This window comes from Rahnella sp. CG8 (assembly GCF_023701875.1).
Lineage (GTDB): Bacteria > Pseudomonadota > Gammaproteobacteria > Enterobacterales > Enterobacteriaceae > Rahnella > Rahnella aceris.
Genome location: NZ_JABAED010000002.1, coordinates 1 through 57,671, shown reverse-complemented (window position 1 = coordinate 57,671; position 57,671 = coordinate 1). Strand labels below are relative to the sequence as shown.

Annotated in this window: 53 protein-coding genes and 1 pseudogene (1 of these 54 running past the window's edge); 28 read left to right on the top strand and 26 right to left on the bottom strand. The window is 52.7% G+C overall.

Features of this window, described 5'->3' with window-relative positions:
• Together HGO41_RS02260 and HGO41_RS02255 are read left to right on the top strand one after the other, a co-directional pair.
• Positions 1-817, top strand: partial view of an FUSC family protein gene (locus tag HGO41_RS02260; protein WP_013574906.1) — the 3' portion only. 281 nt of this gene lie to the left of the window's left edge; the window shows 817 of its 1,098 coding nt (coding positions 282-1,098); its start codon lies beyond the left edge, outside the window; the stop codon is at positions 815-817.
• Positions 818-984: 167 nt separating this feature from the next.
• On the top strand, positions 985-1,317 hold the full coding sequence (locus tag HGO41_RS02255) for a DUF496 family protein (protein WP_013574907.1): 333 nt from the start codon (positions 985-987) through the stop codon (positions 1,315-1,317).
• A gap of 63 nt (positions 1,318-1,380) precedes the next feature.
• On the opposite strand, the gene HGO41_RS02250 is transcribed toward HGO41_RS02255, so the two are convergent.
• Both HGO41_RS02250 and HGO41_RS02245 read right to left on the bottom strand, forming a co-directional pair.
• Complete coding sequence (locus tag HGO41_RS02250; RefSeq protein WP_250980733.1) at positions 1,381-2,340, bottom strand: D-2-hydroxyacid dehydrogenase family protein; 960 nt, start codon at positions 2,338-2,340, stop codon at positions 1,381-1,383.
• A gap of 200 nt (positions 2,341-2,540) precedes the next feature.
• Complete coding sequence (locus HGO41_RS02245; protein ID WP_250980732.1) at positions 2,541-3,644, bottom strand: ABC transporter ATP-binding protein; 1,104 nt, start codon at positions 3,642-3,644, stop codon at positions 2,541-2,543.
• 276 nt (positions 3,645-3,920) lie between these two features.
• Between HGO41_RS02245 and HGO41_RS02240 the strand changes: the two genes are divergently transcribed.
• The 6 genes from HGO41_RS02240 to HGO41_RS02215 all read left to right on the top strand — a co-directional run bounded on the left by HGO41_RS02240 (position 3,921) and on the right by HGO41_RS02215 (position 11,149).
• Positions 3,921-5,147: an extracellular solute-binding protein gene (locus tag HGO41_RS02240; protein WP_013574910.1), complete on the top strand. Its 1,227-nt coding sequence runs from the start codon at positions 3,921-3,923 to the stop codon at positions 5,145-5,147.
• An 86-nt stretch (positions 5,148-5,233) separates the two neighbouring features.
• Positions 5,234-6,535: a carbohydrate ABC transporter permease gene (locus tag HGO41_RS02235; RefSeq protein WP_015689635.1), complete on the top strand. Its 1,302-nt coding sequence runs from the start codon at positions 5,234-5,236 to the stop codon at positions 6,533-6,535.
• Between the two features lie 13 nt (positions 6,536-6,548).
• A complete protein-coding gene (locus tag HGO41_RS02230) occupies positions 6,549-7,400 on the top strand; it encodes a sugar ABC transporter permease (RefSeq protein ID WP_250980731.1) in 852 nt (283 codons plus the stop codon).
• 4 nt (positions 7,401-7,404) lie between these two features.
• On the top strand, positions 7,405-8,616 hold the full coding sequence (locus HGO41_RS02225; RefSeq protein WP_250980730.1) for a glycoside hydrolase family 53 protein: 1,212 nt from the start codon (positions 7,405-7,407) through the stop codon (positions 8,614-8,616).
• Between the two features lie 65 nt (positions 8,617-8,681).
• On the top strand, positions 8,682-10,751 hold the full coding sequence (locus HGO41_RS02220; RefSeq protein WP_217218081.1) for a beta-galactosidase: 2,070 nt from the start codon (positions 8,682-8,684) through the stop codon (positions 10,749-10,751).
• Between the two features lie 80 nt (positions 10,752-10,831).
• The gene (locus tag HGO41_RS02215) at positions 10,832-11,149 is read left to right on the top strand and encodes a PTS sugar transporter subunit IIB (RefSeq protein ID WP_013574915.1); all 318 of its coding nucleotides are present in this window, start codon (positions 10,832-10,834) and stop codon (positions 11,147-11,149) included.
• Positions 11,150-11,468: 319 nt separating this feature from the next.
• On the opposite strand, the gene HGO41_RS02210 is transcribed toward HGO41_RS02215, so the two are convergent.
• The gene (locus HGO41_RS02210) at positions 11,469-12,725 is read right to left on the bottom strand and encodes a maltoporin (protein ID WP_013574916.1); all 1,257 of its coding nucleotides are present in this window, start codon (positions 12,723-12,725) and stop codon (positions 11,469-11,471) included.
• A gap of 277 nt (positions 12,726-13,002) precedes the next feature.
• On the opposite strand from HGO41_RS02210, the gene HGO41_RS02205 reads away from it, so the two are divergent.
• Together HGO41_RS02205 and HGO41_RS02200 are read left to right on the top strand one after the other, a co-directional pair.
• The gene (locus HGO41_RS02205; RefSeq protein WP_037035960.1) at positions 13,003-14,073 is read left to right on the top strand and encodes a LacI family DNA-binding transcriptional regulator; all 1,071 of its coding nucleotides are present in this window, start codon (positions 13,003-13,005) and stop codon (positions 14,071-14,073) included.
• 86 nt (positions 14,074-14,159) lie between these two features.
• Complete coding sequence (locus tag HGO41_RS02200) at positions 14,160-14,636, top strand: DUF805 domain-containing protein (protein WP_013574918.1); 477 nt, start codon at positions 14,160-14,162, stop codon at positions 14,634-14,636.
• A gap of 27 nt (positions 14,637-14,663) precedes the next feature.
• On the opposite strand, the gene HGO41_RS02195 is transcribed toward HGO41_RS02200, so the two are convergent.
• The 9 genes from HGO41_RS02195 to HGO41_RS02155 form a co-directional block, all read right to left on the bottom strand.
• Positions 14,664-15,212, bottom strand: a complete 549-nt coding sequence (locus tag HGO41_RS02195; protein ID WP_037035958.1) for an RBBP9/YdeN family alpha/beta hydrolase — start codon at positions 15,210-15,212, stop codon at positions 14,664-14,666.
• Positions 15,209-16,048 (bottom strand): triphosphoribosyl-dephospho-CoA synthase CitG, encoded by an 840-nt coding sequence (gene citG / locus HGO41_RS02190; RefSeq protein WP_250980729.1) that lies wholly within the window; start codon positions 16,046-16,048, stop codon positions 15,209-15,211. Before citG ends, HGO41_RS02195 begins: the two co-directional genes overlap by 4 nt.
• Positions 16,026-16,565, bottom strand: coding sequence for a citrate lyase holo-[acyl-carrier protein] synthase (gene citX, locus HGO41_RS02185; protein WP_013574921.1), 540 nt, complete (start codon positions 16,563-16,565; stop codon positions 16,026-16,028). The genes citG and citX overlap by 23 nt, the downstream gene beginning before the upstream one ends.
• Positions 16,565-18,091, bottom strand: a complete 1,527-nt coding sequence (gene citF, locus HGO41_RS02180; protein ID WP_013574922.1) for a citrate lyase subunit alpha — start codon at positions 18,089-18,091, stop codon at positions 16,565-16,567. The genes citX and citF overlap by 1 nt, the downstream gene beginning before the upstream one ends.
• A 30-nt stretch (positions 18,092-18,121) precedes the next feature.
• Positions 18,122-18,997, bottom strand: coding sequence for a citrate (pro-3S)-lyase subunit beta (gene citE, locus HGO41_RS02175; RefSeq protein ID WP_013574923.1), 876 nt, complete (start codon positions 18,995-18,997; stop codon positions 18,122-18,124).
• On the bottom strand, positions 18,994-19,284 hold the full coding sequence (citD, locus tag HGO41_RS02170; RefSeq protein ID WP_013574924.1) for a citrate lyase acyl carrier protein: 291 nt from the start codon (positions 19,282-19,284) through the stop codon (positions 18,994-18,996). The genes citE and citD overlap by 4 nt, the downstream gene beginning before the upstream one ends.
• Positions 19,285-19,299: 15 nt before the next feature.
• Positions 19,300-20,394, bottom strand: coding sequence for a [citrate (pro-3S)-lyase] ligase (gene citC, locus HGO41_RS02165; RefSeq protein ID WP_217244263.1), 1,095 nt, complete (start codon positions 20,392-20,394; stop codon positions 19,300-19,302).
• Positions 20,395-20,480: 86 nt separating this feature from the next.
• Positions 20,481-21,368, bottom strand: coding sequence for a fumarylacetoacetate hydrolase family protein (locus tag HGO41_RS02160; protein WP_013574926.1), 888 nt, complete (start codon positions 21,366-21,368; stop codon positions 20,481-20,483).
• Positions 21,369-21,404: 36 nt separating this feature from the next.
• Entirely contained in the window at positions 21,405-22,769 is a 1,365-nt protein-coding gene (locus HGO41_RS02155) for a 2-hydroxycarboxylate transporter family protein (RefSeq protein WP_037035946.1), read from the bottom strand.
• A gap of 371 nt (positions 22,770-23,140) precedes the next feature.
• Between HGO41_RS02155 and HGO41_RS02150 the strand changes: the two genes are divergently transcribed.
• On the top strand, positions 23,141-24,808 hold the full coding sequence (locus tag HGO41_RS02150) for an ATP-binding protein (RefSeq protein ID WP_250980728.1): 1,668 nt from the start codon (positions 23,141-23,143) through the stop codon (positions 24,806-24,808).
• Positions 24,798-25,484 carry a response regulator gene (locus HGO41_RS02145; protein ID WP_015689638.1) on the top strand — a complete coding sequence of 229 codons (687 nt, stop codon included), beginning with the start codon at positions 24,798-24,800 and terminating at the stop codon, positions 25,482-25,484. The genes HGO41_RS02150 and HGO41_RS02145 overlap by 11 nt, the downstream gene beginning before the upstream one ends.
• A gap of 10 nt (positions 25,485-25,494) precedes the next feature.
• Here the strand turns inward: HGO41_RS02145 and HGO41_RS02140 are convergent, their stop codons facing one another.
• Together HGO41_RS02140 and HGO41_RS02135 are read right to left on the bottom strand one after the other, a co-directional pair.
• Entirely contained in the window at positions 25,495-26,925 is a 1,431-nt protein-coding gene (locus HGO41_RS02140; RefSeq protein ID WP_037035940.1) for an EmmdR/YeeO family multidrug/toxin efflux MATE transporter, read from the bottom strand.
• Positions 26,926-27,158: 233 nt separating this feature from the next.
• Positions 27,159-28,607, bottom strand: coding sequence for an AMP nucleosidase (locus HGO41_RS02135; RefSeq protein WP_037035937.1), 1,449 nt, complete (start codon positions 28,605-28,607; stop codon positions 27,159-27,161).
• Between the two features lie 127 nt (positions 28,608-28,734).
• On the opposite strand from HGO41_RS02135, the gene HGO41_RS02130 reads away from it, so the two are divergent.
• Positions 28,735-29,376, top strand: coding sequence for a glutathione S-transferase family protein (locus HGO41_RS02130; protein WP_013574932.1), 642 nt, complete (start codon positions 28,735-28,737; stop codon positions 29,374-29,376).
• A 66-nt stretch (positions 29,377-29,442) separates the two neighbouring features.
• On the opposite strand, the gene shiA is transcribed toward HGO41_RS02130, so the two are convergent.
• The 5 genes from shiA to HGO41_RS02105 form a co-directional block, all read right to left on the bottom strand.
• Positions 29,443-30,762 carry a shikimate transporter gene (gene shiA, locus HGO41_RS02125; protein ID WP_250980727.1) on the bottom strand — a complete coding sequence of 440 codons (1,320 nt, stop codon included), beginning with the start codon at positions 30,760-30,762 and terminating at the stop codon, positions 29,443-29,445.
• A 204-nt stretch (positions 30,763-30,966) separates the two neighbouring features.
• A complete protein-coding gene (locus HGO41_RS02120) occupies positions 30,967-31,665 on the bottom strand; it encodes an RluA family pseudouridine synthase (RefSeq protein ID WP_121019469.1) in 699 nt (232 codons plus the stop codon).
• A gap of 150 nt (positions 31,666-31,815) precedes the next feature.
• Positions 31,816-32,724, bottom strand: coding sequence for a LysR family transcriptional regulator (locus tag HGO41_RS02115; RefSeq protein ID WP_250980726.1), 909 nt, complete (start codon positions 32,722-32,724; stop codon positions 31,816-31,818).
• Positions 32,725-32,857: 133 nt separating this feature from the next.
• Positions 32,858-33,631 carry an SDR family oxidoreductase gene (locus tag HGO41_RS02110; protein WP_013574936.1) on the bottom strand — a complete coding sequence of 258 codons (774 nt, stop codon included), beginning with the start codon at positions 33,629-33,631 and terminating at the stop codon, positions 32,858-32,860.
• Positions 33,632-33,832: 201 nt separating this feature from the next.
• The gene (locus HGO41_RS02105; RefSeq protein WP_112151762.1) at positions 33,833-34,840 is read right to left on the bottom strand and encodes a LacI family DNA-binding transcriptional regulator; all 1,008 of its coding nucleotides are present in this window, start codon (positions 34,838-34,840) and stop codon (positions 33,833-33,835) included.
• Between the two features lie 244 nt (positions 34,841-35,084).
• Between HGO41_RS02105 and HGO41_RS02100 the strand changes: the two genes are divergently transcribed.
• The 3 genes from HGO41_RS02100 (at position 35,085) to HGO41_RS02090 (ending at position 39,254) form a co-directional block, all read left to right on the top strand.
• A complete protein-coding gene (locus HGO41_RS02100) occupies positions 35,085-36,326 on the top strand; it encodes an MFS transporter (RefSeq protein ID WP_015689639.1) in 1,242 nt (413 codons plus the stop codon).
• 18 nt (positions 36,327-36,344) lie between these two features.
• Positions 36,345-37,778 carry a glycoside hydrolase family 32 protein gene (locus tag HGO41_RS02095; RefSeq protein WP_112197740.1) on the top strand — a complete coding sequence of 478 codons (1,434 nt, stop codon included), beginning with the start codon at positions 36,345-36,347 and terminating at the stop codon, positions 37,776-37,778.
• Between the two features lie 123 nt (positions 37,779-37,901).
• Positions 37,902-39,254 carry a carbohydrate porin gene (locus tag HGO41_RS02090; protein ID WP_112197739.1) on the top strand — a complete coding sequence of 451 codons (1,353 nt, stop codon included), beginning with the start codon at positions 37,902-37,904 and terminating at the stop codon, positions 39,252-39,254.
• Between the two features lie 291 nt (positions 39,255-39,545).
• Here HGO41_RS02090 and HGO41_RS02085 read toward each other — a convergent pair whose 3' ends face one another.
• On the bottom strand, positions 39,546-40,331 hold the full coding sequence (locus tag HGO41_RS02085; protein ID WP_112151765.1) for a MipA/OmpV family protein: 786 nt from the start codon (positions 40,329-40,331) through the stop codon (positions 39,546-39,548).
• Between the two features lie 140 nt (positions 40,332-40,471).
• Here HGO41_RS02085 and HGO41_RS02080 point away from each other — a divergent pair, with 140 nt between their 5' ends.
• The 4 genes from HGO41_RS02080 (at position 40,472) to HGO41_RS02065 (ending at position 45,776) form a co-directional block, all read left to right on the top strand.
• Complete coding sequence (locus tag HGO41_RS02080) at positions 40,472-40,636, top strand: hypothetical protein (protein ID WP_013574943.1); 165 nt, start codon at positions 40,472-40,474, stop codon at positions 40,634-40,636.
• A 26-nt stretch (positions 40,637-40,662) separates the two neighbouring features.
• Positions 40,663-41,805, top strand: a complete 1,143-nt coding sequence (locus HGO41_RS02075; protein WP_250980725.1) for an efflux RND transporter periplasmic adaptor subunit — start codon at positions 40,663-40,665, stop codon at positions 41,803-41,805.
• Positions 41,802-44,876, top strand: a complete 3,075-nt coding sequence (locus HGO41_RS02070) for an efflux RND transporter permease subunit (protein WP_250980724.1) — start codon at positions 41,802-41,804, stop codon at positions 44,874-44,876. The genes HGO41_RS02075 and HGO41_RS02070 overlap by 4 nt, the downstream gene beginning before the upstream one ends.
• Before the next feature lie 111 nt (positions 44,877-44,987).
• Positions 44,988-45,776, top strand: a complete 789-nt coding sequence (locus HGO41_RS02065) for an alpha/beta fold hydrolase (protein ID WP_121019465.1) — start codon at positions 44,988-44,990, stop codon at positions 45,774-45,776.
• A gap of 95 nt (positions 45,777-45,871) precedes the next feature.
• Here the strand turns inward: HGO41_RS02065 and sacB are convergent, their stop codons facing one another.
• Together sacB and HGO41_RS02055 are read right to left on the bottom strand one after the other, a co-directional pair.
• Positions 45,872-47,119 carry a levansucrase gene (gene sacB, locus HGO41_RS02060; RefSeq protein ID WP_217218096.1) on the bottom strand — a complete coding sequence of 416 codons (1,248 nt, stop codon included), beginning with the start codon at positions 47,117-47,119 and terminating at the stop codon, positions 45,872-45,874.
• Between the two features lie 299 nt (positions 47,120-47,418).
• Positions 47,419-48,597 (bottom strand): multidrug effflux MFS transporter, encoded by a 1,179-nt coding sequence (locus HGO41_RS02055; protein ID WP_250980723.1) that lies wholly within the window; start codon positions 48,595-48,597, stop codon positions 47,419-47,421.
• Between the two features lie 120 nt (positions 48,598-48,717).
• Between HGO41_RS02055 and HGO41_RS02050 the strand changes: the two genes are divergently transcribed.
• Together HGO41_RS02050 and HGO41_RS02045 are read left to right on the top strand one after the other, a co-directional pair.
• The gene (locus tag HGO41_RS02050) at positions 48,718-49,590 is read left to right on the top strand and encodes a LysR family transcriptional regulator (protein ID WP_037035909.1); all 873 of its coding nucleotides are present in this window, start codon (positions 48,718-48,720) and stop codon (positions 49,588-49,590) included.
• Positions 49,591-49,644: 54 nt separating this feature from the next.
• A complete protein-coding gene (locus tag HGO41_RS02045; RefSeq protein ID WP_121019462.1) occupies positions 49,645-50,157 on the top strand; it encodes a GNAT family N-acetyltransferase in 513 nt (170 codons plus the stop codon).
• Positions 50,158-50,243: 86 nt separating this feature from the next.
• Here the strand turns inward: HGO41_RS02045 and HGO41_RS02040 are convergent, their stop codons facing one another.
• Complete coding sequence (locus tag HGO41_RS02040) at positions 50,244-51,134, bottom strand: LysR family transcriptional regulator (protein WP_250980722.1); 891 nt, start codon at positions 51,132-51,134, stop codon at positions 50,244-50,246.
• Between the two features lie 229 nt (positions 51,135-51,363).
• Between HGO41_RS02040 and HGO41_RS02035 the strand changes: the two genes are divergently transcribed.
• Genes HGO41_RS02035 through HGO41_RS02025 form a run of 3 tightly spaced genes read left to right on the top strand, consistent with a single transcriptional unit; the run spans position 51,364 to position 54,076 of the window.
• Positions 51,364-52,560 (top strand): MFS transporter, encoded by a 1,197-nt coding sequence (locus HGO41_RS02035; protein ID WP_250980721.1) that lies wholly within the window; start codon positions 51,364-51,366, stop codon positions 52,558-52,560.
• A gap of 10 nt (positions 52,561-52,570) precedes the next feature.
• Complete coding sequence (locus HGO41_RS02030; RefSeq protein ID WP_250980720.1) at positions 52,571-53,599, top strand: alpha/beta hydrolase; 1,029 nt, start codon at positions 52,571-52,573, stop codon at positions 53,597-53,599.
• 48 nt (positions 53,600-53,647) lie between these two features.
• Positions 53,648-54,076: a cyclophilin-like fold protein gene (locus HGO41_RS02025; protein ID WP_232829671.1), complete on the top strand. Its 429-nt coding sequence runs from the start codon at positions 53,648-53,650 to the stop codon at positions 54,074-54,076.
• Between the two features lie 324 nt (positions 54,077-54,400).
• Here the strand turns inward: HGO41_RS02025 and HGO41_RS02020 are convergent, their stop codons facing one another.
• On the bottom strand, positions 54,401-55,297 hold the full coding sequence (locus HGO41_RS02020) for a LysR family transcriptional regulator (protein WP_250980719.1): 897 nt from the start codon (positions 55,295-55,297) through the stop codon (positions 54,401-54,403).
• Positions 55,298-55,394: 97 nt separating this feature from the next.
• On the opposite strand from HGO41_RS02020, the gene HGO41_RS02015 reads away from it, so the two are divergent.
• A complete protein-coding gene (locus HGO41_RS02015) occupies positions 55,395-56,450 on the top strand; it encodes an SDR family oxidoreductase (protein WP_013574956.1) in 1,056 nt (351 codons plus the stop codon).
• Positions 56,451-56,471: 21 nt separating this feature from the next.
• Here the strand turns inward: HGO41_RS02015 and HGO41_RS02010 are convergent, their stop codons facing one another.
• Positions 56,472-56,675, bottom strand: a complete 204-nt coding sequence (locus HGO41_RS02010) for a hypothetical protein (protein WP_015689645.1) — start codon at positions 56,673-56,675, stop codon at positions 56,472-56,474.
• A 42-nt stretch (positions 56,676-56,717) separates the two neighbouring features.
• Here HGO41_RS02010 and HGO41_RS02005 point away from each other — a divergent pair.
• Positions 56,718-56,861, top strand: a pseudogene (locus tag HGO41_RS02005) (TolC family protein); the annotation flags it as partial.
• Positions 56,862-56,959: 98 nt separating this feature from the next.
• Here the strand turns inward: HGO41_RS02005 and HGO41_RS02000 are convergent.
• Positions 56,960-57,442 carry a MarR family winged helix-turn-helix transcriptional regulator gene (locus HGO41_RS02000; protein ID WP_013574957.1) on the bottom strand — a complete coding sequence of 161 codons (483 nt, stop codon included), beginning with the start codon at positions 57,440-57,442 and terminating at the stop codon, positions 56,960-56,962.
• Positions 57,443-57,512: 70 nt separating this feature from the next.
• Here HGO41_RS02000 and HGO41_RS25740 point away from each other — a divergent pair, with 70 nt between their 5' ends.
• The gene (locus tag HGO41_RS25740; protein WP_285427123.1) at positions 57,513-57,647 is read left to right on the top strand and encodes a hypothetical protein; all 135 of its coding nucleotides are present in this window, start codon (positions 57,513-57,515) and stop codon (positions 57,645-57,647) included.
• Positions 57,648-57,671 lie beyond the last annotated feature (24 nt).

Below are 57,671 nucleotides of genomic sequence, written 5' to 3'. Positions count from 1 at the left end.
TCCGCTGATGCTGGTGTGGTGCGGAATTGTGATGTTTGTCAGCGGCTATCTGACCCTTGGCAAGCGTCCGTATATGGCGCTGCTGATCGGCATTACGCTGGCGGTGGTGTGTGGCGCAGGGCCGGGCGATATGAATACCGCGCTGTGGCGTTCCGGCGATGTAATTTTCGGTTCCCTGCTGGCGCTGCTTTTCGCCAGTATTTATCCGCAGCGCGCGTTTATTCACTGGCGCATGCAGATGGCCGATTACCTGATGTCGCTGAACAAACTCTACAGCGCGTGGTTATCGCCGAATATGCTCGAACGCCCGCATCTGCACGGTAAAATGAAAACGACGATGGGGCAGATGGTCAAGATGCGCGCTCTGTTCGCTCCCGCCAGTAAGGAATCGCATATTCCGCGTGAAGTGTTTGATGCGATCCAGACCCTGAGCCGTAATCTGTTGTGCACGCTGGAACTGCTGGCCGATGCCTACTGGAGTTCGCGCGAAAGCCATTTCCTGATGCTCAATGCCCGCACGCTGCGCAGTGCGCAACTGCTGATGCTCAATACGCTGGAAAAGCTCAGTCTGATGCTGATGAACGGCACGCGAGGCGACGAACTGACGATCAATCATCAGCTCAACGAATCTGCGGAAGAGCTGAAAGCGCTGATGGCGGAAATGAATGCAGCAAATCATCTGGAAGCGCAGGTGTATGGCTACGTGTGGCTGAGCTCACAGGTGGCGGAACAACTGCGGGCTATGGGCGACCTGATCACCATGACGATGCAAAAAGAAGACGCTCAAATAATCAGCGGTAAAACGCCGAAAGCATGAAGGGATTTTTGTCTGTGGCCTAAAACGGGTAAGATGGCGTTATTGGACGATTATCTGAGCGCGCAGCCCGATCTTTGCTACTCTTCTGCTAGCTGACAGTTAAGGCAGGACAAGCGGTTGCGACAAGTCAGTCACTGAATCTGTGTAACTTAATCGAAGGTGTTAAAATGGACAATATCAATAAGCCGAGTTTCCAGGACGTTCTGGAGTTTGTGCGCATTTTCCGTCGTAAAAACAAATTACAACGCGAAATTGCTGACAACGAAAAGAAAATCCGTGACAACCAGAAACGTGTTCTGCTGCTCGACAACCTGAGTGATTACATCAAACCAGGTATGAGCATCGACGAAATTCAGGCGATCATTGCCAGCATGCGCGGCGACTATGAAGATCGCGTTGATGATTACATCATCCGCAATGCGGACCTGTCGAAAGAACGTCGTGAAATGTCCAAAAAGCTGAAAGCAATGGGCGAAATCAAAGCCAACGAAACCAAGTAGTTTCGTCGCGACCGAATACAAAAACCGGGTTGATGCCCGGTTTTTTTACGCCTGTTGTTTACCTTATTCCAAAACGCGTACCGGTTTTCCGGCCAGAAACGCCTGAATGTCTTCGACGGCTTCGGTGAAATACACCTGATAATTGCCGTCTGAAACGTAGCCCAGATGCGGCGTCGCCAGTACGTTGGGTTGCGTTCTGAAAGGATGATCTGCCGGCAGCGGCTCGACATCAAACACATCCAGTCCGGCACCGGCAATCACACCCTTTTGCAACGCACTGAGCAGGGCGGGCTGATCGACAATCGCGGCGCGCGAGGTATTAATCAGCAAGGCGGAGGGCTTCATCTGCGCCAGTTCCTGCGCACCCAGCAAGCCGCGCGTGCGTTCGCCGAGCACCAGATGAATGGACACCACATCGCTGGTTTGCAGTAATTCTTCTTTCGATGCGCAAAGTGTCACACCCTGTTCCGCCGCGCGTTCTGCGGTCAGGTTCTGGCTCCACGCACACACATCCATACCGAACGCCTGCGCGATATGTGCCATCTTCTGACCAATTTTTCCCAGTCCCAGCAGACCAAGACGTTTGCCTCTCAGGCCAAAACCCAGCGTGCTTTGCCACGAGCCGTTGTGGCGAAACGCATTATTTTCAGTCATCAGATGCCGCGCCAGCCCGAGGATCAGTGCCCATGTCAGCTCAACCGGCGCAGACTGCCCGCTGCCGGTGCCACAGACCGTCACGCCATGCTTTTTCGCCGCCGCGAGATCTATTGAGGCATTGCGCATACCGGAGGTGATCAGCAGTTTCAGTTTGGGCAAACGGGTAAACAGCGCGGCGGTGAACGGTGTGCGTTCACGCATAATCACGACGATATCGGCGTCTTTCAGGGTTTCAGCGAGGGTATTTTCATCAGCAATATGTTCCGTCAGCGCCTGGCATTCCACCTGCGGTGCCAGTGAGCGCCAGTCAGCCAGCGAAAGGGAAACGTTCTGGTAATCATCAAGAATGCGGCATTGCAGTGGCATGGGGATCCCTTATCTGAAAATCATGATAAAGAGATATAGCACTGAAACTGCCGGGAGGTGAAGTGTCCCGGTAAGCCCCTTTCCTTTATGCGGCGCAAAAGCCCTGCATAAAGGAAAGGGTGTAAATGAATCTGATGGGGGAAAGCCCTTTAGCGGGGAAAGTGCGGGAGGAGACCGCCGCAGCGGGCGGTCTGACAACATTAATGCAGATGTGAAAGGCTCGGTGCGCTGATGCGCAGACCGTCTTCGCTGAATACCATGCAACGTTTAGCATCGAACCAGGTGGTCAGGCTCTGATAAGGGTTGAACGCCATGTCGCCCGGCAGCAGCATTTTGAAACCGTCGGTGCCATAACACTGACCAAACAGATAGGTGCTGTTGCCCAGCCGTTCAACCACTTCGCAGTTAAATTCCAGCACGTTTTCAGTTTCCTGCGACAGCAGATGTTCAGGTCGGATGCCGAGCGTCACTTTAGCGCCTGCTGCCAGTTCGCTGGTGTTCAGCGCCAGCGTCAGCGTCTTCTCCGGCGTCAGGCGCACTTCGAGCCGCTCCGGCTGCCAGCTCAGCACCTCTGCAGGCAGAAAATTCATCTTCGGCGAGCCGATAAATCCGGCCACAAACTGATTCACCGGGTTGTAGTACAGATCCATCGGCGCGCCTGTCTGCTCGACTTTGCCGTAATTCATCACCACGATTTTATCGGCCAGCGTCATGGCTTCGGTCTGATCGTGCGTCACGTACACCATGGTGGTTTTCAGTTCCTGATGCAGCTTGGAAATGTGTAAACGCATATCCACCCGCAGCTCGGCATCCAGGTTAGACAGCGGTTCATCAAACATAAACACTTGCGGATTTCGCACAATCGCACGACCAATCGCGGTGCGCTGGCGCTGACCGCCGGAAAGCTGTTTCGGTTTTCTGTCCAGCAAATGAGAAAGTTGCAAGGTTTTGGCAACCATCTCCACCTGATGACGAATTTCCTCTTTCGGTACGCCGTTGACTTTTAGCCCGTAACCCATGTTTTCCGCAATGGTCATGTGCGGATACAGCGCGTAAGACTGAAACACCATCGCCACGCCACGCCGTGAAGGGTCGACGTCATTCACCCGTTGCTCGCCAATGTAAACGTCTCCTTCCGTAATATCTTCCAGCCCGGCAATCATGCGCAGAAGGGTGGATTTCCCGCACCCCGACGGCCCGACGAAAACGGTGAACTCGCCGTCTTCAATATCAATATTGATGCCATGCAACGTCACTGTTTTATCGAAACGCTTGACCACATTTTTAAGTCTGATGCTGGACATGTTTGACCTCATGAATAATTCATACCGCTGATGTTTCGGACTATAACCACCTTGTGTAAGCGTTTGCACAGGCGGGTTTGAATTTTGGAGAGAAGATCACACAATGCGCATCTTTTTGTAGTGATTTATGGTGTGTAAGTTTAACGTATAACATAGTTTTTAAGGCGACATTCATCATTACTAAATCAGATTTTAAAGGGTTGTTTGTATAAAGTGTTGACTGACTGTCGTTACGTACCCTACAAAAATGTTATACCTTCACATTCAGGAGCGACAATGAAAATTACCCACCTTACTGCCCTGGTACTGATGTCATTAAGTCTCAGCAGCCAGGCCGTCCGGGCAGCAGAGGGACAGTTACTTGTCTGGGAAGATATTAAGAAATCTTCCGGTATTTCCGACGCGGTGAAAGATTTTGAAAAAGAGAACAACGTCAAAGTTGTGGTGCAGGAAACGCCTTATGCACAACAAACGGAGAAATTACGTCTGGATGGTCCGGCAGGTATCGGCCCCGACGTCGTCGTGATCCCCAATGATCAGCTGGGCACGGCAGTGGTACAGGGTTTACTGGCGCCACTGAATCTCGACAAAGCATTTCTTGCGAGCTTTACGCCGCCAGCCTTGAACGCCTTCCAGCTTAAAGGCCAGACCTATGGTGTGCCGAAAGCGGTGGAAACGCTGGTGCTGATTTACAACAAAGATTTGCTGCCACAGGCACCGGCGACCCTCGACGAGTATTACACCTTCTCCAAAGCCGAAAGGGCGAAAGGTAAATATGGTCTGTTAGCCAAGTTTGACGAAGTGTATTACGCCTACGGCGCGATGGCCTCGATGGGCGGCTATATATTCGGTAAGGATGCTAAAGGCGAAATCAACGTCGAAGATATCGGCCTGAATAAACCGGGCAGCATTGAAGCCATTACTTACCTGAAGAAATTCTATGCCGACGGATTATTCCCGGCAGGGATTGTCGGCGATAACGGCCTGAACGCCATCGACTCGCTGTTTACTGAAAAGAAAGCGGCTGCGGTGATCACCGGTCCCTGGGCCTTCCAGCCGTATGAAGCTGCTGGCATTAACTATGGCGTGAAAGCGCTGCCGCTGTTGCCAAACGGCAAACCGATGAGTTCTTTCCTTGGCGTAAAAGGTTATGCGGTTTCAACCTACAGCAAGCAAAAACCGCTGGCGGAAAAATTCATCACCTTCATCAACCAGCCGAAGTACGCCAAAGTGCGCTACGAAGTGACCAAGGAAATCCCGGCACTGACGGCGCTGGTTAATGATCCGATGATCAAAAATGATGAGAAAGCCAACGCGGTGGCCGAACAATCCACCCGCGCCACGGCGATGCCGGGTGTACCGGAAATGCAGGAAGTCTGGGGGCCTGCGAACAACGGCATCCAGTTGGGTGTGACTGGCAAACAGCCGGTTGATGCCGCGCTGAACGACGCGGTGAAAAATATCCAGATGCAAATCGAAGCGGCGAAAGCCAGCAACGAATAACCGGCAACGCCTGCTGAAACCCACGTATGTCTGACCGGAGGGAGTGATTTCACTCCCTCACCAGTGAAAGGAACATCTTTGTGTCTATGCGTCTTCATGAGGAAAACCAGGCGCCACTCTCTGCCAGCCACCATGCACCGGTGGCGCTGGCTGTGGCGCTGATCCCCGGTTTTGGGCAGTTTTATAACCGGCAATGGGCCAAGGGAATACTGTTTTTTATCATTCTTATTTGTTTCGCCGGCGTCTTCTATGATTTCCTGCGTCAGGGATTATGGGGTTTATATACACTGGGCGAAGAAGTGCCGCGTGATAATTCGATATTTCTGCTCGCCAAAGGCATTATCAGTCTGCTGATTGGCGCATTCGGCGTGGCCTTTTATTACTGGAGTCTGCGCGATGCGTGGGCAAATGGTAAACGCCGCGACCAGGGGATGGAATTACCCAGCGTGCGCAAGCAATATCATTTGCTGCTGCGTGAAGGTTTCCCTTATCTGATGATTACGCCGGGCTTTATTTTGCTGGTGTTTGTGGTGGTCTTCCCGATTATATTCGGCTTCTCCATTGCGTTTACCAATTATAATTTATACCACACGCCGCCGGCTAAATTAGTCGACTGGGTGGGGTTCAAAAACTTTATTAATATCTTCACGCTCAATATCTGGCGCTCGACCTTGCTGGATGTATTGCAATGGACGGTGGTCTGGACCGTGCTGGCGACCACGCTGCAATGTACGGTTGGCGTGATGCTGGCAATTCTGGTGAACCAGAAAGATTTACGCTTCAAGGCGCTGATCCGCACCGTGCTTATTTTGCCGTGGGCGGTGCCGGGTTTTGTCACCATTCTGGTGTTTGCGGGCATGTTCAATGATTCATTCGGTGTCATCAATAACGGCATTCTGGCTGCCTTAGGCATTGAGCCTAAAGCCTGGCTGACCGATCCGTTCTGGACCAAAACGGCGCTGATCCTGATGCAGACCTGGCTGGGCTTCCCGTTTGTGTTTGCCATGACTACCGGCGTATTGCAGGCCATTCCGAACGATTTATATGAAGCCGCGACAATGGATGGTGCCAGTACCTGGAAGAAACTCAAAACCATTACATTGCCGCTGGTCTTATATTCCATTGCGCCGATTATTATCACGCAATACACCTTCAACTTTAATAACTTCAATATTATCTATCTGTTTAATAACGGCGGCCCGGCAGTGGCCGGTTCGAATGCAGGCGGGACGGATATTCTGGTGTCGTGGATATATAAACTCACCATGTCATCTTCACAATATGCCATTGCCGCGACCATTACGATTTTGCTGTCGATATTTGTGGTCGGTATTGCTCTGTGGCAATTCCGCTCAACCAATTCATTTAAACAAGATGATATGGCGTAACCGGGGGAAGGGCATGAGTAAGAACAGCAGTATTAAAAGAAACCGGTTTATCCGCCTCGGGCTGAGTTATTTCCTGTTGCTGATTGTGGCGGTGATCATTATTTATCCGCTGATCTGGACCGTCGGCGCATCACTGAATGCCGGTAACAGCCTGCTCAGCACGTCGATTATTCCGGAGAACGTCTCGTTCCAGCATTACAAAGACCTGTTTAACGGCGAAGTGAATTATGTCGGCTGGTACTGGAACTCGATGAAAATCAGTTTCCTGACCATGATCCTGACCCTGATTTGTGTCAGTTTCACCGCCTATTCTTTCTCGCGTTTTCGCTTTAAAGGCCGCAAAGACGGGCTGATGCTGTTTCTGTTATTGCAGATGATCCCCCAGTTTTCCGCGCTGATCGCCATCTTTGTGCTGGCGCAGTTACTCGGGCTTATCAACAGTCATCTGGCACTGGTGCTGATTTACGTCGGCGGCATGATCCCGATGAACACCTATCTGATGAAAGGCTATCTCGACGCCATTCCGAAAGATCTGCATGAATCAGCGCGGATGGACGGCGCGGGCAATTTCCGCATTTTCATCGAAATCATCATGCCTTTGTCCAAGCCGATTCTGGCCGTGATCGCGCTGTTTTCCTTCACCGGACCGCTGGGTGATTTCATTCTTTCCAGCACCATTTTACGCACGCCAGATAAGTACACCCTACCGATTGGCCTGTACAACCTGGTCGCGCAAAAAATGGGTGCCAACTACACCATGTACGCCGCAGGCGCGGTACTGATCGCCGTGCCTGTCGCCATTTTCTATCTGGCTTTACAAAAATACTTCGTTTCCGGCCTGACGGCTGGCAGTACAAAAGGATAATCCGATGACTTTCTTTTCTAAGAAGATTTTCAACAAAAGCGCAATGGCCTGCGTGCTGCTGGCGGTGTCATTTTCCGGGGTGGCGCAGGAGGTGGTGATTAAAAAAGTCGCCAACGTCCCGGCGGATTTCATCAAAGGTGCGGATATCTCGACGCTGATTGACGTCGAAAAACACGGCGGCAAGTTCTTTGATCAAAACCACAAGCAGACCGACGCGATGGTGATCCTCAGACAAAACGGTTTCAACTACGTGCGTCTGCGCTTGTGGGTGGATCCGAAAGATGCGCAGGGGCATCCGTACGGTGGCGGCAATAACGTTCTGGCCACCACGCTGGAGCTGGCGAAACGCGCCAAAGCGCAGGGTTTTAAAATCCTGCTCGATTTCCATTACAGCGATTTCTGGACTGATCCGGGTAAACAGTTCAAGCCAAAAAGCTGGGAGAAAATGGATTATCCGCAACTGAAAACTGCCATTCATGATTACAGCCGCGAGGTGATCGCCAGATTCCGTGCACAAGGCACCGTGCCGGATATGGTGCAGGTTGGCAACGAAATGAACGGCGGCATTTTATGGCCTGAAGGCAAAAGCTGGGGCGCGGGCGGCGGGGAGTTTGACCGTCTGGCCGGGTTGCTGAATGCGGCGATTGCCGGTGTGCGTGCTGATGAAAAAAATCCTTCTGATATCAAAATCATGCTGCATCTGGCCGAAGGCACTAAGAACGACACCTTCCGCTGGTGGTTCGATGAAATTAATCAGCGCAAGGTGCCTTACGACGTGATTGGCCTGTCATTTTATACCTACTGGAACGGTCCGGTTTCCGCGTTGCAGACCAACATGGACGACATCAGCAAGCGCTACAACAAAGACGTGATCGTGGTGGAAGTGGCTTACGGCTATACCACCAAAAACTGTGATGCGGCTGAAAACAGCTTTACCGAAAAAGAAGCCAAAGACGGCGGCTATCCGGGCACGGTGCAGGGGCAGGCTGATTTCCTCAGCGACATGATCAAAAGCCTGGTCGCGGTGCCGGATCATCGCGGCAAGGGTCTGTTCTACTGGGAACCGACCTGGATCGCCGTTGACGGCGCAGGCTGGGCGACCCCGGCCGGGATGACCTACATCAACGACCACTGGAAAGAGGGCAATGCCCGCGAAAATCAGGCGTTGTTCAGCTGTGACGGTCAGGTTCTTCCTTCCATCAAAGTCTTCAATTAATCCCTTTTTCCCCGGCTTGATTGGCCGGGGAGTTGATATTTCTTAAAGTTCCTAAGGACCCAAGCATGACGAAATTTCCTCTTCTGAGCAGTAAGATTTCCGGGCTATTACATGGTGCGGATTACAACCCGGAACAGTGGCTGGAAAGCCCCGATGTGCTGATTCGCGATGTCGAAATGATGAAAGAGGCGCGCTGTAATGTCATGTCAGTCGGGATTTTTAGCTGGTCAGCGCTGGAACCTGAAGAAGGTCATTTTACCTTTGGCTGGCTGGATCAGGTGCTGGACAAATTGCATGAAAATGGCATCTCGGTATTTCTCGCCACACCAAGCGGCGCACGTCCGGCGTGGATGTCGCAAAAGTATCCTGAAGTTCTGCGTGTCGGGCGTGACCGCGTAAAAGCACTGCACGGCGGGCGTCACAATCACTGTATGAGTTCGCCGGTGTATGCCGAAAAAGTGCAACTGATGAACAGTGCGCTGGCGAAGCGTTACGCCCATCATCCGGCGGTGATTGGCTGGCATATTTCCAACGAATACGGCGGCGAGTGCCATTGCCATTACTGCCAGACCCGTTTCCGCGACTGGCTGAAAGCCCGTTACGTCACGCTCGATGCGCTGAATCAAGCCTGGTGGAGCACTTTCTGGAGCCACACCTATACCGACTGGGCGCAGATCGAATCGCCGTCGCCGCAGGGCGAAAGCGGCATTCACGGCCTGAATCTCGACTGGCGTCGTTTTAACACCGATCAGGTCACGCGTTTTTGCAGCGAGGAAATCCGCCCGCTCAAAGCGGAGAATCCGGCGTTACCGGCGACCACCAATTTCATGGAGTATTTCTACGATTACGATTACTGGAAACTCGCCAGCGTGCTGGATTTCATCTCGTGGGACAGCTATCCGATGTGGCATACCCGCAAAGATGATATCGGTCTGGCGGCGTACACTGCGATGTATCACGATTTAATGCGGACGCTGAAACAGGGACAGCCGTTTGTGCTGATGGAATCGACGCCGAGTTTCACCAACTGGCAGCCGGTCAGCAAACTGAAAAAGCCGGGCATGCATATTCTGTCTTCTTTGCAGGCGGTCGCTCATGGTTCGGATTCTGTGCAGTATTTCCAGTGGCGTAAAAGCCGCGGTTCGTCAGAAAAATTCCACGGCGCGGTCGTCGATCACGTCGGGCATATCGATACCCGTGTCGGCCGCGAAGTGTCGGAACTGGGCGGGATTCTATCGGCGCTGGCTCCGGTGGCGGGCAGCCGCGTAGAAGCCAGAGTGGCAATTATCTTCGACTGGGAAAGCCGCTGGGCGATGGACGATTCCCTCGGACCGCGCAATCAGGGACTGGAATATGAAAACACGGTTGCCGGACATTACCGTGCGCTGTGGTCGCAGGGCATTGCGGTCGATGTGATCAATGCCGATTGCGATTTAACCGGTTACGACCTGGTGATTGCGCCGATGCTGTATATGGTGAGGGCAGGCGTCGGCGAGCGGATCACCGCGTTCGTGCAGGCCGGCGGGCGGTTCGTCGCGACTTACTGGAGCGGTATCGTTAACGAAAGCGATTTGTGTTTCCTCAACGGATTCCCTGGACCGTTGCGTCCGGTACTGGGTATCTGGGCGGAAGAAATCGACAGCCTGACCGACGATCAGCACAACAGCGTCAGCGGCACTGAAGGCAATGCGCTGGGGTTAAACGGCCCGTATCGCGCCAGCGAATTGTGTGAAGTGATCCACCTGGAAGGTGCAGCCGCACTGGCGACGTACGGTGACGATTTCTACGCCGGCACGCCCGCCGTGACCGTGAATCTGTTTGGCAAAGGGCAGGCGTATTATCTGGCTTCCCGAAACGATCAGCAATTCCACGCCGATTTTTATACCGCGCTGGCGAAAGAAATGAAGCTGCCACGGGCGATAGCCACCGATCTGCCTGAAGGTGTCACTGCCGCACGACGCACCGACGGTGAAAGTGAATTTATCTTCCTGCAAAACTATGCCGCCGACAGCCAGACGGTGACATTGCCGGATGATTACCGCGATATGGTTCACGGCGGTATATTACCGCGCACACTGACGCTTCCGGCATTCGGTTGTCAGATCCTGTCGCGGCGTTTATCTGTTATTTCTTAACCCATTATTTTTAACAGCGACGTGCAATCAGGATTTCCCGGTTGCACGTTTTTTTTCATTCCTGAAAGAGAGTGTTCATCATGGTAAATATTAAAGACTTTATGCATGTATTCTCTGCGAAGAATAAAACGCCTGACAATGAAGTGCCGCCATCGACTGACGTAGCGTTATTAATTGATGCACTCGGCGGGCGCGATAATATTGTGAATGTCGATGCCTGTATTACCCGCCTGCGCGTGACGGTAAAAGAACTTAAGCGCGTGAACTCCGGTGCTATCCAGCAGACCGGTGCGATTGGCGTGGTGATCATCGGTCAGGAAGTACATGCGATATTCGGTAAGCAATCCGACAGCCTGAAGAAATTAATGACTGAGAAGTTTGGACTGAAAAGTAATTAAACGCTGTTGCTGAAATAATCCCAAAAATAAAGGCAGCCCGACACAAGGCTGCCTTAATTGTTTCTGCTTTTTATAAATAATAATGATGCTGCTGTGCGGAGAAAAAACGTAACGATCCCCTACAAGAGAAATTAAGTTTTTATCTGTCGCTGTATAACAATGAGGATATTTCTTTTTGTACAATATGACTTCACATTTCCAAAATTATTGGAGTTGTAGCCAGGCGGCAAGTGAACGAATCCCGATGAGCTGACTGAAGTCAGTGATTCGGGTGAGTAAACGTAGCCAACGCAGCAACAGCTTCAAGAATGAAGGAAATTTACCACCAGGCTTCCACCTGAACCCCAAAGTTCCACGTATCCGCTTTGGTATGGTCGTCAAACGTATCGCCATGCTCAGAATCATTCAGATAAGACGCGAACACACGCAATTCAGGGCGTGACATAAACTCCGGACCGGCTGCCAGACCCATCGCTAATGTATATTTCTGACCGCCTTGCTTGTAGTTCGAGCCGTTCTTGTAATCATCTTTCTGATAGAAGGTACCGACTTCACCGATGGTACGCACGTATTCTGTCCACTGGTATTGCGCGCGGCCTACCAGAGAAACCAGCTCAGTCGTGTCGGTGTAATCCGTGATGTTTTCTGCATGGCCGTAGGTCAGCACATGGTTGAGGCTGAACTTACTGGTGATCGGAATCAGACCGGTGATGATGCCACGATAGCCGGTGGCGTCATTGGTGTAGTTCCACATATCGTACCAGCCACCGCCCTGCGAAATCATGTTCTGCGCCAGGCCCTTATCCGCGTACTGCAACACCAGTTTGTTATAGCCGCCCCACATATCCTGACTGATTTCACCGGTCAGCATCACGCCGTTATCCGCATCGTACAGGCCGCCGTACTCTTTCTGGTCATGCGACAGGTTTGGCATGGCGTAGTCGGCACCGATTTCCATCCAGGCACCGCTCCACGGTTTGATCCCGGCATAACGCACGTCGATGTAGTTAATGTTCACATCGTTATTGCCATCCACGCGGTAATCCACGTCATTGGCATCGCCACGGATCCACGCCAGAGAAAGCGCACCTTCACCCATTTTCAGGTTCTCAATACCGGCACCGGCACCGGAAATGTTCCAGTATTTGGTATCGATGATGTGTAAGTCGTGGCGCTGGTAATAACGTTTACCGCCCCAGATCACTGCATCTTTATCCCACGGCACCAGTCCTTTGATTTGCAGATTCAGCTGACGCAGGCCGAACTGTGCATCATCATTCAGGGTGTTTTCATCATCATTGGAGCCGTCAGACACCATACTGACCATCGAGTCGACGTAAAAACTCACGTCGTCTTTCTTGTAAACTTCGCTGCCCAGTTCGACTTCGCCGTAGGTGTCATCTTCGTTACCCAGACGCCCGACTTTGTTTTTCTGGAACTGTTCCAGACCGCCACCGCCAGAAACCCCCAGCCCCGAACGCAGATATCCATGGAAATCAATATCATTTGCCACAGCAGGGCCCGCTGTGATGGCGAGGGAAACCGCCACAGCCAGAGTGCGTAAGTTGTGTTTCATTTTTTTTCCTTATGATTGTATGACGTTCACATTTACGAAATCTATAAGATACCCAGAAACAATAATGATCAATTTTACATATTGTGAAATGTGAGATATGTCTACAACTTATGAATTAATGATAAATCAGGAGTGATGTAAATCACGATTATATGCAATGTTAACGTATAACTTATGCAGCAACGAACGCCCGGATTGAACTTTTAAATGAGATCCCGTACGTTGGCTCGATTATCATAAGATTGAGCAAAATCACGGGCTGCTGTGTGGGGAAAGAATGAAATCAAAAAGTTCGACATTAGAAGATGTTGCCCGCTATGCCGGTGTTTCGTACCAGACGGTTTCGCGGGTGTTAAACAAATCGGCCAATGTTTCAGATGCCACGCGTCTGAAGGTCGAACAGGCCATTGAAGTTCTGCGCTATGTGCCGAACCGGCTGGCGCAGCAACTGGTTGGAAAGCAGAGTTTTACCATCGGACTGGTCACCACATCACTGGCGTTACACGCGCCGTCGCAAATTGCGGCGTCAGTGAAAAAATATGCCCATCAGGCCGGGTATCAGGTGTTGATTTCAATGATTGATGAGGACGTCAATCAGAGCATTCAGGACTCCATTAACGAGCTGAAATCACAACGCGTTGACCGCATGATCATTAACATCCCGCTGGAAAGTGCCGAGGCTGAGCGGATTTATGAAAACAACCGCGACATTCTGTGTCTGTTTCTCGATGTCGACCCGACCAGTCCGGTGTTTAACGTCTGCTTTAATCCGGCTGACGGGTCGCGTGCCAGCGTGGAATATCTGCATGATTTAGGGCATCGGGAATTTGCCTTGCTGGCGGGGCCGGAAGATTCTGTGTCTTCCCGTTTGCGTCTGAAAAGCTGGCAGGAAACGCTGGCAGAGAAGGGCATTCAGCCGGTGACTGTCATCCACGGCGACTGGAGTGCGAAAAGCGGTTATTACAGCGCGTTGCAGATTTTGCGTGAAACTCCGCAATTCACCGCCATGCTGGTGGGCAATGACCAGATGGCGCTGGGCGTCATCAGTGCGCTGCATCAGCACAATGTGGCCATTCCGCAGCAGGCGTCGATCATTGGCTACGATGACACGTACGACAGCGCATTCTTCCATCCGTCACTGACCACCGTGTCACTGGATCTCGATTTGCAGAGCAAAGAGGCGGTTGAACATTTACTGGCCGAAAGTGCGGAGGTGATGTCATCCAAAATTCTGCCTGCGAAACTGGTGGTGCGTAATTCGACCCGTGCGCCCGGGCAGCAGGATAAAGATCTCAATCAGATAGCCGATCAGCTCGATCTTCTGGCGCGGCAGTTGCGGGGCCAGTAAGAAAACGCTTTAATTCCCGGCTTATTGAAAAGCAGAATGAAATTTCCATTGAAACATCAGATGAACAGGCAAAAGGACGTGATGAAATGACGCTATGGCAGTGTTATGTGCAGGGCTGGAAAAAGTATGTGGATTTCCGTGGTCGGGCGAGCCGCAAGGCGTTCTGGACCTTTGCGCTGGGCAATTTGCTGATTATTATTTTGCTGACGATGGGCGTGTCATTCCTGTTCGCGCTGGCGGGTAATCCTTACAGTATTTTCTATGCAGGTGTCGCTTACACCCTGTTTGCGCTGGCGACGGCATTACCGTTGCTGGCGGTCGGTGTCCGGCGTATGCACGACATCAACCGTTCCGGCTGGTGGTTTGGTGGCGTTTATCTGGCTGGTATTGTCTCGCGCCTGCTGAATACGATCCTGATGCAATACGCTTCACCGGAAACCTATGTCTGGATGAAAATCACGCTGGGCATCGTGCTGGGCTGGATCCCGCTGCTGGTGATGGTTTTCCTGTGCTGCCAGAAATCACAGCCTGCGCCGACCACACAAACCCGCATTGTTGAGTAACGTCACGCTGAAAGCATTATTGCGCATTTAATCCGACAAGTTTGCCGCCAGTTGCGCGGCAAACACCTCCAGTTTTGCCAGCCCCCACGACCAGTCGCCGAATCCTGATTCCACATTGATATGTCCTGCTTCGCCGATATCTGCCAGCTCGCAGCGCCACGCCTGTGCCCAAAATTCCGCGCGGGTAAAGGTCAGCAGCGGATCGGTATGGCTGGCGATCAGCAGCCCCGGCACGGCCAGCGGTGCAGGGAGAATGTCATCACCCAGTCCGAACCGCACAGGCTCGGCGGGGGCGACCAGCATGACACCCGCCACGCGTTGCGGATGACGGTTCGCCCACACCAGACTGGCAAGCGCGCCAAAACTGTGGCCGATCAGCAGCAGCGGGGATGTCGCCTGTTTTTGCTCGCGATCGATGGCGGTGATCCAGCCCTCGAGATCAACCTGCGCCCAGTTGCGCTGTTTTATACGCAGCCAGTGCGGATGCTGCTCATGCCAGCGGCTTTGCCAGTGTCCGGCCTCGCTGTCACGTAATCCGGGCACCAGCATGCGGGTGAATTCAGGGGACGAATTCATTGCGGGAAAGCCATCAGCACGGTGGCAATCGCCAGCAAATCAGCACTGCCGCCGGGGCTGAGATTGCGGGCGATCAGGGCGCGGTCCATCTGCTGCAAATCCTCTGTCTTCCAGCCCGTTATCAGCAACCGGCGGGCGTAGTCCTGCACGAAATGTAATCCGTCCAGCCCGCCGCGTGCTACCAGATTGGTATCGGGGTTATAGGCCATCAGGCGCAGCAAAGCATTAAGACTGCGGCGCCCGGAATGGCTTTCCTGATACCAGTACGGAAAAACGTGACGGCGTAAAGTGAGGAACCCGCTCTGCACTTCGCCACGGGCACCGGTCATGCCGTGCGCCATAAACAGCCGTTCACCGGCAGTCACCGGCTGGCGGCAGCTTTGCAATTCACGTTCAACCAGCCCTTGCGTCATGGCGGCCACTTCAGCGCATAAGCGGTGGCGGGTCAGTGGCTGGCTCTGGCCGGTCAGCCTGCCTGCGGCGGTGCACAATAATCCCAGTGAAAAGATGCCGCCTTTATGCGTATTAACGCCTTGTGTGGCACCGAACATCGCCTGTTCGCAGGCTATTCCGGTCGGGCGGATGCGCGTCAGCATCGTCTGCGCCGGTTGCAGGAAATCCTGCTGACCAAGGGCGAAAAACTGATGCAGCCAGGGCGTGATGGCGTCAATGCTGCGCAGAAACAGGGGTAAATCCATGTCGCGGTGCGAGCCGTTATTGGCGCTGTCGACCAGTCCCGGTTTGGGCGTCAGCCACACTTCACGGCGCAACGCCTCTGCCGCCAGCGTGGCGATGTCCGTGCAGGCGGGGTGTTCAGCGCGTGCGGTGCCAGCCATCAATCAGTGCCTCCACTTTAGCGATAACGTCCACGAGCGGGTGCTGACGTGAACGGGCGCAGGCATGCGCAGGACCGTCGCAAATCAGGCAGCGGCGGCTGGCATTGTCCAGCGAACGGCGGCCAACAACACCCGCCTGCGGGCAGATCACATCGAAATCCCATAAACGCCCGAGGGCATGCGATTGTTCCAGTTCAACCGTGGCCGCTTTCACTTCCGGCGCAGGATGTGCCACGCACCAGAATGCTTCGGCGCCGGTCGGCAGCCAGAAAACCTGATGTTTCAGCACCGGCCAGCCGTGTTGCAGCAGCATAACTTCGGCACGTTGCAACGCCTCGCGCATCACCTGACGCCAGGCCACGGAGTCTTTCACCGGCCCCGGCGTCACCAGCGTGAGTGAAATCAGCGGTTGTGAGAATTGAGTCAGCCAGTCGGTTTGCCGTTTGGCACGCAGTTCCTTTGCTGCCAGCAAATCCTCCAGGCTGACGCCTGCATCCGCAGGCGTCATGATGGTCATTATGCGTCCTCTTTTACCTGATGAACCACGTCGATCACGCTGCCGTCGCGATAGCGGATAACGCCCACCACACGGTCAGTGAATTCAATCGGTTTCGGTTCGCCGGTCAGGGAAATCGCCCGCTGATACAACGCTTCGATGTCCATGATTTTCATGCCAGCCTCTTCCAGCCGCTGACGGATTTCAGGACGCGCCGGATTGACTGCGATGCCGTGGTCAGTCACCAGCACATCGATGCTTTCCCCCGGTGTGACGCGGGTGGTGACGCGACGTACGACTGTCGGAATTCGGCTGCGCAGTAAAGGCGCGACGACAATGGTCAGATTGGCCGCACTGGCGACATCGCAATGACCGCCGGACGCGCCACGCATAACGCCGTCGGAACCCGTGATCACGTTAACGTTAAAGCCGGTGTCAATTTCCAGCGCACTCAGAATGACAATATCCAGTTGATCGCAGCTCGCGGCTTTGGCTCCCGGATTGGCATAAACGTTGGTAGAAATCTCGATATGCTGCGGGTTACGGCTAAGTGACGCCGCAGCCTGACCGTCGAAACATTGCGTATCCAGCAACGTTTCAATCAGGCCTTTTTCATGTAAATCCACCAGACTGCCGGTGATGCCCCCGAGGGCAAAACGGGCGGTGATCTGGTTGCGTTCCATTTTCTCTTCCATGAAACGGGTGCAGGCCGTAGCCGCTGCGCCGGAACCGGTTTGCATTGAAAAGCCCGGCTTGAAATAGCCGGAGTATTCGATGACTTCAGCCGCCGTGCGGGCGATCATCAGTTCGCGCGGATTACTGGTCACCCGCGCTGCGCCGACGCTGATTTTTGCCGGATCGCCGACCTGATCGACTTTAACGATGTAATCCACCTGATCCTGTACCAGGCTGGCGGGCATATTAGGGAAGGGCACCAGTTCTTCGGTCAGCAGCACCACGGTTCTGGCGAACTGTGCATCCACCATCGCGTAGCCCAGCGAACCGCAGCAGGATTTACCGTGCGTGCCGTTGGCATTGCCGAATTCATCGCTGCATGGCACGCCGAGAAACGCGACATCAATCTTCAGCTCGCCGTCCTGCAATAATTTAACCCGCCCGCCGTGCGAATGGATTTGTACCGGTTCTTCCATCAGCCCGTGAGAAATGGCATCGGCCAGTTTGCCACGCATCCCGGAGGTATAAATACGGGTGATGACGCCGTTGCGGATAGGTTCGATCAGCGCATCGTTGCAGGTCATCAGCGAACTGGACGCCAGCGTGAGGTTTTTAAAACCGAGCTTCGCCAGTGTGGCGACGACGTTATTAATGACCTGATCACCTTCACGGAAAGCATGGTGGAAGGAAATGGTCATGCCGTCTTTCAGGCCGCTGCGGGCGATCGCCTGTTCCAGTGAATCGCAAAGTTTACGGTGCAGGCGGGCATCGGGATCGGAAAGATACGGCGTATTGCGGTGCGCGCCGTCAAAGGCAGTCAGATGCCTGAGCTGCGGATAAAGGCTGTGCAAAGTTTCAGTTAAATGACTCATTATCTTGATATTCCTGTGCAAAATTGAGGGCTAGCGACGGATGCCGGATGCACTGGCGCGTTCCAGTACCACCTGCGCATGGTTAATGATCGGGCCATCGATCATCTTGCCGTTGAGCGAAATTACGCCCAGACCCTTGCGCTCGCCTTCCTCTGCGGCGGCAATTACGCGGTGCGCATAGTCGACATCTTCCTGCGTCGGTGCGTAAGCGTTATGCAGCAGCTCAATCTGTCGCGGGTTGATCAGGGATTTGCCGTTAAAGCCCATCTTGCGGATCAGTTCCACTTCACGCAGGAAACCGGCCTCATCGTTGATGTCGGAATACACCACATCGAAGGCGTCAATTCCGGCGGCGCGTGCCGCGTGCAGCACGGCGCAACGGGCATAAAACAGTTCGGTACCGTCGCCGCGCTCGGTTTGCATGTCCATCACATAATCGAAAGCCGCCAGCGCGATGCCGATAAGACGCGGCGAGCAGCGGGCGATCGCCACGGCGTTAATCACACCAATGGCCGATTCGATGGCCGCCATAATTTTGGTGGAGCCACCTTCGCGACCGCAGTCTTTCTCGATGCGTTCGATATGCGCTTCCAGCTCAAAAATATCTTCCGGCGTATCGGTTTTGGGTAAGCGCACCACATCCACGCCCGCCCGCACCACGGCCTCGAGATCTTTAAGGCCAAAGGGGGTGCTGAGCTGATTGATGCGCACCACGGTTTCAATATCGCGATACATCGGGTGTTGCAGGGCATGAAATACCAGAATGCGTGCGGTATCTTTTTCGCGCAGCGAAACGGCATCTTCCAGATCAAACATGATGGAGTCAGGGCGATAGATAAATGCCGTGGATAACATAGCGGCGCTGGACCCCGGCAGGAACAGCATACTGCGGCGGAGTTTTTTCATCGTAATGTCTCCCAGTTAATCTCTTCAGCCTGTGCCGCACGCAGTACTGCACTTTGTACCCGGGCGCGGATCACACAATCCAGCGCACCTTTATCTTCGATAATCACCAAACCCGCGATGACGCCGAGTGCACTCAGCGTGTCATTCACCACACTGCGGATCTGGTCGCCAAATTGTTTGGCGACCTCGCTGCTGATCACCACATTCAGCTCACTGGCCGGGGCGATTTTTACCAGTAAATCGCTGGATTCAACCGTGCCTGCCAGCGCCTCCTTCACAATTTTCATCAATATTTCCTGCTGTTAACAAAGTGAGGGTGAAATAATAAGGACATCGTCATGCGCCGGTTCTGCGGGCGCAGTGGCGGAATAGTGTTGTTCAAGGTGTACATAAGTGCTGAGCGGAACAATGTCCCGGATGCGCGGTAACTGATGCGCCCGGAGCAGCACACGCACTTCTGAGGCCGAAATGGCCCGGCCGCTGGCGTGACGTTTGCGCGGCAACTCAATCACCTTCAGCGGTGGCGACGTCAGGCGTGCGGGCGCTTCCAGCCAGTCATGCATGTCGCAGTTGTACTGATGGGTCACCGGACAGAAAGGCTCGCTGCCGACAAAACGGTGGGTAATGCCTAACGCCGGTGCGATGTACTGACGAAAAATCAGCAAATCCATCACACTCCACGCCTGATTCACCAGCCCGGCGTCCTTGAGAAAATAGCCGGGAAAAGTTGCGCGGGAGATCAGGTATTCAGAACCGGCATGCACCGTCACGTTGGGCAGGTCCGCGACACCCAGACGGACCATTTCAAGACGTTCTTTAAACGGGAAATACGACACATCTTCGCTCACCACAAACACATGCAACCAGTCACAGGTTGCCGCTGCCTGTTCTGCCAGAAAGCGATGCCCGAGGGTGAACGGGTTGGCATTCATCACCACGGCACCGATGCGCTGGCCGTGGTGGTGATGGCGCTGCAACCCGCGGCAATAATGGCTGATGCCTACCGGCGTGTTTTCCATCAGCACGGCAACGTCGTCCCATTGCACCAGCGGGTAAAATCCGCAGCCGCGAAAGCGCTGCAGATTCGATGGCCGCGTATAGAGAAATAAATGGAATTTGCCGCCGGACACCGCCAGATTTTCCACTTCACCCAGCAATCTGGCGCTGAGATTTTCCCCGCGCCAGTCGGCGGCCACGGCGACGCATTTGATAGTGTTGCTGACCAGACCGGCGCAGCCGACCAGACGGCGGCCGGAGCAGGCCACCACGAACTGCTCAATGTCGTCATCCATGCCTAACTGGCTTTGCTGCAACAGGGTGCGGATATCCTCCAGCATGCCTTCCGGCGGCTGGCTGACACTGATGACATGAAAGTCCGGTTGGTCACGGCTGAACATAATGCGTTCCTGATGTCGGCTGTAAGTCAAAGCGATGTTTAAAACGCCGGGCTGAATGCCCGGCCAGTTCGGTCAGTGTTAACCGGTTAGTGGGCTGCCTGGGCATGACTCACCTGACGGCTGGCGGCAACCTTCGTGTCTGCTGCGACAATCATATTGCTGAGATGACCAATCTTTTCGATTTCTACTTCGATACGGTCGCCGGGTTTCATAAACAGCGGCGGTACGCGCTTTTTACCCACGCCGCCCGGTGAGCCGGTAATGATCACGTCACCGGCACTCAGCGAGGTAAAGGTGCTGATGTACTCAATCAGTTCGGCGACTTTGTGGATCATGCTGCGGGTGTTGTCGTCCTGCACCATGTGGCCGTTCAGCCAGGTGCGGATCGCCAGGGTGTGCGGGTCGGGGATCTCATCGGCGGTGGTCATCCACGGTCCGAACGCACCGGTTTGCGGCCAGTTTTTACCGGCGGTAAACCAGGTGTGCTGCCAGTCACGGGCGGAGCCGTCCATATAACAGCTATATCCTGCGACATGAGTAAGTGCATCTTCGCGGGAAATATTTTCCCCCGCAGAACCGATAATCACCGCCAGTTCACCTTCGTAATCGAACTCGACAGAAAGGCTCGGTTTGATAACGGGAGAGGCATGGCCGGTTTGGGAATCGGCGAAGCGGACGAACAGCGTCGGGGCCGGATTATGCTGATCAAACTCTTTACGCTTTTCGGCGTAATTCATGCCGACACAGAGAATTTTTTCCGGATTCTGGATCACCGGCAGAAAAGTCAGGTCGTCGAAATCCACATCAGCGGGCAGGGCAGCCAGCGCCTGGGCCTGTGCCAGCGCATTGCCTGCCAGCAGGGCTTTGAGGTCGGGATAACGTTGCCCGAGATGGCGGCCGAGGTCGATCATGCCGCGCTCTGTCGCGATGCCGTAGGACTTGCGTCCCTGATAGAGATAACTTGCCAGTTTCATAAAAATGTCCTGAATTAAAAAAGGGTTAGCCCGGCGTCAGACAAGGAAGTTGCCAAGCACCAGCAGGGAGACTGAGACATTGATGGCGCCGCCAATGCGCGTAGCAATTTGGGCAAATGGCATCAGTTGCATGCGGTTACCCGCTGTCAGAATGGCGACGTCACCGGTACCGCCCTGACCGCTCTGGCAGCACGAAACAATGGCCACATCAATCGGGTGCATGCCAATTTTCTTGCCGACGAAGAAGCCGGTGGCGACCAGCGCCGCAACGGTGCTGACAATGACCAGGAGATTAGAAATGGTGAATGCGGCGACCAGTTCATTCCACGGGGTGATGGCCACGCCGACGGCGAACAAAATCGGGTAGGTGACGGAAGTCTGGAAGAATTTGTACACCACCTGAGAGCCTTCCAGCAGGCGGGGTGAAACGCCGTGCGCCAGTTTCAGGCCAACGGCCGCAAACAGCATGCCGACCGGTGCAGGAAGACCAATCAGTTTGTGTAACAGCATGCCCACCATATACAGCAGAACGGCCAGCAGGGCGCCTGCCGCGATGGTGGTGACATCCGTTTTACCACCGGTGCCGCTCAGCTTGCTGCTGTCAGCGGTGGCATTTTTGGAAGACGGCATCAGTTGGCCTTCACCGGTCAGATGCGGATAGCGTTTACCTAACTGATTGAGTGAGCCGGAAATGACGATAGCGGTCAGACCCCCCAGCATCACGATAGGCAGAATGCGACCCAGCGCTACGCCCTGATCCATATGCAGGATGGCTGCATAACCGATGGAAAGTGGAATCGCTCCTTCACCGACGCCACCGGCCATAATCGGCAGGATCAGGAAGAAGAAAATCTGGAAAGGTTCCATGCCCAGCGACAGACCCACGCCCATCCCGACCAGCATGCCGACCACTTCGCCACACAGCATCGGGAAGAAAATACGCATGAAACCCTGGATCAGCACTTTGCGATCCATGCTCATGATGCTGCCCACGATGATGCAACAAATGTAGAGATACAGAATGTTGGTGCTTTTATAGAACTTGGTGGTGGATTCCACCACGACATCCGGCAGCAGGCCGTAATAGACCAGCGCGGAAGGAATGAACGTGGCGCAAATCGCTGCCGCGCCCATCTTGCCGATGAAAGGAAGACGTTTGCCGAATTCGCCGCAGGCGAATCCAAAGAATGCCAGTGTGGCGACCATGACCACGATGTCGCTCGGCAGTTTGCCGTCGAGACAATCTATTGCGATAAGCAACCCCGCCATGGCAAACAGCGGCAACGGAATAATGCCGATTTTCCAGGTGTCGAGAATGTGCCACCATTTTTCTTTTAATGAGAGCTGTTTTGCGGAAGAAACTCCCGCGGGAACAGAATAAGTGTCGTCGGTTGTACTCATGATGAATCCCCTGTGTCAATTTGTGCAGGGAGTGTAAGAGGAATAATAACCGGTAATATGTGAAGTGCCGCAAATTAGACAGGGTGTTTTAAAGGAGCGAAAGGTTTTTATGGTTTTAATTAATTTAAAAATTCGTGATGCGTTTATTTTCTCGTGGTTTTTATGGTGTTATTTGTAATTATAATATTACTGTTAATTTATCGTGAAATAGCTGTTGTGAATTATGTGTTGTGCCGTCAGAGGCTTGCGGTGCCTGAAGGTGTTCTGCGGCATGCCTCGCAACTTTGATCCTTCATTCTGACGGAAATACAGGGGGATGATAATCTTCACATACTGTTTGTTAATATCACTGTCTGGCGATAGGTTCTCCGATGCGGTTCCGTCCTTCTTTTCAGATAAAGCTTTTTGTTTATCTTGTTCTGTTATTTATGGCGCTTTTTTCGCTGACAGGTGTTTATTACTATCACGATATAGAACGTCAGTTATATGAAGATATGGGTATTCGTGCAAAAGTTCAGGCAGAGGAAATTGCACTTATTCCCTCATTAATTGCCGCAGTTGAAAATAAGGACATTTCAGCAATTAACAGTTTAATGAGGAATATTTCTGCTCACAGCGATGCCAGTTATATGGTGATCGGCGATGGTAAAGCGATACATCTGTTTCATTCGATTTATGCTGACCGCGTCGGAAAAACGCTGGTCGGAGGGGACAACGAAGAAGTGCTGGCGGGTAAAAGCACCACCACCATCCGGCTGGGTGGGATCGGGCTGTCGCTGCGCAGTAAAGCACCGATCGTGAATGCGCAAGGCAAGGTGATGGGTATCGTTTCTGTCGGCTATCTCACCAGCCACATCAACAGTCTGACCGTTGAAAAAGCCATCCGCATTTTACTGGCGGCCGCTACCTTGCTGCTGGCGTTGTTTACCTTTTCATGGTTTTTTTCACGTTCGATTAAACGACAGATGTTTGCGCTGGAGCCCCGGGAAATCGGCCTGCTGGTGCGTCAGCAAAAGGCGCTGATGGAGTCGATTTACGAAGGGGTGATCGCCATTGATGCGCACTCCCGGGTGGCGGGCATCAACCAGGCGGCCAAAAAGCTGCTCAACCTTGATGTGCCGTCCCGTGAACTGCGTGGTCAGCCGCTCAGGCAGGTGATTGCGCCGGTCAGTTTCTTTGACCCGCAGGTCATGCTGAAAAAAGACATTCACGACGAAATCTGCCTGTTCAATAACCTGACCGTGATTGCCAGTCGGGTGCGGATCATGCTGGAAGACCAGCTTCAGGGCTGGGTGATCACTTTTCGGGATTGCAGCGATATCGACCGGCTCAGCATCCAGCTAAGTCAGGTGCAGCGTTATGCCGATAACCTGCGGGTGATGCGGCATGAACAGCTCAACTGGACGGCAACGCTCGCTGGCCTGCTGCATATGGGACGCTACGATGAGGCGATTCGTTATATCGAGGCTCAGTCTGAAAGTGCGCAGGAATTGCTGGATTTCGTTTCAGAGCGGTTCTGCTCGCCAAGGTTGTGCGGTTTATTACTCGGAAAATATGCCCGTGCCCGGGAAAAAGGCGTTGAGCTCACATTCGATCCTGCCTGTGAATTAACGTATCTGCCTGCTGCGCTCAGTGAAACTGAACTGATGTCGATCATCGGCAACCTGCTGGATAACGCCATCGAAGCCACGTTACTGCGCGGCAGTGATGCCGGGCCGGTTGAAGTGTATGTCGTTTCCGGCACGGATGAGCTGGTGATTGAAGTCGCTGACCACGGCATCGGGATTGCGCAGGAGCGGCGCGAACAGATTTTTGCGCTGGGGGTGACATCCAAAACGCAAGGTGATCACGGGCTGGGACTGCATCTGGTTGCCAGCTATGTCAGCCATGCGGGCGGAACCATTGAAGTGTCCGATAATCCGCCGAGCGGCGCTGTTTTCTCGGTCTTTATTCCGGTGTGCTGCCCTGAAGAAAAGGCTGGCTTTATGCCGGTAATCCCCGACCAGAAGAACTGGAAGAGAGCAAATGATGCAAGCTGAAATGATTGACGTAATGATTGTTGAAGATGAAAACCAGCTGGCACAACTGTATGCCGAACTGATTGATAATCACCGCTGGTTGCGACTGGTGGGTGTCGCATCCACGCTGCATGAAGCGAAAGTGCTTATCGAAGAAAAGCGGCCGCAACTGCTGTTGCTGGATAACTATTTGCCTGACGGTCAGGGGATTTCACTGATTGAGGATGACCTGCTGAAGAGAACACCCTGTTCGGTGATTTTTATCACCGCCGCCAGCGACATGAATACCTGCAGTCAGGCGATCCGCTGTGGTGCTTTTGATTACATCCTCAAACCGGTGTCGTGGAACAGGCTGCAACAATCGCTGGATCGCTTTATCCAGTTCAGCCAGACACAGCGGACCTGGAAAGTGGTGGATCAGCAAAACGTAGACAGCCTTTATCAGCTCCAGGCGAAGGATTTCACGCCGAAAGCGGGTAATAAAGGCATCGAGGAAAACACGTTAAATCTGGTGGAAGGCATCTTTATGCAGGATGCCGGACGCTGCTATTCAGTGGATGAAGTCGTCAGCGAAACGGGGTTGAGTAAAACCACTGCCCGCCGCTATCTCGAACACTGTGTGCAGAAAGGCGATTTGAAAGTCGACATGCTCTACGGGAAAATCGGCCATCCCCGCCGGATGTACCGGCGGGCATAACCGCAGTAAGTCATGCTGTCCTTTTGGCCTTCGGGTATTTCCACAACCAGCGGCCGCTGGCCATACGCCAGTAGAAAAACAGGCCGCGCACGATCCAGTCGAGGAACATCCCCAGCCAGATGCCGACTACGCCGAAACCCAGGACGATCCCGAGGAAATAGCCCACCACAATACGGCAGCCCCACATCCCGAGCATAGAAACGTACATGGTAAAGCGGGCATCACGCGCGCCTTTCAGGCCCGCAGGCAATACCCACGAGGCAGCCCAGAAAGGCATAAAGGCGGCGTTCAGCCAGATAAGGATTTTGACGACGTCGATAACATCCTGTTCGTTGGTGTAAAACCGTGCCAGCAAACCGGCAAATGGCACTGAAAGGAAGGCCAGAACACACAGCCCGAAAGTGGAAAGCCAGAAAATATGGCGCAACTGGCGCTCAGATTGGGCAATTTGCCCTTTGCCCAGACGTGTTCCCACGATAATGGTCGAGGCAGAACCCAGCGCGTTGCCCGGCAGGTTGATCAGCGCCGCAATCGAGAAGGCGATAAAGTTACCGGCAATCACATTGGTGCCCATGCCTGCGACAAAAACCTGCGTCAGTAATTTACCGCCGTTAAACAATACCGATTCGATACTGGCCGGAATACCGATGCCTAAGACTTCGCGCAGAATGTTGGTATTGAGCGGCAGAAAATAGCTTTTCAGCGAGATTTTCAGGGACGGATTGAAACCAATCATCAGCACGAAAATGACGGCCACCGCGCCGATATAACGTGAAATGGTCAGCCCCAGTCCGGCACCGATAAAGCCCAGACCGTGCCAGCCGAAACAACCATAGATCAGCACACTGCTGATCACCAGATTGAGGATGTTCATCCCGCCGTTAAGTAACATCGGGATTTTGGTGTTACCCGCACCACGCAAAGCACCGGAACCGATCAGGGCAATGGCTGCCGCCGGATAGCTCCAGCTGCTCATTTGCAGGTAAGACAGCGCCAGTTCTTTTACCTCCGGCTCGGCATTGCCGGCGATCATGTCGACAATTACATGTCCGGAAAATTGCAGAAGTATCGCCAGCAGTACGGCAAAAACGGTCATGATCGCCAGTGACTGACGTGCTGCCGCACGGGCGCGCTCGTGGTCGAGTTTACCGAGGCTGAATGCCACGACGACGGTGGTACCAAGATCGACAGCGGCGAAGAATGAAATCACCACCATATTGAAACTGTCGGCCAGACCCACGCCTGCCATTGCTTCCTTGCCCAGCCAGCTGACCAGAAAAGTACTCAGTACGCCCATCAGCAGTACGCAGGCATTTTCGAAGAAAATAGGGACAGCGAGGGGCGTTATTTCGCGCCAGAACAACGTACGGTAAGAACGCCGTTTCGGATACCAGGGCGTGCGCTCGATGGCTTTGCGCAAAGAGACGATGACGTTTTGCAAGAGAATTCCAGTGTGGAAGAAAGTAGAACAGCGTTTTAATTTATGATGGTAAAAGACTCTGCATTATGCAAAGTCTTTTTTAGGAAATCCTTAATTCCCCGCCATATTTCGTGCCGCAGATGGGGGGGCTGCGGTTAATAACCCGAATCACTGACTTAATGTCAGCTCACCGGGATTATCAAACTTGCCGCCTGCCTGCAACACGAACTCTTTTAGGGGAATCAGAGTGGTTATCAGCGGAAAGGGGGTTCGTTAAAGGTACGCAATTTGCGTGAATGCAGATGATCGCCCTCAGCGCGCAACAGGTCGATGGCACAGATACCAATTTGCAGATGTTCTGAGATGGCGCCTTCGTAGAATTTGTTTGCCTGACCCGGCAGTTTGATTTCACCGTGCAACGGCTTATCCGATACGCACAGCAGCGTGCCGTAAGGCACCCGGAAGCGGTATCCCTGCGCGGCGATGGTTGCACTTTCCATATCGACGGCGACGGCGCGGCTGAGATTAAAACGCAATGCCGAGGCGGAATAACGCAATTCCCAGTTACGGTCATCGGTAGTCACCACCGTGCCGGTACGCAGGCGTTGCTTGACCAGCTCACCCGGCATGCCGCTCATCATTTTGGTCGCGTCATACAAGGCACGTTGCACTTCAGCAATGCTTGGGATCGGGATATCCGGCGGCAGTACGGCATCCAGTACATGGTCGTCACGTAAATAAGCGTGCGCCAGAACGTAATCACCGATCGACTGTGTTTCACGTAATCCGCCGCAGTGACCAATCATCAGCCAGACATGGGGACGCAGCACCGCCAGATGGTCACAAATGGTTTTGGCGTTGGCAGGGCCGACGCCGATGTTCACCAGTGTAATCCCCGCACCGTCGCGGGCAATCAGATGATAGGCGGGCATCTGGTGTTTTTTCCAGGCCAGATCAGACACTGCCTGCTCAGGGTTTTGCGTTTCTGCCGTGATAAATACACTGCCCGCGCAGGCCAGTGCTTCATACGGGCTTTCCGGATCGGCAATTTGCGCACACGCCCAGCTGACAAACTCATCGACGTATCGGGTGTAGTTGGTGAATAGCACATATGGCTGAAAATGTTCGGTGAGCGTGCCGGTGTAATGGCGCAGGCGTGCCAGCGAGAAATCAGCGCGCAGCGCATTGAAATGCGACAGCGGGAAAGTGTCACCGGGATAATGCAGGCCGTCTGCGGTTTCATCGCCTATCTGCGACAGTTCTGTGGTCGGGAAATGCTTCGCCAGCCCGGCGCTCATCGACCGGTCAAGCGTCAGATCCGAGCCGTCAATCACATACGAATAAGGGATCTCCTGCTGTGACGGCACCACTTCAATCACCGCATCATATTCCTCTTCCAGCAGGGAAAGCTGTTCCAGCAGATAATCACGGAACAGCTCAGGATGCGTGATGGTGTTGGCATAACGGCCCGGATGCGAAAAACGGCCATAAGCGCGGGTCGGGTTTTTGGCTGGCGTCACGCCATCCCAGCTGACCCGCAGTTCCGGATAAACAAACAGCCCGGCAGCACGCGCTGTGATATCAGGCAACGTACCCTGAACGATGAAATCTTTAATCGCATCCCGCAGGGCGGCCACAGAGTCGTTGTACATCTTTTCGAGCTTCTCAATCGCCTGTGAGGGGGTGAGGGACTTGTTATCCATACGCTTTTCCTTTGGGCTTCGTTTATCGTCATTCATTCTAAATATGGCTTGTCTGCACGGTGTCGCCAATGTTTTATTAGGGTACAAGAGCCGGATGGTGCTTTTATGAACGAACAGGGGGAAGTGAATGATTCGGGTATGGGGCAGAAAAACGTCGTCAAATGTGCAGGCGCTGATGTGGTGTATCGGGGAATTAGGGCTGGAGTATGAGCGGTTTGACATCGGCCATAAATACGGGGGGAATGACACCCCGGAATTTCTGGCGATGAACCCCAATGGCACGGTTCCTGTGATCCGCGATGGTGAAGGCCAGCCGCTGTGGGAAACCGGCGCCATCCTGCGTTATCTGGCAGGAAAATACGGTGCTGATGAATTCTGGCCGCAGGATCCTGAACGGCGAGCCGAAACCGATAAATGGACGGAATGGGCAAAAATCAGCGTAGCGATGAATTTCACTACGCCGGTGTTCTGGATGGTGGTGAGAACGGCGGCTAAAGATCAGGATCATCAGGCATTAGAAAAATCATTGCAGAATCTGAACAAGAAGCTGGCGATTGCCGAAGCGCAGATTGCCCGGCATGGCTACCTTGCCGGAAGCGCATTCACACTGGCCGATATTCAGTTTGGACACAGTTTGTATCGCTATTTCGATATTGCCATTGAACGGCCGTCCTTCCCGGCTATTGAACACTATTATGAAAAACTCACACAGCGTCCGGCATTTGCGGAACATGTGATGATCTCTTACGAGGAGCTGCGGGTGGTCTAAATCTGTTTCAGGTGCAAAAAAGCCCGCTTAATATTTTTAAGCGGGCTTTTCTACATGGCCGGCGGTTCAGCGCGGCGCAGGTGTCTTCATAAACATCGCCGTCAGCGCAGAAAGCAAACAGCCAGCCATCAGATAAATGGCGACGGAATGCCATTCACCGCCGGAGAAATTCAGCAATGCGGCGGCAATAAACGGTGTAAATCCGCCGCCCACGACGCTGGCGACCTGATAACCGACACCCGCACCGCTGTAGCGGTAACCTGCGCCGAACATTTCCGTGAACATCGGTTGCTGGACGCAGACCACCATATCGTGGGCGATATTTGCCAGCAGCAGCGAGAAGATCACCACCCCGGCAATGGAGCGGGCTTCCAGCGCCATAAAGAACGGGAAGGCGCTCATCGCGCCGACGAGTGCGCCGGTAATGTAAATGCGGCGACGGCCGAAACGGTCTGCCAGCCAGGCGAATAACGGGATCGTCAGGCAACTGATACCACCGACCAGCAGCCCGATATTCAGAAACAGCTCACGCGACATCCCCAGATTATGCGTCGAGTAGTTAAGGGCGAACGCCGTGACAATGTACATCGTCAGCAGTTCGCACAGGCGCAGGAGGATGATTTTCAAAAATGCGCCGGGATGGCGCAACAGCGCTTCAAATACCGGTAGCCGCTTTTTTGCTGCTTTGGGGAGCGTTTCCTGAGCACGTTCGAACTCGACCGACTCTTCCATGCCATTGCGCACCCACAGCGCGCCCAGCACCAGCACCACACTGAACAAAAATGGCAAACGCCAGCCCCAGCTGAGGAACTGCGCATCGGTGGTCAGGCTGCTGATCAGTGACACCAGTCCGGTCGCCAGCAACAGGCCGACGCCGTATCCCATCTGTATCCCGCTGCTGTAGAACGCCTTTTTACCGGAAGGTGCACTTTCCACCGCCAGCAGTGCCGCGCCACCCCATTCGCCGCCGACGGCAAATCCCTGAATGGCGCGCAAGGTGACCAGCAGCGCCGGAGCCCACCAGCCAATCGTCGCGAAAGAGGGAAGAATACCGATGCACGCGGTGGCAATGCCCATGATCCAGACGGTCATCATCAGCATCCGCTTACGACCCAGGCGATCGCCGAAATGTCCGAAGACAATGCCGCCGAGCGGGCGGAAGAGAAAGCCGACGCCGAAAGTAGCAAATGCGGCGAGTGTGCCCATTGCCGGGTCGATTTGCGGAAAAAATTCGCTGTTAAACACTAATGCTGCGGTGATGCCGTAGAGCAAAAAATCAAACCAGTCTACGACTGCGCCGACGAAACTGCCCCAGGCAGCCCGGCGGGCACGGTGATATGAAGGTATCTCCTCATCGGGGTGGGGGGCGGTGAGCATGGAGTCCATAATTGTCCTGTCTGTTCGTCAGATTTCTAAAATTTTTCGTTATTAAAATCGGTTAAAGGCCGTTTACCTGGCTGGAACGCAGCAAAATAAAAACCGCTACTGAGACTACAGCGTCAAACGTCAGGTTAAAAACGCTTTTGCAAAGCGGGAGGGCAATTTAATGCAGGGAATGTGCCGGGCGGGGTGTTAAAAAGGATTTCGCTTTCAGAACGGGCTGGCATGGCGGGCTTCGATCCGTTCTCCGCTGACGGGATGAAAAAAATGCAGTTCACTGGCGTGCAGCATCAGTCGCGGAGTCTGTTCCGTGCCCGGCAGCAGGCGTCCGCCATACAAATCACAGCCCAAAATCGGGTGGCCCAGATACTGACAGTGAATGCGAAGCTGATGAGTGCGCCCGGTTTGCGGAGTCAGCAGTACCCGCGTCAGTGGCAGTAATTCGCCGTTTTCCTGCTCACGATAAAAGCGCTCAACCACCCGGTAGCCGGAGCGGGCGGGCTTGCCGTGGACGGCGCAAATTGACATCAGGGGAAACAGTGCAGGGTCTTTGGCGATCGGCGCGTCTGTCACTCCCTCGTTATGTTGCAGATGCCCGCAAAGCAATGCGCTGTACACTTTGGTCACCGTGCGCTGGCTGAATTGATGGCAGAGGGCGGCATTGATAGCCTTATTACGCGCAATCACCATCAGCCCGGACGTGCCGAAATCCAGACGGTGAACCAGCGTACAGCCGGGAAATATCTTTACCAGCCGGTGATGTACGGAATCCAGATTTTGCGGGTTTTTCCCCGAGAGGCTGAGCAGTCCGGTGGGTTTATTGATAAGCACCAGATGCTCGTCCTGATACAGCGTCTCGATCTGACCATGGCACGGCGGGGCAATAAAAGTATCGATAATCGCAGACATCAGGATACCCGGATGAAGAGTGGGAGCGGATGATAACGAATTTTAAACCGGCTGGCGAATCGGTAAGGTTCGCCTGGGTGAGACAGGTTGCTGATGTTGTCGGTGCGGCTAATTTTAGTCTGCAATTCTCTGGTCAATAAACGAGATAATTCAAGTATCCAGATGGGGTTGCATCAGTTTCTCAAACCATGCATGAAAAACAGCCAGTCTCCGGGATCGCTGGCGGCGATGTGGATAGAGCAGTGATACCGGCATAGACGCTGCACGGTAATCTGGCAGGACCTCAATCAGTTCCCCTGAATCCAGAAGATGCTGAACATCGAAGCGGGGGATTTGGATCAGCCCAAGGCCTGCAAGGCAGCAGGCGATATAACTTTCTGCATTGTTAACCCCAACCTGGTGGGGGACGCTGACACTGTGTATATGTCCGTCCTTTGACTGATACTGCCAGGGTAACTCTTTACCCGTTCTTGATGAAATATAACCGATGGCCAGATGCTCCCCGACGAGATCGTCCGGCAGGGAGGGCAGGCCATGTTCGCTCAGATAAGCAGGGCTGGCGCAGTTGATCAGGGTTATGTGACCCAGGGAGCGTACGACTAAACTGCTGTCATGCAATACGCCCACACGGATAGCGCAATCCACGCCGTCCTGTACCAAATCGATAGCCCTGTCCGATGACCCCAGAACCAGCTGTAAATGGGGGTGGCACCGCAATAACTCTGGCAGGGCCGGGGCAATCAGGCGACGGGCAATGCGGCTGGGGACATCGATGGTCAGCTTCCCTGAGGCCTGGCGCTGGCTGAGCTGAAATGACTGGTCGATATCCTCTACTTCTGCCAGTAAAGGGCGCACCCGTTCGAGCAATTGCTCGCCGTCGGTAGTCAGCCGCACTGTGCGGGTGGTGCGGTGCAACAGCCTCACGCCCAGTTGCGATTCTAATTGCTGGATGGCGGCAGAAACGGAGGCTCGCGGCACAGAGAGTGCGCTGGCGGCCCGAACAAAGCTTCCCATTTCTGCGACCTGCGCGAATACGCGATATTGGTTGAACCTGTCCATCTTTAATATCTCGTTGTTATACCTGACAAAGGAAATTCGCTATTGCTCTTTGTCTGCGGCAGGGACGGGGATATTCCAGGGCCTTCAGCATATCACCCATCCTTTTTACAGTCCGATATTCAGATGTCATCGGTTATTTGGTGGTATAGCCGCCGTTGATCAGAATAGTCTGGCCGGTGATCCACCAGCCATCGCTCACCAGATGGCGAATGAAAGGCACCACGTCTTCAATATCGGTCAGGCCTGTTTTGCTGAAAGGAGAGAGTGCTGCTGCAGTTTTATGATATGCCACAGCATCAGCGCCTTCAGCAGGATAAAAGAAAGGGGTATCCATCGGACCTGGTCCTACCGCCGTGACCGAAATACCGCGCGCGCCAAACTCTTTGGACGCTGCCCGTGTGTAATGCTCCACCGGGGCTTTCGTGCCTGCATACGCGGCGTAAAACGGGGTAAAGGCACCCAGAAGTGAGGTGACTACCGTGCAGATTTTACCGTTGTCGTTGAGATTTTTACCGGCTTCTTTGAGGAAAAAGAAAGCCGTTTTCGAGTTAACGGATGTCATCTCGTCGTATTCAGTTTCGCTTATTTCCGCCATGGGTTTTTTGAGGACTTTGCCCACGGTGTTGATAGCGATATCCGGCTTGCCAACGGCGGCGATGGTGTCAGCAAAGAGTTTTTCGACGGCTGCAGCAGTCGTCAAATCTGCCTGCAATGCCACCGCCCTGGCTCCGGCGGCTTCGATGGCGGCCAGCGTTTCATCAGCATCTGCTTTTGAGGAGGCGCTGTTGTAATGAATGGCGATGGCTTTCGCCCCCTGAGCGGCTAAATCGCGGGCGATCAAACCGCCGAGATTTTTAGCACCGCCTGCGATGATCACAACTTTGCCTTTAACAGAATGGTCTGCCATGGTGTGCTCCTTAGGTATTTGTCAGAAAGTTGAGTCTAGACATTAATCCCGTGAAAATAAGCACTCCAACGCTGAATAGACAATCCAGAAAATCAGTCTAATTCACTACCCGATAAGGCTCCTGAACGCTTTCTGCGGACAATTCTCAGGCCTGTGATATTTTCCATTCTTTTAAAAGCGGCTGATCATATTCATCTGCTTTTACTGTGGTTTTTTTACTGATTCACGAAGGAGTAACGGACTTTCAACGGCCACAGTATTCTTATGACACTCACCGTTAATAATATGAAGCGCACTAAGGCGTCCTATCTCGTAATGGGGTAATTGCACGGTCGAGAGGGGGGGTAAGAATAGATCGCCAATACCCACCATATTATCGTAGCCAAGCACCGCAACATCATCAGGGATCCTTAAGCCCTGTGACAGCAGCGTCTGATAGACCATGAATGCGATACGATCGTTTCCACATACCACTGAATCGAATTGAGGTTTGCCCTGGTTGATATGGGCCAAAAGCATGTCGGGAATATCGTGATAATGCTCATCGCCATATTCCATGTAATGGTGGTCGAGCGTATCAGGAGCTATACCGGCTTGCGTGCATGCCTGCTCCAGCCCTTTGCGGCGTCTGACAGTCGCAAGATGGTTGGCAGGCAAATGTAAGCAGAGCGGGCGACGATAGCCTGCAGATAAAAGTGCCCGCACCGCAACATACTGTCCATATTCATCATCGGGAATATAACTCGCTACCTGCTGATGCAGGCTTTCACAGTTGGCCAGCACACAGGGGAGGTTTAACAACTTTCCGGGCAGCGGTACCTGCCGCAATCCCATGGTGGTATAGATAATGCCATCCGGGCGATGTGAGAGAAGCAGATCAACGATTTTTTCCGGGCTGTCATCGGAAAACATGTTAACCACAAAGCTGTTCCAGCCATGCGCACGTGCGGTTTCTTCGATGGAGAGTGTGATTTCCACTGAAAAGGGGGTGGTCACAGTATCAAGTGCCAGCACACCGATGGTTTTTGCAATCGCGTGAGCGCCACGTATTTTTTTTGCCGATAAATCGGGCACGTAATTAGTGGCGTCGATAGCGGACTGTACGCGAGCCAGGGTCTCCGGCTTCAGGCGTTCCGGGGAGTTTAATGCCCTGGAAACCGTCATCAGCGACACGTTTGCCAGTTTTGCCACATCTTTCAGGGATGCCATTCTTCTCGCTCCAAACTTGTCACTACGCGACAGGCTATAAAACTAACTTGCTGATGTAAAAGGATCATACGTGATTTTGGACTGCGTGTGTCGTTTGCTGTAAACCCGAAAAGTTGATCATGATCTCACACTGATAATGTTAACGTTAACTTTTGTGATTAACATCTAGAATCGCCGTAAAACGGCATGCGTTTTATTTTATGTTAACGTTATCATTTGCGCTCCACCTCAGCATGAGATTGCCATGATGAAAACCCGTCATTCTCACAGTTATCTGATACTCAGCGCTTTATTGTTCTTTTTCTTTGTGACCTGGTCCTCTACAGGGTCGTTGCTCTCGATCTGGCTACATCAGGAAGTGGGTCTGAAAGCAGGGGACACCGGGATCATTTTTTCCGTGATGTCGCTTTCCACGCTGTTTGTGCAAATTTGTTACGGTTTTATTCAGGATAAACTCGGTCTGCGTAAGAACCTGCTCTGGTTTATCACGGCATTGTTGATCTTTTCCGGTCCGGCCTATCTGCTGTTTGGACATCTTCTGAAAATTAATGTCTTTCTGGGCAGTTTTTTTGGCGGGATCTATATCGGCCTGACCTTCAATGGCGGTATTGGTGTACTTGAATCCTACACCGAGCGTGTTGCCCGCCAGAGCCAGTTTGAATTCGGAAAAGCAAGAATGTGGGGATCGCTGGGTTGGGCTGTCGCCACGTTTTTCGCCGGGTTACTGTTTAATATCAACCCGAAACTGAACTTCGCGGTCGCCAGTTGTTCTGGTCTGATCTTCTTTATGCTTTTGATGCGGTTACGCGTCTCCTCGGCACCGCACGCGATGCAGGAAGCCGTGTCAGGCGGCAAAGTCACCCTTGAGGACGCATTACGCCTGCTGACCCTGCCGCGCTTCTGGGCTCTGGTATTCTTTGTGGTCGGCACCTGTATTTACGGCGTCTACGATCAGCAGTTCCCGGTCTATTTTTCCTCACAGTTCCCGACGCAACATGAAGGGAATGCCATGTACGGTTATCTTAATTCGTTTCAGGTGTTCCTGGAGGCCGCAGGCATGTTCTGTGCGCCGTGGCTGGTCAATCGTATCGGTGCCAAAAATGGTCTGATTTTCGCCGGAATGGTGATGGCGATGCGCATGGTCGCTTCCGGTTTAGTGGAAGGCCCGCTGCTTATCTCCATTACTAAGCTGCTGCATGCCGTCGAACTCCCGGTACTGTTAATCGCTATCTTCAAATACAACAGTCTTAACTTCGATAAACGACTCTCATCCACGCTCTATCTGGTGGGCTTTGCCTGTACGAGCTCAGTGATAGCCACCGTGTTGTCCCCCCTCGCCGGCTACAGCTACGAAAAATATGGATTTGCCCAGTCCTATCTGGTTATGGGGCTGATGGTGTTCTGTATCACCTTTATTTCTATTTTCTTGTTGCGCTCAGGTAAGCCTTCTAGGGATCCACAGATACCGCAACTTTCTACTATCTGATTGAAAAGAGAGAAAACGATGACGTATACAATTGCTCATGCTGAACAGGAACTTCAGGCTAAGCACGGGAGGGTAAATCTGCGCTGGTACCCGCGCTATCACCTGGCCGCGAGGGCTGGCTGGATTAACGATCCTAATGGCCTGATCTGGTTTGAGGGTTGGTATCACGCTTTTTATCAGCATCATCCGTATTCCACCCAGTGGGGACCGATGCACTGGGGACATGCGCGGAGCAAAGATTTGCTTCACTGGGAGCACTTGCCCGTTGCACTGGCCCCGGAAGGACCGGAAGACAAAGACGGCTGTTTTTCGGGTTCGGCGGTGGTGGATGGCGATACCCTGGCGCTGATTTACACCGGGCATAAATTTCACGGCGACGCCGGTAATGACGAAAACCTTTATCAGGTGCAGTGCCTGGCAACCAGTGGCGATGGTATTCACTTTAAACGTGAGGGGATCATTATCGATACCCCGGCGGACTTGCATCATTTCCGCGACCCTAAGGTCTGGCGCGAAGGGGATAGCTGGTACATGGTCGTCGGTGCGCGCGTTGGCGATACCGGGCAAATACGGTTGTATCGTTCAGCCGACCTGCGTCAGTGGCAGGATGAAGGGATCCTGGATGAGGCAGAAGCCGGTATGGGCTTTATGTGGGAGTGCCCTGATTTCTTTACCCTTAATGGTAAACGCGTCCTGATGTTTTCTCCGCAGGGGATAGCCGCGCAGGGTTTTGAGAACCGTAATCTGTTCCAGAGCGGTTATCTGGTGGGGGACTGGCAGCCCGGCGAGCCGTTTGTTCGTACAGGAGAATTTATTGAAATGGATCACGGGCACGACTTCTATGCCCCGCAGAGTTTCCTGACGCCGGATGGCCGCCGCATCGTGATTGGCTGGCTGGCTATGTGGGAGTCGCCGATGCCGGAGCAACAGGACGGCTGGGCCGGGATGCTGTCTCTGCCGCGTGAGCTGAGTCTTGATGAGAACAATCGTCTGCAGATGCGTCCCGCGAAAGAGGTGGAAGCCCTGCGTCAGGCCTGGTTCCCGTGGCCTGTCAGTACCTTGAAAAATCAGCAGATCCTGATGGCGGAAAAAGGGGAGTCGATGGAAGTTGCGCTTCACTGGGATGGCGCACGCAGTGATGCGGAGCAGTATGGACTTAGCCTGGGGGACGGTTTACGTGTCTATGTTGATACCCAGATGCAGCGTCTGGTGCTGGAACGCCGCTATCCGCAGTACGGATTATGTGGCACGCGTAGCGTACCGTTAGTGCCCGGCGCTCCTCTGGCTTTACGTGTGTTTATCGACAGCTCATCCGTCGAGGTATTTGTTAATGACGGCCAGGCCTGCCTCAGTAGCCGGATATATCCTGATGCCGGTCACCGAGAATTAAATTTATTTGCCTGGCATGGAACGGCAACATTATCCGATGCCGGAGCCTGGCAGCTGGAATAAATTCTGTTCAGCGTCGCGAATAACCCGTCTTTGATGATGGGCGGGTTATTACTGCGTTTATCTTCGGGCTGTATTTATACAAAAAATGACACACTAATATCAATAATAAGAAGGTCTTTTCCGATGAATAAAATCTGGGTCGGATGTATGTTGACGTCTGTATGTACCTCAGTAGCCAATGCACAGGATACGCTTTCCCTCGAACAACGGCTGGAACAAATGGAGCAGCGGCTGAAAGTCACCGAGCAACGCGCTGCGGGTGCGGAGGCAGAAATTCGCGCACTCAGGCAGGAGAAGCAATTATCCTCCGTGGTAAACAATACACCCGCAGTTCCCGCGACTCCCGCTATTCAGCTCAGCGGGAATAGTAATATTAAATTTTACGGGGACGTTGAATTTAATATGGACGGTGCCAGCCGCACGGGTAGCCTGACGTCGGTAAAAACCAGTACAAATAAAAACTGGGCGCCCGGAGATAAAGAACGCTGGGATATGAATGGTCGTATTCTTCTGGGGTTTGATGGTCTGCGAAACGGGGTTAATGGAAAATATGCCGGATTCACTGTTCAGCCACTGGCTGATATAAACGGAAAAATGAATCTCGACGATGCGGCATTTTTCTTTGGTCAGCAGGATGACTGGAAAATTAAAATAGGTCGCTTCGAGGCCTGGGATATGTTCCCGCTGAATCAGGATACGTTCATTGAGTATTCCGGTAATACCGCCAACGATCTCTACAGTGACGGTTACGGTTATATCTACATGATGAAAGAGGGGCGCGGGCGCAGCAGCAGCGGCGGCAATTTCCTGCTCAGTAAGACACTCGATAACTGGTATTTCGAATTCAACACGCTTATAGAGGATGGCAGTTCGCTATTTGTCGACAATAACTATCACGGCAATGCGTTAGATAACCGTAAAAATGTGGTTTATGCCCGCCCGGTCGTGGCCTGGCAATCCGGCGCGTGGTCGGTTGCCGCCGCTGTCGAAAGCAACCTGGTGAACAATGCCTATGGATATCAGGATACTCAGGGTGTTTGGGTAGACCAGTCGGGCCGGACCGGTTACGGCATGACGATGAGCTGGAACACGCTTAAAACCGATGCAGAAAACGGTGCGGTTGTTAACCTGAGTACGGCTTATCTCGACGCCGCTGACGAAAAAGATTTCAGCGCAGGCATAAATGCCTTATGGCACCGCGTGGAACTGGGTTACATCTATGCGCACAACAATATCGACAAGTTCAATATGGCCGGGGTAGCCAGTGACTGTGACAGCGACTGCGCGATTCTGGCGCCGGGAAAATATGACATTCACACCATCCATTCCTCATGGCACCTGCCTGATATCATGGATATGCCTGACTTCAATATTTATCTTGGGGCTTATGCCTCCTGGCTGGAATCGCCGTCGGTAAAAACCGGTAATACGGATGACCGTTATGGTGCCCGTGTGCGTTTTAAATATCTTTTCTAAACAGCACCAGCCCGGGAATGTGCGCTTATTTTTCTGTGATCACACATATATTTTTTCAGTTTAAGAGGACATCCAGAATATGCCGGAAATGACCGCCGAATTGCGGAGGGGATAACGTCAAAAAGACGCAATAGTATGAGAAAATATAAAACAAAATAATTGAAACCAGCGTTGCGATATCTCCTTTCATGTGTTCTGCCTTTATTATCAGAAAGGTTGTGACTTTGTGTTTTTGGGCCTATGAAAAAGTCGCCGTTCGGGACGACTTTTCATAGGTTCATGTTCATTGCATCAGAAGGTATAAAGCACACCCAAATTGTAAGTCGTGCCGCCGCGCTTAACGACAATCGGGCTGTTACCGGCTTTGTCGTCCAGCCAGGTGTAATCGGCACTGATAACGCCGCCCCAGTGGGACGTGAACTGATGGCTCCAGGTCAGGCTGCTGTCCACGCCATAGAAACCCCCGGCCGACTGATAAGGCGCGAAGTCAGTGCGGTCGCTTTGTTCGCGGCTCACACCATAAAAGGTATTCATATAGCGCCGGTCGCCAAAGAGCGCTGCCGACTGAAGTGCAACAGTGTCAGTGTCGTTTTGCAGCGGCAGTACCGTGACGGAAGTCTGATAATGCACACCTTGCCCGTCCGTCAGTGGCAGGGTGGCTTTGCCTTCAAAAGACAGCCACGGCGTTGCAGACCAGCCCACCGCGAGCGCGGTATTCATGGTCGCATCGATATTCCCCATGCCTTTGAGCTTATTCGAGCCATCCCGCCAGGTGGAATTTTTGTCTGTCCGCCCGAGGCTGTATCCCAGCGTATGTTCCAGATACAGGCCGTTATCCGCCTGCAGGTCATAACCCACGCCTTTGAGCGAATCGAAGAAAAAGGCGCCATCGCGCGCCTGAATGACCGGCCCGACCAGCCAGTGGCGCTGATCGGAACCGCTGTAGCGCGGCGCGCTTTGTGCACCCATGCCGACGGTAAACGTCGGCGCAGAGGGCGTGTTGTCGGCCATTGCCTGCAGCACTGTGGCGGACAGGCTGAAACAGGTCATCTGCAGCATTAGTTTTCTGGATGTCATTGTGATTCCTCATCACCTAAACGTTGGTTCGTAGCGGATTGCAGCCGCGTCTGAAACCCGAAGTATGAAGAGGCAGTGTCAATAAACTGTCGGGGAATTATGAAGAAACCGTCAAGATGACCTGTATGGAGACCAGGCAGATGCTGATTATTGAAGACGACGATGCGGTGGACGTTGCCGATGTTGATTTACATGCTGCACGTCCGCTGTCACTGCGCCGGTCAGCCATCTTGCAAAAAAGTGCGCATCTTGACGGTTTCTTGATGAAATATTACGGGAATCTGGACAGTGATTGGATTGAATAGCGACATCTCAATTCAGGAAGACTGTCATGGCTGTTACCTTCACCGATTATGCGCGTCACGCCGTTCGCCATTTATCCGCTACCGGTCGGATGCTTCCCTTCATTCCCGCCGCCTGTCTGATCATCGTTGCCATTGTGCTGACAGGTTGTGGTGACAAAGCCCATAAACAAGCGCCCTCTGTCAGGCCGGTGCGTACCATTTCCGCACCGCCTCCTGTTGCTTTGAGTTCCCTGATTCAAACGGGTGAAATACGCGCCCATGAAGAGGTGACGCTTGGGTTCCGGCTGGACGGGCGCATTCTGACGCGGCAGGCTGAGGTGGGGGATCGTGTGATCGCCGGTCAGGTTCTCGCCACGCAAGAAAGCGAGACCAGCCGCAACCAGTTCAGCAGTGCGCAGGCTGATCTGAACAGTGCCCGCGCGGCAGAGCAGGTTGCGGCGCTCAGTCTCAGGCGTATGCAGTTACTGATGCCTTCCGGGGCTATCGCACGCTCGCAGCTTGATAGTGCGCAAGCTGACTGGCAGGCTGCCCGCGCGAAGCGTCAGAGCAGTGAAGATGCGCTCAAAAATGCGCAGGAAAACGTGTCCTGGACAAAACTCACGGCTCCGGCTGACGGCGTGATTACCCAGGTCAGCGCGTCGGCAGGACAAGTGGTCAGTGCCGGACAGTCTGTGATCACCCTGGCCAGTGGCAGCCTGCGTGATGCCGTATTTGATGTGGCCGATCCCCAGTCTGTTCCTCAGCAAGCTGACAGCCTGTTTACTATATCGTTACTTTCGGCCCCTTCCGTGGTTGCGCAGGGGCATTTCCGCGACGTCAGCCCGCAGGCCGACCCGCAAACCCGCACCTGGCGCCTTCGCATCACCCTCGATAACCCGCCACCGGCCATGGCACTCGGTGCCAGTGTTCAACTGACACTTAACGCGTCAGGTCCGCGTCTGACAGCACTGCCTGCTTCTGCGCTGACCCGATCCGGTGATAAACCGGCGGTTTTTGTTGTTGATGAGAAAACGCTGACGCTGCATTTACGGCCCGTGGTTATCGGGCGTTACAGTACCTCTGAAATATTCCTGTCTGCCGGTGTACACCCTGGCGAAAGGGTGGTCATTGCCGGTGTGAGTAAACTTCGTGAAGGTGAAAAAGTCATGCCCGGGGAGGACAGCGAATGAAACCGTCTTCCCCGGTCGGGGCCTTCAATCTTTCAGCCTGGGCGCTGAATCATCAGTCGCTGATTGCCTTTTTTATGCTGCTGTTAATGGCGGCGGGTGTCATCAGCTATGAGCAACTCCCCCGTAATGAAGACCCGGCGTTTACCATTAAAACTGCCGTGGTGTCCGCGAGCTGGCCGGGGGCAAGCGTGGAGGATACGGTTAATCTGGTCACCGATACGCTGGAGAAAAAACTGCAGGAAACGCCTTATCTTGATTTTGTGCAAAGTGAAACGCGTGCCGGGCAATCGGTTATTTTTGTGAATCTTCGCGATAACACGCCACCTGCAGAGGTTGCGGGTATCTGGTATCAGGTGCGCAAAAAGATGCAGGATATCGCGCCGTCACTGCCAGCAGGTGTGCAGGGTCCCTCGGTGGATGACGAATTTGATGACACCTTTGGCACCATTTATGGCTTTACTGCGGAAGGTTTCACGCCGCGTGAGCTTCGTGACAAGGTCGATGATATCAGCCGCAGTCTGATGTCGCTGCCGGATATGGGAAAAGCCAGCCTGCTGGGCGTCCAGGAGGAGAATATTGTTCTCGCATTTTCACCGGCACAACTGGCGGGAATGGGGCTGGATCTCCGGCAAATCACCGATGCACTGAAGGCTCAAAATGCGGTAGAACCTTCGGGGGTCTTGCGAAGCGATCGTGAAAACATTGCCCTGCGTGTGAGCGGCGCACTGACGTCGGAGCAAAGCTTGCGCGCTGTGACGCTGCATATTGCCGGGCGCTACATTCCGCTGACGGATATCGCGACCATTAGCCGCCAGGATGCCGAGCCCCCGTCACCGGCATTCCGGGTCAACGGTCAGCCCGCGATTGGTCTCGCCATTTCCATGGCTTCTACAGGCAACATGCTTTCTTTTGGCAAGGCGCTGAGTGACCGGATGGCCGTGATTAGCGCACAGCTCCCGCACGGCATTGAAATGGTTAAAGTCGCGGATCAGTCGGCCGTAGTATCGCAGGCGGTAAGCGGCTTTATCCGTGTATTGATTGAGGCTGTGGTTATTGTGCTGGCGGTGTCCTTCGTCTCATTAGGCACCCGTGCCGGGCTGGTGGTGGCTGCGGCGATCCCCATCGTGCTGGCAATGACGTTTATTGGCATGATGCTTGCCGGCATCGGGTTACAACGTATTTCGCTGGGGGCGTTAATCATCGCCCTGGGGCTGCTGGTGGACGATGCCATGATAACCGTCGAGGCGATGGTCTCCCGTATTGAGGCCGGTGATTCTAAATGGCGGGCGGCAACTTACGCATTTGAAACGACTGCTTTCCCGATGCTGACCGGCACACTGGTGATGATAGCGGGCTTTATTCCGGTAGGCTTTGCTGCCTCAAGTGCGGGAGAGTATTGCTATTCTCTCTTCGCCGTGGTGCTGATTGCGCTTTTATGTTCCTGGGTAGTGGCCATTCTGTTTTCACCGCTGATCGGAACCTGGCTGTTACCTGAGAAACTGGCATCACACGCTGAAAAACAGGGCAGACTGATGCGTTTCTATCAGCGTCTGCTGAATCAGGTTTTGCAAAGACGCGTGGCGACTCTCAGTTTCGCCTGCCTTTTGTTAGGGCTTGCCGCTTATGCGACCACGTTTATGCAGGGCGAATTTTTCCCGGCGTCCGATCGCCCGGAACTGCTGGTCAGCCTTACGCTTCCCGGTAACGTTTCGCAAAGCGACACGGCACGCCGGGCGGAGAGGCTGGAGCACGCCCTGAAAGACAATCCGAACGTAGATCATTTTTCTACCTACGTGGGGTCAGGCGCGGTGCGGTTTTACCTGCCCATGGACGTGTTACTGGATGATGAGAACACGGCACAACTGGTTGTTGTCGCCAAAAGTCTGGAGGACAGGGATAAGTTACGTGCGCAACTGGACACTATTTTGGCCCGGGATTTCAGTGATATCACGACGCGCGTTTCGCCGCTGGAACTGGGGCCGCCGATCGGCTGGCCGGTAAAATATCGCGTCAGCGGACCGGATTATGCGAAGGTCAGGCAGATTGCGCAGCACCTCGCCAGCGTTCTCGGAAACAGTCCCCGGACCCGCGAAGTTAATCTGACCGCCGGTGAACCTGAGCGGGTCATCACGTTACAGGTGAATCAGACCGCAGCACGGGCGGCGGGTGTTTCTTCCGAAAGTCTCGCCACGTTGCTCAACACTGTCTGGTCTGGCAGCGTTGTCACCACCGTCAGGGATAAAAACCGGCTGATTGACGTTGTTCTGCGCGGGAATAAGCGCGAACGTCAGGATTTGACCACGCTGTCCGGGCTGATGATCACCACGGCAAGCGGGCAGAAAATCCCCCTGAGTCAGGTGGCGACGCCGGTCTGGGGAGTTGATGACCCGGTTATCTGGCGTCGGCAGCGCCTGCCGTTTATCACGGTACAGACGGATTTAGCTGCAGGTCTGCGGGCAGAGGCTGTTTCTCAACAACTCTCTCCTTTGGTCTCACGTATCAGGGCAAGCTTACCGCCGGAATATACGATAGAGGAGGGCGGTGTGGTGGACGAGTCGGACAAAGGCAACAGCTCGGTGTTCGCGGTGTTGCCGGTCACACTGTTTGTTATGCTGATCCTGCTGATGGTCCAGTTGCAGCGCTTCTCCCGCATGCTTCTCGCGTTGTTCATGGCGCCATTCGGACTGATTGGCATTGTGCTGGCGATGTTGCCGACGGGTACGCCGATGGGATTTGTTGCGTTGCTCGGCATCATCGCATTAGCAGGCATGATTATCCGCAATGCGGTGATCCTCATCAGTGAAGTGGACAATAACGTCAGGGAGGGGCTTGACCGCGATGAAGCCATCAAAGCGGCGGCACAACACCGTTCCCGGCCCATATTGCTCACGGCGTGCGCTGCCATACTGGGAATGATCCCGATTGCTGAGCAGGTTTTCTGGGGGCCGATGGCCTATGCGATTATCGGCGGGCTGATCGTTGCCACTTTCGTCACGCTGACTGTTTTGCCTGCTGCGCTGAGTCTTATTATGCAGTTCGAAAATAATCGCGTTAATCAAAAGGTCAGTTAGCGATCTCTCGTGAGATAAGACATTAGTGCTATTTAAACAAGCAAATGCTTGTTTAATTGGTGAGGGATCGGATAGGTTAGTTATCCACTCACTTCACTACGGGGCGAAAACATGCCTATTTTGCATACAGAGCATGGCGATATCGATTATCAGGATATCGGTACGGGTGACACAACGCTGTTCCTTATGCCAGGCTGGTGCCAGCCAAAAACTGTCTTCAAGGACTTCTCTGAACTGGCCGCTGCTTTTTTCCGTGTTGTCATTATTGACTGGCGTGGTCATGGAAAATCATCGACCGATGGCAAGGATTTTGACGGTGCGGCGTTATTAACAGACGCTTTGACACTCATTGACCATCTCGGTCTGACCCGCGTAGTACCGGTTTCCGTTGCACATGCCAGCTGGATAGCGGTTGATTTGGCCGAAAGTTTGAAAGAACGTGTGCCTGCGGTGATATTCCTTGACTGGATCATGAATCATCCTGCAACGGCGTTTTTCACTTCAATCAACGAGATGCAGCATGAAGAACGCTGGCAGTCTGCACGGAACCAGCTGTACGAATTTTGGCTGGCAGGAAGCGAGTCACCCACCATGATCCATCATTTCAAAACCGAAATGTCTGAATCCAGCTACCCGTTGTGGCGACTTGCAGGGCAGGTGATCGCCGATGCCTATCAGACATACGGTTCGCCACTCCAGCGCCTTGAAAAACTCAAAAATCCACCGAAGGCTACCCATATCTATTCCCTCGACAGAAACGACGAATACCTTGCTTTACAACAGCGTTTCGCTATGGCGCATGATTTTTTTGAGGTGAAACGTTTGGAGAATGCCAGAACTCACCTGGCCGTGCTTGAAAGGCCGGGAGATGTATTGGCAGGGATTTTGGAATCAATATAAATCTTTAATCGTTCAGTCAGCGGGGAGGCCGGTGCCGTTTTAATCCAGTTGCACTGCCTTTCCGCAAAGCGTATGCGGAAAGGCAGATCACCTCATTAATTTAAAATAATATTCTTCATCGGCGGGATATACCCATAATCAAACACGCGTTCTACAAATGAACGGTTTCCGGTCAGGACAATTTTTACGGTAGGAGCCTCTGTCCCGCCAATACGATAATTACCGTCGGTGGTCGGAACGTTATCAATAAAAGATGTCACCAGGCCATTGGGCATTACGCAGTGCGAGTAAGTCTGGAAGGGCTGAGAAGGTGGATTACCTAACACCAAACCGGAGCCGTTCATCGGAGAATAAGGGCCGGTAAGGCGATCACTCAGGAAACCGTAAACACCATCAGGCCCCGTCAGACCCTCCGCATAGGTAAACTTATGACTGATCGTGAACAGGTAATATTTTCCATCCTGGAAGACAAAATGAGGGCGTTCGGTTTGATCATTGACGCCGACAGCGGTCACCAGAGGAGGGAGAATTTCCCATTCATCTCCTGAAAGATCTTTGGCGACGGCCATACCAATACAGCCCGCCTGGTATCTTGCATTGCCCACATCACGATGGTCCGGCGGAAGGGTACCCATTTCCTGTTTGCCAATGACGTGAGAACCCCGCTCACCCGCCACGTTACCTTCAAACACCATGTAGAGTTTACCGTCATGAGGATCGATAAACGGGCTTGGATCCCTGAAGTTCCAGTATGGATTCTGGCTTTCAGTCTGGTAATACACGCCGTCGGCTGAAAATAATGATTTAACCTCGTTGAAACCGGCCAGTGTTACGCCTTCTTCTGAGGTCAGCACTTTGCCTCTCACTTTTGCAATGGTCGCACCTGGCGTGACACAGGTATAATAAAGATCAATGTCGCCGTCTTCATTAAGCAAAATTGGCGTCCCTGCCCATTCGCGGGTCGTAGGGGAAACACCTTCTGCCATCACGCGGCCACCAAAAATCCAATCCTTACCCGTACGGGAATACCAGTAACAAATTTTGGCGCGTCCGTGGCGATTATTCCAGTCACTGGTAATGTCATAATTTCCGTCTGCATCGAGATATTCTGAATTATTGTTATTACGCTGCGCTGTCAGCGTGAAAATAACGGACCATCCGTCGACAGAAACCACCGTGCCGTCTAATGACCGAAGCGGCATCGTATCCCAAATGAATACTTCATCACTCATAACCGGAAAATCGGCGCTAACAATAGGCTGTGTGGTGGTCGGGTCATTTTCGTTGACCTTCAGAGCATCAGCACGTGTCCAGATTGTCGGTTTATAATTTAAATTTGTCATGCAAATATCCTTTAATTAAATAGATGTTAATACTGTTTGACGTTTGAAGTCGTGAGAATATTGGCATGATCAAAAAAGGCATGCACTCAATGAGTGTTGTGCCATTATTTATACATTATTTATATAAAACTCCGGGATATGTATTTGCGGGAAGAAAATTGCATCGTTGATGACCTGTTATTTTTTAATCCTGAAGAAATTCATTAATAGTGAAAATAATGCGCTATTTTAAACTTTGATTAATTACTCTTATTTCGAGACAGAAATAAACATTACAACCTTCACAGCCGGTCAGAGGCTCAACGGGAGGATTGAATATGATGGCGCCGGATACGCTGTTTACGGCAGGCCACAAGTGCGGTGAGAGCCAGCAATAAAACTGAAGAACCCAGTACCGGCTGGCTGAAACCAAACTCTGCACTTATGAAGTTGGCAAAAACAGCCGCGCTGCCTATCTGCATAAAACCAATCATTCCGGAGGCCGTGGCGGCATGACCATGCCCGCTGCTGATTGCCCCGGATATTGCCAGTGAAAGGCTGGAGCCGTTTGCCAGACTGACCAGGCACATAGGAAGCAAAATAGATAAAATCCCTTTTTCTGCCGTAAACATTACTGTGGCATAAGCCAGACCACCCAGCACAAAACACATGATGCCGGCAGTAACAATGCGATCATATTGCCAGAAGTTTAAAAGCCGTTTCGTTAACACATTGGCACCGATAATACCTGCCGTTAAGGGAATATAGAGCCATCCTCGCGCCTCCTCACTCATCCCGAGCTGCGCAAATAAAAAAGGAGACTGAGTCAGATAAATAAACCATGCACTGTAGATGCAACAGACGATAAGCGTATAACGCCAGAACCCCGTATCGCCGCAAATAACGCTAAATCCTGAAAACGGCGAGGCCGTAGCAGAGATATTTTCAGGTCGCGTCTCGCGCATGAAAATGATCATCAGCATGGTAGCCATGCCGAAAATGGCGACGAAAATGAAATCCGTATGCCATCCAAATGTGGCGGCGAGATGTCCACCTATCATTGGTGCTATTGCAGGTGACAATGAGACCAGTGGATAGATGACCGAGTAGACCCTGGCAGAAATGGCTTTATTACAGGTATCCGCGATCAGCGTGCGACCAATGACGAGACCAGCCGCTGCACCTGCCCCTTGCAGCAGGCGAAAGAGCAGAAAAGAAGAATAGCTCTCAGCAATTGCACATCCCAGCGATCCGCCAATGTAAATCGCAATGCCAGCGAGCAGTACGGGTTTTCGCCCAAAGCGATCTGCAAGCGGACCGTAAAAAAGCTGGCATATGGCCAGTGCCAGTAAATAGGCTGAAATGGTCTGAGATATCCGCGATGGATCCACCGCAAATTCGCGTGCCATATCTGGCATCGCCGGAAGATAAATATCGGACGCGATGAGACCGAACGCGCTCAGCATAGCAACGGTAATAATAAAAGAGAGTCGAGGCATAAAATTTCCGGTGTTGAAAAGGGTTATCAGCAGAAGAAGTGCGTAGCTTAACGTCTGTTTCATCCTGCTTAAATGCATTATCATGCAGGCAATACCTGCAAAAATGCAGCATGAGGAACGATGAACTGGGATGATGTCCGGATTTTCCTGGCGGTATACCGCGCAGGTACTTTACGCAGCGCGGCTGAGCAGCTTTCAGTTGATCAGACTACCGTAGGCCGCAGACTCAATACGCTTGAAAAATTATTGGGGAGTAAACTATTTTTAAAAAGCCGTCAGGGCTGGGTTCTGACCGCTGGCGGGCGAAAAATACTCTCACTTGCAGAAGAGATTGAGCGCCTGACGGTCAGCTTTGAACGTCGCGGCTCCGGGGATGATGACCGGCTTGAAGGAGAAGTGCATGTGACTGCCACTGACTCGCTGGCCATTGATTTTGTTTTACCGGCAATCGAGCGCGTACAGCATAACTTTCCCAATATTCGGGTAAATCTGACCACCACCACACGCCTGCTGGATATCGGCCGACGCGAAGCGGATATAGCGGTACGCACCATTCGGCCAGAACAGCCCGATTTGATTACCCGTAAACTGGCCTCCAGGGAGGTGGGACTTTTTGCGACGCATAAGTATATCGACAGGTTTGGCATACCAGAACCCGGCAAAGGCTTTGACGGGCACCGTATCGCGCTTTACCAGTCAGGCATTACGCGCTCTCAGGATGGACTGCTGGCAGGAGAACCGAGACATAAAGGGCGCGTAGTGGCAGAGCTGGACTCCAGCATGATGTTAGCAACGTTTATTCGCGCAGGGCTGGCCCTGGGTGAGCTGCCAGATTATCTTGCGAAAATGTACCCGGAACTTATCCGCCTGTGGCCAGAAAGAACGCGTAAAAGCCCTTATGAGGTCTGGCTGGTTATGCATCAGGATCTGTCGCACACTGCAAGAGTCAGGGCAGTGATGAATACCCTTGCTGAAGAGTTCGACCGTTATTAAAGTAAGTTTGATATGTTAAGTCATTCCAATTTATTGCTGGTTTAAGGTTTCTGCATGAACATCAATACACGAATCGCCCACCCGGTAGATGCCAGCCTGTTGCGCAGACTGGCTTTCAATATATATCCGGCGCACTTCAGACATATGTGGTTGTCAGAGCGCGAAATGAATACGTATCTGGAAAGTGAATTCTCTTTGTCCGCACTCAATGACGGACTAAGGGATCCAAAAGTTTGCTGGTTTCTGGCGCAAAACGATAAACCGGTTGGATTTGCCAAACTCACGTGGATCAATACGATTCCGGGAACGGCTATTTCTGGGGTATCGCTTGACCGGCTTTATCTTGCACCGGAAGCGACGGGTAAACACTTTGGAAAAGAAATATTTAAAGAAATCGTTACAGCTGCGCAAAAGCAAGATAAGAAATTTTTGTGGCTTTCGGTGAGAGAGAAAAACGATCGCGCTCGTAAATTCTATGAAGCTTCAGGCATGCGACACATAACTGATACTGAATTCAGAACGGAATCACAGATAAGTAAGTTGCACATCATGGGCATGGAAATTTAGACGCCATATGTCGGCCTGCCACTGGCTAACATAACAAGACCTGGTCATCTCTTCGCTCATCGTTGCCTGAAGGCCCGAGGGCTTTTCTATGCCTTGTGGCGTAAGGCATCAGCGACCAGTGAAAATGCGGGTGAGGGTTGCTTACGGCTGGGATAATACAGGTAATAGCCGGGAAATGGCTGGCACCACGGTTCAAGTACGCGTATCAGGCGCCCCTCCTCAATATGTGATTCAAACTCTTCTTCCGGCAGAAAAGCAATGCCAAGCCCGGCTAATGCCGCGTCCACCATGTGTGCTGACGTATTAAACGTCAGTTGCCCGGTAACCCGGACATTTACCGGGCCTTCTTCATTGTCGAACTCCCAGACGTAAAGTCCCCCTGACGTCGCTTGCCGCATATTAATGCAGTTGTGCTGGAGAAGGTCGTGTGGCGTCTGCGGCATCGCCTGGGTAGCAAAATACTCAGGCGATGCAACCGCAGCCATTTGCAACTTCGGGCTAATCGGTATCGCAATCATATCCTTATCGATGGTGTCACCCAGACGGACACCCGCGTCAAACCTGTCGGCGACGATGTTGCGAAAACCGTGGTTAGCATCAAACTCCAGTCTGATATCCGGATAGTGTTTCAGCAGAGGCGATAATTTGGGCAACAGTATGGTTTTCAGAACATGGGGGCCGCAGGTGATGCGAACAGTTCCTGCGGGTTTATCACGCATCTCAGTCAGCATGTCTAACTCGGCGAGTATGCCATCAACATGATCGCCTATGGTCAGTAGCAACCGTTCTCCGGCAGAGGTCGGCGATACGCTACGGGTTGTACGCGTCAGCAGGCGAATTTGCATATCCTCTTCAAGTGCCGAAATCGCCTGGCTCAGTGCGGATTGGGTGACGCCCAGCTTTGCAGCGGCGCGGGTGAAGCTGCTTTCACGGGCAACCGTAATAAAATAAAGAAGATCGTTCAGGTTGCGTTTCATAAAGTTCTTCCCGCCTTATTAATAAGTAATGCTTATAAGCCCATTCAGTATCCATTAGCTAGTAATGATGCACACCGCGTGTAAAATTTTCAACAAGAGCTTATTCCGCGAGGGAAGATTAACGCTCTTATTTTTTCATCTTTATTTCACGTTTTATTTTTTACGTTATTTCTGCGAATAGCGTTCAGCGGGTGTGCAAATAACCCTGGATTATTGGGAATTACTATTTATGTCCGCATTGCCGAGTCATACAAAACGTCAAAAAGAGCACGCTTACTGGAGCGGGGTTTTCGCGATGACGTTATGCGTCTTTGCGCTCATCGCTTCGGAATTTATGCCTGTGAGCTTGCTGACGCCGATATCAGCCGATTTAGGTGTCAGTGAGGGACGCGTGGGGCAGGGGATCGCGATTTCCGGTCTGTTTGCGGTACTGACCAGTCTCTCCATTTCTGCGCTGGCCGGAACACTCAACCGCAAGGTATTGCTGCTGAGCATGACGTTGCTGATGGCCGTTTCCGGTGCAATTATCGCGCTGGCACCCGGTTATCTGATTTACATGGTGGGCCGCGCATTAATTGGTATCGCGATCGGAGGATTCTGGTCACTTTCTGCCGCTACGGCTATTCGCCTGGTTCCGGCGCATCGGGTTCCCCGTGCACTGGCTATTTTTAACGGCGGTAACGCGCTGGCAACCGTTATAGCCGCTCCGCTGGGGAGTTATCTCGGGTCTGTCATCGGCTGGCGCGGGGCGTTCTTTTGCATCGTTCCGGTGGCGGTCATTGCCTTTATATGGCAGTGGTTCAGCCTGCCTGCAATGACCACGGAGAAAGCCGATAAGAGGACTGCCAATGTTTTTCGTCTTTTTGCTAACCCGCTTGTGGCCGCTGGCCTTACCGCCTGCGGATTGTTCTTTATGGGGCAGTTTTCCTTATTCACCTATTTGCGCCCGTTCCTCGAGACAGTCACGCAGGTAAATATCACCACGCTGTCGCTCATTTTGCTGACCATCGGTATGGCGGGCTTTATCGGCACCCTGGTGATTGGCACGTTTTTGAAGACCGCCTTTTATCCCACACTTATCACCATTCCCTTGCTGATGGCTGCAATCGCCGGGGCGCTGATTGCTTTTGGAAACAGTGTATGGGTCGTTGCGCCGTTGCTGGGGTTGTGGGGATTAATCGCCACGGCGGCCCCCACCGGATGGTGGACATGGATTGCCAGAACCCTGCCGGAAGATGCGGAGGCGGGCGGAGGTCTTATGGTCGCCATCGTGCAACTGTCAATCGCCATGGGCTCCACTCTCGGGGGTTTTGCCTTTGACCATAGTGGTTATCAAAGCACTTTTCTCATCAGTGCCATTTTACTCGTCATCGCGGCTGCCCTGGCTTTATTAACGTCACGTAAAGATATCCATCCAACCCACTGAGGATTCATCAATGAAAGTATTTACCCTGCTGTTAGGGCTGTTAATCAGCTCATTTGCTGCGACAGGAGCCGATATGTCTAACGGAGCAGATAACTTTTACCAAAGCGATAGGGTCACCCGGCAAAAAGTGACCTTTAAAAACCAGTATCAAATGAAAGTCGTCGGTAATTTGTTTATACCGAAAGGGATGAAGCAAAACGTGCAGCATCCCGCTATTGTCATTGGTCATCCGATGGGGGCGGTGAAAGAACAAAGCTCAAATTTGTATGCCCAGAAACTGGCGGAACAAGGGTTCGTGACGCTGGCGATTGATCTTTCCTTCTGGGGGGAGAGTGACGGCAAACCCGGTCATCTGATTTCCCCTGAAATCTATGCGGATGACTTTAGTGCTGCAGTCGATTATCTCAGCACTCAGCCTTATGTTGATCCGCAGAGAATTGGTGCACTGGGTATCTGTGGTAGCGGCAGCTTCGTTATCAGTGCAGCCAAAATTGACCCGAGAATGAAGGCCATTGCCACCGTCAGCATGTATGACATGGGGTCTGTGTTCCGTAATGGTCTTAATCATTCCGTGACGCCTGAACAGCGCAAAGCGTTTATTAAGTCGGCTACAGAACAACGGCTGGTCGAGTTTAAAGGCGGCGATATTGCCTATATTCCCGGAACCGTGAACAAGCTCGATGATTCAACCTCTGCGGTTCAGCGGGAATTCTTCGATTTCTATCGCACATCACGGGGGGGTTATACGCCACAGGGCGAGAAAGAAGAGCTGACAACAAAACCGATGCTGAGCAGCATAGGGAAGTTTATGAACTTCTATCCGTTCAATGATATCGAAACGATTTCTCCGCGCCCGATGCTTTTCATCACCGGCGACCAGGCGCATTCGAAGGAATTCAGCGAAGATGCCTACAAACGTGCCGGACAGCCGAAAGAGTTGTATATCGTCCCGGGTGCTGGCCATGTCGATTTGTATGACCGTACCGATTTGATCCCTTTCGCCAAGCTGGCGTCATTCTTTAAAACTCACCTCAGTTAAACGCCAAAGCCACATCCTGCCGGGTGTGGCTGCTCTTCCGGAGGTCATGTGAAATATTTACTCACGAGCCTGCTTTGGGTGTGCGCTTTTGCAAGCCATGCCGACACCACACTGCGTAAGGATAACGTCATGAAGGCGAGAATGATCATTAATGGCCAACCATTTGAAGTCAGAATTCACGACAATCCGGCGGCTAAATCCTTTGTTAATATGTTACCTCTGCAACTCGAAATGACTGAGTTAAATGGTAACGAGAAATTTGCCGAACTGCCTCATAGCTTGCCTTCCAGCCCGGTGCAGCCGGGGACCCTTCATGCCGGTGATCTCATGTTGTACGGAACGCAAACGTTGGTTTTATTCTATGCCTCATTTGACTCTTCATATCGCTACACCCCCATCGGGAACGTTGTAAATCCCGGGACACTCCCCGCGATGGGGGATACAGATAAAATAGAGGTAGAGTTCAGCAGACAGTAATACAACGATATTGATATCGCAGGAAGTTTCTGCATGCACGCTTTGCCGTCGTCTATTGAGAAACAGAGCGTAGCGGTGCCCCCGCGCGCAGTCCCGCCATCACCATGTCTATGAGCCAGGTTAAAGGGAACGCAAATTCCTTTGCCAGATCGCATGAGCCCCGGTCAATAAATGCGTCAATCAGCGCGTTACCCACAGTGAGGGTCTTCCACTCTCTGAATTGAAGCCGGCGTTTGTGGGGGAGTTCATGTTGATGGGAGGGAAGGGGTTGGGCGTATTGACTGTCAACCGGAAGGCACGAGCCGTATTTTTATGAAAAAAGCATTATAGAATGCGTAAAGGCCCCGTCATCTCAGGCAGTAATTGTTCGATTACAGTGATAATGCTTCTGACCCTCTGCGGGATAAAGCGGGCGTCCGGGTAGACCGCATAGAGGAAGCGATCAGGTAACCGGTAGGCGGGTAAGACCGGAACCAGCGTACCGGCTTGCAAAGCCCTGGCCGCGAGCGGTAGCTGCATGCCACCGATACCCATGCCTGACTCTATCGCCTGTAACAGCGCTTCACTGGTATTAGCCCGGAACACGGTATTAACTTTGATGTCGATAGTTTCACTATCAGAAACTAACCGTAGTGGTGCCTCCGGCGCGATGCCGCTGAATCGCACATGTGGATGTGCCGCCAGCTCACTCACAGAATGAACCGGTTTAAAACCGGGGGCGGCAAAAAGCGCCGTTTCAATACGTGCCAGCACGCGCGCCGCATGCGTTTGCGGAGGCTCATGGGTCAAGCGCAGCGCGACATCCACCCCTTCAGTGACAAGATCGGCGATGCGGTCATCAAGTGAAAGCGTAAGGTGCAATCCTGAGTTCATTTTCTGAAGCGTCAGCAGATGGGGTAAAAAGAGCTGGCCCAGCCCGCTCGGCAATTGCACATGAACCCTGCCATGCCAGTGGTGATCGGCAGGGTTCAGACGCCTTTCTGCTTCCCGCATGGCCTCCAGCAAAAGCTGCATATCACGCCGGTAACTTTCTCCCTGCTCAGTAAGCGCCATCACACGCGTTGTACGATGCAGCAATACCACACCGAGCTCCTCCTCAAGTGCGGCAATCTGCTGACTGACCGCAGATTGCTTCATACCGCTCTGGCGGGCGGCTGCAGAAAAAGAGCCTGCTTGTGCTACGCGCAGAAAGGTGGCAATGGCATTGAGCTTATTATTCATTTAATGATTCTGCTTATAAGTGCCATCAGTTTCATGGGATATGTGTGAAAAAAATAATATATCACACTGTATCTGTCACCTTCTCTGGAGAAACACCATGAATAAGACGCAGCAACAAAAGGTCGCGCTGGTCGCCGGCGCCAGCGGTATTGTCGGCAGCCAGCTTGTCAAAACACTTCTGCAAAATGAGTGGGAGGTTATCGGGCTGAGCCGCAATGCATTATCTCACCCTGATAATATTCAGGTTGTAAACGTCGATTTACTGGATGCGCAAAACAGCGCGCAGGCACTGCAACCACTCAGCCGCATCACCCATATTTTTTACAGCGCCTGGGTGAACGCCGCGAACTGGACAGAAATGGTTGAACCGAACGTCACCATGTTGCGCAATCTGGTCAGTAACATTGAGAAAACGGCACCCCTCCAGATTGTAAGCCTGATGCAAGGATACAAAGTTTATGGCGCACATCTTGGACCGTTCAAAACCCCGGCGCGTGAAAGCGATCCCGCCATACCCGGCGCAGAATTTAACGCGGCTCAGCTCACATGGCTCAGCCATTTTCAGCGTGGGAAAACGTGGCACTGGAATGCAATCAGGCCGGGTGTGGTTGGCAGCGCGGTGCCCGGCAATGCCATGAATCTTGCAATGAGCATCGCACTGTATGCGTCGCTGTGTAAGGCTCAGGATTTACCTCTCCGCTTTCCCGGTTCAGAACAAACCTGGCATAGCATCGTTGATCATACTGACGCCGGGTTGCTGGCAGAGGCGACATTGTGGGCTGCAACCTCGCCTGCGGCAGAGAACCAGGCTTTCAACGTGAATAACGGTGACATCTGGCGCTGGAGCGAGCTCTGGCCGCATATCGCGCGCTGGTTTGAGCTGGAATACGCACCGCCGGTCCGGCTGTCATTTCATCAGTTGTTTAAGGACTACCGCACGACATGGCGTGAACTTGCCGGGCAGCGGTTGATGGAAACTGACATTTTACAGCTGAACGACGGGAGTTTTGCAGATTTTGTGTTTGGTTGGGATTACGACATGTTTGGTGATGGCAGCAAGCTGCGCCGGGCAGGCTTTACCCGTATGCAGGCCACCCACGAAATGTTTTTCAGCCTGTTCACGCAACTGAGAGCGGCACGCATTATCCCCTGACAAAGCACCGGGCAGCATATTTCAGATTAAGCTGCCTATTGCTCCTGCCAGAGGCTCTACGAATTCGTCATAATGACGATCAACAATTTCCGGAAGACGTACACCCTCAGTCAAAGACAAGCGCAGCATTTGCTGGATTTTTTTGTCCTTTGATATTTTCTCAAAGGCAAAGAGAAGCCGCTGACGCAGGCGTTCAGCGCAAGTGCCTTTGAATGAGTCAGACATGCTCAACACATCACGGTAGGGTTGGGAATGGTGATGAGCCATCGCTATGCTAACGGTGCGACGGACTACCTGAATGTGCTGGATGCGCAGCGGACATTATTCTCTGCGCAACAGTCTCTGATTCAGAGCAGACTTTCGCAGCAAAACAGTCTTATTACCCTTTACAAGGCCTTGGGAGGAGGGTAGGAGCGTGGAGCTGTAGACTAGCGGACCCTGCCATGTACGGCTGTTTACGTGCAGGCTAAGTTTATTGCGCACTTCGCCTGCATATTCATAAGTCCGGATCAAACGGACTTAATGGGTTCCAATGCATTAAAATCATGAACGAAGTTTTTCAATAATCTTTCGAATTCGACGCGGTCATTGTCCGGCCAGCTATTGAAGATGTCGTTATAAATGAGTGCTCGCGTGTGATCGATTTTATCGGTCATCATTTTTCCTTCAGGCGTAACGACCGCTTCGTTAATTCGCTTATCTTTAACATTTCTCTGTCGATGGGTTAGGCCCATTTGCCCGAGTTTAGTTACCTGACGGCTTACCGTCGTATAATCCCGCCCCACCCGATCAGCGAGTTCTCCTACACCTATAGGGCCAAAGCGGCCTATCAGGACCAGCAGTGGAAATAATGCACGGTCAATATTAATACCGGAGTTTTTTATCATTATTTCATCACGTTGCGGCCGATTGAAAGCACCGACGATAGCCAGCAACGTATCATGTAAATCATCAAAATAATCGGGTTTATGTGTATTTTGCACTCTTTTCATTGACGGCATCCGGGAGTGGGAATAATGTGTGCATTGTACACATATATTTCTTGAGCTAAAGGTGAACTTAATGAAAGCAGCACTTGTTAATGGCAAAGGCGAAACGCCGATTTACGGTGATTTCATGGACCCTCAGGGAGATGAGCAGCATATAGTGATGTTATGGACGCCCCTCCCTGAAGTAGCCAGTGCCATACTCTATTGACTGCAATTAATTCAGGAGTGATAT

Bases quoted from the DNA above. Each gene is read 5' to 3' on its own strand.
- HGO41_RS02150 (WP_250980728.1), top strand. From the start codon at position 23,141: ATGCGGTTCCGTCCTTCTTTTCAGATAAAGCTTTTTGTTTATCTTGTT.
- HGO41_RS02215 (WP_013574915.1), top strand. From the start codon at position 10,832: ATGGTAAATATTAAAGACTTTATGCATGTATTCTCTGCGAAGAATAAA.
- HGO41_RS02220 (WP_217218081.1), top strand. From the start codon at position 8,682: ATGACGAAATTTCCTCTTCTGAGCAGTAAGATTTCCGGGCTATTACAT.
- HGO41_RS02080 (WP_013574943.1), top strand. From the start codon at position 40,472: ATGCTGATTATTGAAGACGACGATGCGGTGGACGTTGCCGATGTTGAT.
- HGO41_RS02155 (WP_037035946.1), bottom strand. From the start codon at position 22,769: ATGAGTACAACCGACGACACTTATTCTGTTCCCGCGGGAGTTTCTTCC.
- citF (WP_013574922.1), bottom strand. From the start codon at position 18,091: ATGAGTCATTTAACTGAAACTTTGCACAGCCTTTATCCGCAGCTCAGG.
- HGO41_RS02090 (WP_112197739.1), top strand. From the start codon at position 37,902: ATGAATAAAATCTGGGTCGGATGTATGTTGACGTCTGTATGTACCTCA.
- HGO41_RS02020 (WP_250980719.1), bottom strand. From the start codon at position 55,297: ATGAATAATAAGCTCAATGCCATTGCCACCTTTCTGCGCGTAGCACAA.
- HGO41_RS02000 (WP_013574957.1), bottom strand. From the start codon at position 57,442: ATGAAAAGAGTGCAAAATACACATAAACCCGATTATTTTGATGATTTA.
- citE (WP_013574923.1), bottom strand. From the start codon at position 18,997: ATGAAAAAACTCCGCCGCAGTATGCTGTTCCTGCCGGGGTCCAGCGCC.
- HGO41_RS02145 (WP_015689638.1), top strand. From the start codon at position 24,798: ATGCAAGCTGAAATGATTGACGTAATGATTGTTGAAGATGAAAACCAG.
- HGO41_RS02100 (WP_015689639.1), top strand. From the start codon at position 35,085: ATGATGAAAACCCGTCATTCTCACAGTTATCTGATACTCAGCGCTTTA.
- HGO41_RS02030 (WP_250980720.1), top strand. From the start codon at position 52,571: ATGAAAGTATTTACCCTGCTGTTAGGGCTGTTAATCAGCTCATTTGCT.
- HGO41_RS02050 (WP_037035909.1), top strand. From the start codon at position 48,718: ATGAACTGGGATGATGTCCGGATTTTCCTGGCGGTATACCGCGCAGGT.
- HGO41_RS02015 (WP_013574956.1), top strand. From the start codon at position 55,395: ATGAATAAGACGCAGCAACAAAAGGTCGCGCTGGTCGCCGGCGCCAGC.
- HGO41_RS02055 (WP_250980723.1), bottom strand. From the start codon at position 48,597: ATGCCTCGACTCTCTTTTATTATTACCGTTGCTATGCTGAGCGCGTTC.
- HGO41_RS02105 (WP_112151762.1), bottom strand. From the start codon at position 34,840: ATGGCATCCCTGAAAGATGTGGCAAAACTGGCAAACGTGTCGCTGATG.
- HGO41_RS02095 (WP_112197740.1), top strand. From the start codon at position 36,345: ATGACGTATACAATTGCTCATGCTGAACAGGAACTTCAGGCTAAGCAC.
- HGO41_RS02130 (WP_013574932.1), top strand. From the start codon at position 28,735: ATGATTCGGGTATGGGGCAGAAAAACGTCGTCAAATGTGCAGGCGCTG.
- HGO41_RS02120 (WP_121019469.1), bottom strand. From the start codon at position 31,665: ATGTCTGCGATTATCGATACTTTTATTGCCCCGCCGTGCCATGGTCAG.
- HGO41_RS02085 (WP_112151765.1), bottom strand. From the start codon at position 40,331: ATGACATCCAGAAAACTAATGCTGCAGATGACCTGTTTCAGCCTGTCC.
- HGO41_RS02230 (WP_250980731.1), top strand. From the start codon at position 6,549: ATGAGTAAGAACAGCAGTATTAAAAGAAACCGGTTTATCCGCCTCGGG.
- HGO41_RS02160 (WP_013574926.1), bottom strand. From the start codon at position 21,368: ATGAAACTGGCAAGTTATCTCTATCAGGGACGCAAGTCCTACGGCATC.
- HGO41_RS02065 (WP_121019465.1), top strand. From the start codon at position 44,988: ATGCCTATTTTGCATACAGAGCATGGCGATATCGATTATCAGGATATC.
- HGO41_RS02235 (WP_015689635.1), top strand. From the start codon at position 5,234: ATGCGTCTTCATGAGGAAAACCAGGCGCCACTCTCTGCCAGCCACCAT.
- HGO41_RS02070 (WP_250980724.1), top strand. From the start codon at position 41,802: ATGAAACCGTCTTCCCCGGTCGGGGCCTTCAATCTTTCAGCCTGGGCG.
- HGO41_RS02210 (WP_013574916.1), bottom strand. From the start codon at position 12,725: ATGAAACACAACTTACGCACTCTGGCTGTGGCGGTTTCCCTCGCCATC.
- HGO41_RS02115 (WP_250980726.1), bottom strand. From the start codon at position 32,724: ATGGACAGGTTCAACCAATATCGCGTATTCGCGCAGGTCGCAGAAATG.
- citX (WP_013574921.1), bottom strand. From the start codon at position 16,565: ATGACCATCATGACGCCTGCGGATGCAGGCGTCAGCCTGGAGGATTTG.
- HGO41_RS02075 (WP_250980725.1), top strand. From the start codon at position 40,663: ATGGCTGTTACCTTCACCGATTATGCGCGTCACGCCGTTCGCCATTTA.
- HGO41_RS25740 (WP_285427123.1), top strand. From the start codon at position 57,513: ATGAAAGCAGCACTTGTTAATGGCAAAGGCGAAACGCCGATTTACGGT.
- HGO41_RS02045 (WP_121019462.1), top strand. From the start codon at position 49,645: ATGAACATCAATACACGAATCGCCCACCCGGTAGATGCCAGCCTGTTG.
- HGO41_RS02200 (WP_013574918.1), top strand. From the start codon at position 14,160: ATGACGCTATGGCAGTGTTATGTGCAGGGCTGGAAAAAGTATGTGGAT.
- HGO41_RS02040 (WP_250980722.1), bottom strand. From the start codon at position 51,134: ATGAAACGCAACCTGAACGATCTTCTTTATTTTATTACGGTTGCCCGT.
- citG (WP_250980729.1), bottom strand. From the start codon at position 16,048: ATGGCTGGCACCGCACGCGCTGAACACCCCGCCTGCACGGACATCGCC.
- HGO41_RS02255 (WP_013574907.1), top strand. From the start codon at position 985: ATGGACAATATCAATAAGCCGAGTTTCCAGGACGTTCTGGAGTTTGTG.
- HGO41_RS02135 (WP_037035937.1), bottom strand. From the start codon at position 28,607: ATGGATAACAAGTCCCTCACCCCCTCACAGGCGATTGAGAAGCTCGAA.
- HGO41_RS02205 (WP_037035960.1), top strand. From the start codon at position 13,003: ATGAAATCAAAAAGTTCGACATTAGAAGATGTTGCCCGCTATGCCGGT.
- citD (WP_013574924.1), bottom strand. From the start codon at position 19,284: ATGAAAATTGTGAAGGAGGCGCTGGCAGGCACGGTTGAATCCAGCGAT.
- HGO41_RS02010 (WP_015689645.1), bottom strand. From the start codon at position 56,675: ATGTCTGACTCATTCAAAGGCACTTGCGCTGAACGCCTGCGTCAGCGG.
- HGO41_RS02250 (WP_250980733.1), bottom strand. From the start codon at position 2,340: ATGCCACTGCAATGCCGCATTCTTGATGATTACCAGAACGTTTCCCTT.
- citC (WP_217244263.1), bottom strand. From the start codon at position 20,394: ATGTTCAGCCGTGACCAACCGGACTTTCATGTCATCAGTGTCAGCCAG.
- sacB (WP_217218096.1), bottom strand. From the start codon at position 47,119: ATGACAAATTTAAATTATAAACCGACAATCTGGACACGTGCTGATGCT.
- HGO41_RS02035 (WP_250980721.1), top strand. From the start codon at position 51,364: ATGTCCGCATTGCCGAGTCATACAAAACGTCAAAAAGAGCACGCTTAC.
- shiA (WP_250980727.1), bottom strand. From the start codon at position 30,762: ATGGACTCCATGCTCACCGCCCCCCACCCCGATGAGGAGATACCTTCA.
- HGO41_RS02225 (WP_250980730.1), top strand. From the start codon at position 7,405: ATGACTTTCTTTTCTAAGAAGATTTTCAACAAAAGCGCAATGGCCTGC.
- HGO41_RS02245 (WP_250980732.1), bottom strand. From the start codon at position 3,644: ATGTCCAGCATCAGACTTAAAAATGTGGTCAAGCGTTTCGATAAAACA.
- HGO41_RS02240 (WP_013574910.1), top strand. From the start codon at position 3,921: ATGAAAATTACCCACCTTACTGCCCTGGTACTGATGTCATTAAGTCTC.
- HGO41_RS02110 (WP_013574936.1), bottom strand. From the start codon at position 33,631: ATGGCAGACCATTCTGTTAAAGGCAAAGTTGTGATCATCGCAGGCGGT.
- HGO41_RS02195 (WP_037035958.1), bottom strand. From the start codon at position 15,212: ATGAATTCGTCCCCTGAATTCACCCGCATGCTGGTGCCCGGATTACGT.